The organism is Hahella sp. NS-SX17 (assembly GCF_057367735.1).
The window spans coordinates 2,080,344-2,137,296 of the sequence record NZ_CM170632.1 but is presented as its reverse complement, the minus strand read 5'-3'; the positions used below and the strand labels follow the sequence as shown (position 1 = coordinate 2,137,296).

Annotated in this window: 55 protein-coding genes and 4 pseudogenes (2 of these 59 only partly in view); 25 read left to right on the top strand and 34 right to left on the bottom strand. The window is 50.7% G+C overall.

Annotation, left to right across the window (positions count from 1 at the left end; translation table 11 throughout):
* Nucleotides 1-546, bottom strand: the 5' portion of a protein-coding gene (gene ubiT / locus AC2IBB_RS09710; protein WP_486332674.1) for a ubiquinone anaerobic biosynthesis accessory factor UbiT. It extends 39 nt beyond the left edge of the window; 546 of the gene's 585 nt are visible here — the first part of the coding sequence; it begins with the start codon at nucleotides 544-546; its stop codon lies off the left edge, out of view.
* 138 nt (nucleotides 547-684) lie between these two features.
* On the opposite strand from ubiT, the gene ubiU reads away from it, so the two are divergent.
* Together ubiU and AC2IBB_RS09700 are read left to right on the top strand one after the other, a co-directional pair.
* Nucleotides 685-1,683 carry a ubiquinone anaerobic biosynthesis protein UbiU gene (gene ubiU, locus AC2IBB_RS09705; RefSeq protein WP_486332673.1) on the top strand — a complete coding sequence of 333 codons (999 nt, stop codon included), beginning with the start codon at nucleotides 685-687 and terminating at the stop codon, nucleotides 1,681-1,683.
* 60 nt (nucleotides 1,684-1,743) lie between these two features.
* Nucleotides 1,744-2,652: a U32 family peptidase gene (locus tag AC2IBB_RS09700; protein WP_486332672.1), complete on the top strand. Its 909-nt coding sequence runs from the start codon at nucleotides 1,744-1,746 to the stop codon at nucleotides 2,650-2,652.
* Between the two features lie 39 nt (nucleotides 2,653-2,691).
* Here AC2IBB_RS09700 and AC2IBB_RS09695 read toward each other — a convergent pair.
* Together AC2IBB_RS09695 and AC2IBB_RS09690 are read right to left on the bottom strand one after the other, a co-directional pair.
* Nucleotides 2,692-3,417 (bottom strand): annotated as a pseudogene (locus AC2IBB_RS09695) (IS5 family transposase).
* A 497-nt stretch (nucleotides 3,418-3,914) separates the two neighbouring features.
* Nucleotides 3,915-4,937 carry a Fe(3+) ABC transporter substrate-binding protein gene (locus AC2IBB_RS09690; RefSeq protein WP_486332671.1) on the bottom strand — a complete coding sequence of 341 codons (1,023 nt, stop codon included), beginning with the start codon at nucleotides 4,935-4,937 and terminating at the stop codon, nucleotides 3,915-3,917.
* Between the two features lie 320 nt (nucleotides 4,938-5,257).
* On the opposite strand from AC2IBB_RS09690, the gene AC2IBB_RS09685 reads away from it, so the two are divergent.
* From AC2IBB_RS09685 to AC2IBB_RS09670, 4 genes are all read left to right on the top strand, one after another.
* Nucleotides 5,258-5,761, top strand: a complete 504-nt coding sequence (locus AC2IBB_RS09685; protein WP_486332670.1) for a DUF3489 domain-containing protein — start codon at nucleotides 5,258-5,260, stop codon at nucleotides 5,759-5,761.
* A gap of 76 nt (nucleotides 5,762-5,837) precedes the next feature.
* Nucleotides 5,838-6,113 (top strand): hypothetical protein, encoded by a 276-nt coding sequence (locus AC2IBB_RS09680; protein ID WP_486332669.1) that lies wholly within the window; start codon nucleotides 5,838-5,840, stop codon nucleotides 6,111-6,113.
* A gap of 59 nt (nucleotides 6,114-6,172) precedes the next feature.
* Nucleotides 6,173-6,454, top strand: coding sequence for a hypothetical protein (locus AC2IBB_RS09675; protein ID WP_486332668.1), 282 nt, complete (start codon nucleotides 6,173-6,175; stop codon nucleotides 6,452-6,454).
* Nucleotides 6,438-6,725 (top strand): hypothetical protein, encoded by a 288-nt coding sequence (locus AC2IBB_RS09670; protein ID WP_486332667.1) that lies wholly within the window; start codon nucleotides 6,438-6,440, stop codon nucleotides 6,723-6,725. The genes AC2IBB_RS09675 and AC2IBB_RS09670 overlap by 17 nt, the downstream gene beginning before the upstream one ends.
* A gap of 3 nt (nucleotides 6,726-6,728) precedes the next feature.
* Here AC2IBB_RS09670 and AC2IBB_RS09665 read toward each other — a convergent pair whose 3' ends face one another.
* From AC2IBB_RS09665 to AC2IBB_RS09655, 3 genes are all read right to left on the bottom strand, one after another.
* Complete coding sequence (locus AC2IBB_RS09665; protein WP_486332666.1) at nucleotides 6,729-7,406, bottom strand: Nmad2 family putative nucleotide modification protein; 678 nt, start codon at nucleotides 7,404-7,406, stop codon at nucleotides 6,729-6,731.
* Between the two features lie 54 nt (nucleotides 7,407-7,460).
* Nucleotides 7,461-8,417 (bottom strand): site-specific DNA-methyltransferase, encoded by a 957-nt coding sequence (locus tag AC2IBB_RS09660; protein WP_486332665.1) that lies wholly within the window; start codon nucleotides 8,415-8,417, stop codon nucleotides 7,461-7,463.
* Between the two features lie 362 nt (nucleotides 8,418-8,779).
* Nucleotides 8,780-9,040 carry a DUF6362 family protein gene (locus AC2IBB_RS09655; protein ID WP_486332664.1) on the bottom strand — a complete coding sequence of 87 codons (261 nt, stop codon included), beginning with the start codon at nucleotides 9,038-9,040 and terminating at the stop codon, nucleotides 8,780-8,782.
* A gap of 340 nt (nucleotides 9,041-9,380) precedes the next feature.
* Between AC2IBB_RS09655 and AC2IBB_RS09650 the strand changes: the two genes are divergently transcribed.
* The 7 genes from AC2IBB_RS09650 to AC2IBB_RS09620 all read left to right on the top strand — a co-directional run bounded on the left by AC2IBB_RS09650 (nucleotide 9,381) and on the right by AC2IBB_RS09620 (nucleotide 12,703).
* A complete protein-coding gene (locus AC2IBB_RS09650) occupies nucleotides 9,381-9,602 on the top strand; it encodes a hypothetical protein (RefSeq protein WP_486332663.1) in 222 nt (73 codons plus the stop codon).
* On the top strand, nucleotides 9,599-10,090 hold the full coding sequence (locus tag AC2IBB_RS09645; RefSeq protein ID WP_486332662.1) for a DUF2924 domain-containing protein: 492 nt from the start codon (nucleotides 9,599-9,601) through the stop codon (nucleotides 10,088-10,090). The genes AC2IBB_RS09650 and AC2IBB_RS09645 overlap by 4 nt, the downstream gene beginning before the upstream one ends.
* Nucleotides 10,087-10,716: a recombinase family protein gene (locus AC2IBB_RS09640; protein WP_486332661.1), complete on the top strand. Its 630-nt coding sequence runs from the start codon at nucleotides 10,087-10,089 to the stop codon at nucleotides 10,714-10,716. Before AC2IBB_RS09645 ends, AC2IBB_RS09640 begins: the two co-directional genes overlap by 4 nt.
* A gap of 75 nt (nucleotides 10,717-10,791) precedes the next feature.
* Complete coding sequence (locus AC2IBB_RS09635) at nucleotides 10,792-11,439, top strand: recombinase family protein (RefSeq protein WP_486332660.1); 648 nt, start codon at nucleotides 10,792-10,794, stop codon at nucleotides 11,437-11,439.
* Nucleotides 11,436-11,870 carry a LacI family transcriptional regulator gene (locus AC2IBB_RS09630; RefSeq protein WP_486332659.1) on the top strand — a complete coding sequence of 145 codons (435 nt, stop codon included), beginning with the start codon at nucleotides 11,436-11,438 and terminating at the stop codon, nucleotides 11,868-11,870. Before AC2IBB_RS09635 ends, AC2IBB_RS09630 begins: the two co-directional genes overlap by 4 nt.
* A gap of 284 nt (nucleotides 11,871-12,154) precedes the next feature.
* Nucleotides 12,155-12,403 carry a hypothetical protein gene (locus AC2IBB_RS09625; protein WP_486332658.1) on the top strand — a complete coding sequence of 83 codons (249 nt, stop codon included), beginning with the start codon at nucleotides 12,155-12,157 and terminating at the stop codon, nucleotides 12,401-12,403.
* Between the two features lie 60 nt (nucleotides 12,404-12,463).
* Nucleotides 12,464-12,703: a JAB domain-containing protein gene (locus AC2IBB_RS09620; protein WP_486332657.1), complete on the top strand. Its 240-nt coding sequence runs from the start codon at nucleotides 12,464-12,466 to the stop codon at nucleotides 12,701-12,703.
* 47 nt (nucleotides 12,704-12,750) lie between these two features.
* On the opposite strand, the gene AC2IBB_RS09615 is transcribed toward AC2IBB_RS09620, so the two are convergent.
* Both AC2IBB_RS09615 and AC2IBB_RS09610 read right to left on the bottom strand, forming a co-directional pair.
* Nucleotides 12,751-13,464 carry a suppressor of fused domain protein gene (locus tag AC2IBB_RS09615; RefSeq protein WP_486332656.1) on the bottom strand — a complete coding sequence of 238 codons (714 nt, stop codon included), beginning with the start codon at nucleotides 13,462-13,464 and terminating at the stop codon, nucleotides 12,751-12,753.
* A 47-nt stretch (nucleotides 13,465-13,511) separates the two neighbouring features.
* The gene (locus AC2IBB_RS09610; RefSeq protein WP_486332655.1) at nucleotides 13,512-13,754 is read right to left on the bottom strand and encodes a hypothetical protein; all 243 of its coding nucleotides are present in this window, start codon (nucleotides 13,752-13,754) and stop codon (nucleotides 13,512-13,514) included.
* Nucleotides 13,755-13,992: 238 nt separating this feature from the next.
* On the opposite strand from AC2IBB_RS09610, the gene AC2IBB_RS09605 reads away from it, so the two are divergent.
* The 4 genes from AC2IBB_RS09605 to AC2IBB_RS09590 all read left to right on the top strand — a co-directional run bounded on the left by AC2IBB_RS09605 (nucleotide 13,993) and on the right by AC2IBB_RS09590 (nucleotide 16,896).
* Nucleotides 13,993-14,607, top strand: a complete 615-nt coding sequence (locus AC2IBB_RS09605; protein WP_486332654.1) for a hypothetical protein — start codon at nucleotides 13,993-13,995, stop codon at nucleotides 14,605-14,607.
* A complete protein-coding gene (locus AC2IBB_RS09600; RefSeq protein WP_486332653.1) occupies nucleotides 14,582-15,544 on the top strand; it encodes a hypothetical protein in 963 nt (320 codons plus the stop codon). The genes AC2IBB_RS09605 and AC2IBB_RS09600 overlap by 26 nt, the downstream gene beginning before the upstream one ends.
* 17 nt (nucleotides 15,545-15,561) lie before the next feature.
* Nucleotides 15,562-16,236, top strand: coding sequence for a DUF6882 domain-containing protein (locus tag AC2IBB_RS09595; RefSeq protein ID WP_486332652.1), 675 nt, complete (start codon nucleotides 15,562-15,564; stop codon nucleotides 16,234-16,236).
* Between the two features lie 306 nt (nucleotides 16,237-16,542).
* Complete coding sequence (locus AC2IBB_RS09590) at nucleotides 16,543-16,896, top strand: histone-like nucleoid-structuring protein, MvaT/MvaU family (RefSeq protein WP_486332651.1); 354 nt, start codon at nucleotides 16,543-16,545, stop codon at nucleotides 16,894-16,896.
* A 61-nt stretch (nucleotides 16,897-16,957) separates the two neighbouring features.
* Here AC2IBB_RS09590 and AC2IBB_RS09585 read toward each other — a convergent pair whose 3' ends face one another.
* Together AC2IBB_RS09585 and AC2IBB_RS09580 are read right to left on the bottom strand one after the other, a co-directional pair.
* Entirely contained in the window at nucleotides 16,958-17,713 is a 756-nt protein-coding gene (locus tag AC2IBB_RS09585) for a type 2 periplasmic-binding domain-containing protein (protein ID WP_486332650.1), read from the bottom strand.
* Nucleotides 17,714-17,759: 46 nt separating this feature from the next.
* Complete coding sequence (locus AC2IBB_RS09580) at nucleotides 17,760-18,059, bottom strand: EF-hand domain-containing protein (RefSeq protein ID WP_486332649.1); 300 nt, start codon at nucleotides 18,057-18,059, stop codon at nucleotides 17,760-17,762.
* 678 nt (nucleotides 18,060-18,737) lie between these two features.
* Between AC2IBB_RS09580 and AC2IBB_RS09575 the strand changes: the two genes are divergently transcribed.
* Both AC2IBB_RS09575 and AC2IBB_RS09570 read left to right on the top strand, forming a co-directional pair.
* On the top strand, nucleotides 18,738-20,723 hold the full coding sequence (locus tag AC2IBB_RS09575; RefSeq protein WP_486332648.1) for a diguanylate cyclase domain-containing protein: 1,986 nt from the start codon (nucleotides 18,738-18,740) through the stop codon (nucleotides 20,721-20,723).
* A gap of 365 nt (nucleotides 20,724-21,088) precedes the next feature.
* Nucleotides 21,089-21,697 carry a chemotaxis protein CheC gene (locus tag AC2IBB_RS09570; RefSeq protein ID WP_486332647.1) on the top strand — a complete coding sequence of 203 codons (609 nt, stop codon included), beginning with the start codon at nucleotides 21,089-21,091 and terminating at the stop codon, nucleotides 21,695-21,697.
* A 95-nt stretch (nucleotides 21,698-21,792) separates the two neighbouring features.
* On the opposite strand, the gene AC2IBB_RS09565 is transcribed toward AC2IBB_RS09570, so the two are convergent.
* A complete protein-coding gene (locus AC2IBB_RS09565) occupies nucleotides 21,793-22,104 on the bottom strand; it encodes an EF-hand domain-containing protein (protein ID WP_486332646.1) in 312 nt (103 codons plus the stop codon).
* Between the two features lie 506 nt (nucleotides 22,105-22,610).
* Entirely contained in the window at nucleotides 22,611-22,811 is a 201-nt protein-coding gene (locus tag AC2IBB_RS09560) for a hypothetical protein (protein WP_486332645.1), read from the bottom strand.
* 394 nt (nucleotides 22,812-23,205) lie between these two features.
* On the opposite strand from AC2IBB_RS09560, the gene AC2IBB_RS09555 reads away from it, so the two are divergent.
* The 5 genes from AC2IBB_RS09555 (at nucleotide 23,206) to AC2IBB_RS09535 (ending at nucleotide 27,357) form a co-directional block, all read left to right on the top strand.
* The gene (locus tag AC2IBB_RS09555; RefSeq protein ID WP_486332644.1) at nucleotides 23,206-23,379 is read left to right on the top strand and encodes a periplasmic nitrate reductase, NapE protein; all 174 of its coding nucleotides are present in this window, start codon (nucleotides 23,206-23,208) and stop codon (nucleotides 23,377-23,379) included.
* A 113-nt stretch (nucleotides 23,380-23,492) separates the two neighbouring features.
* The gene (locus tag AC2IBB_RS09550) at nucleotides 23,493-23,762 is read left to right on the top strand and encodes a chaperone NapD (RefSeq protein WP_486332643.1); all 270 of its coding nucleotides are present in this window, start codon (nucleotides 23,493-23,495) and stop codon (nucleotides 23,760-23,762) included.
* 50 nt (nucleotides 23,763-23,812) lie between these two features.
* Nucleotides 23,813-26,305: a periplasmic nitrate reductase subunit alpha gene (gene napA, locus AC2IBB_RS09545; protein ID WP_486332642.1), complete on the top strand. Its 2,493-nt coding sequence runs from the start codon at nucleotides 23,813-23,815 to the stop codon at nucleotides 26,303-26,305.
* 9 nt (nucleotides 26,306-26,314) lie between these two features.
* Entirely contained in the window at nucleotides 26,315-26,761 is a 447-nt protein-coding gene (locus AC2IBB_RS09540; protein WP_011397187.1) for a nitrate reductase cytochrome c-type subunit, read from the top strand.
* Nucleotides 26,762-26,763: 2 nt separating this feature from the next.
* Nucleotides 26,764-27,357 (top strand): NapC/NirT family cytochrome c, encoded by a 594-nt coding sequence (locus AC2IBB_RS09535; RefSeq protein WP_486332641.1) that lies wholly within the window; start codon nucleotides 26,764-26,766, stop codon nucleotides 27,355-27,357.
* A gap of 42 nt (nucleotides 27,358-27,399) precedes the next feature.
* Here AC2IBB_RS09535 and AC2IBB_RS09530 read toward each other — a convergent pair whose 3' ends face one another.
* Entirely contained in the window at nucleotides 27,400-28,920 is a 1,521-nt protein-coding gene (locus AC2IBB_RS09530) for a methyl-accepting chemotaxis protein (RefSeq protein WP_486332640.1), read from the bottom strand.
* A gap of 1,052 nt (nucleotides 28,921-29,972) precedes the next feature.
* On the opposite strand from AC2IBB_RS09530, the gene AC2IBB_RS09525 reads away from it, so the two are divergent.
* On the top strand, nucleotides 29,973-30,869 hold the full coding sequence (locus tag AC2IBB_RS09525) for an adenylate/guanylate cyclase domain-containing protein (RefSeq protein WP_486332639.1): 897 nt from the start codon (nucleotides 29,973-29,975) through the stop codon (nucleotides 30,867-30,869).
* A gap of 143 nt (nucleotides 30,870-31,012) precedes the next feature.
* Here the strand turns inward: AC2IBB_RS09525 and AC2IBB_RS09520 are convergent, their stop codons facing one another.
* The 21 genes and pseudogenes from AC2IBB_RS09520 to AC2IBB_RS09420 all read right to left on the bottom strand — a co-directional run.
* Entirely contained in the window at nucleotides 31,013-31,540 is a 528-nt protein-coding gene (locus tag AC2IBB_RS09520) for a nitrous oxide reductase accessory protein NosL (RefSeq protein WP_486332638.1), read from the bottom strand.
* A 67-nt stretch (nucleotides 31,541-31,607) separates the two neighbouring features.
* Nucleotides 31,608-32,435, bottom strand: a complete 828-nt coding sequence (locus AC2IBB_RS09515; RefSeq protein WP_486332637.1) for an ABC transporter permease — start codon at nucleotides 32,433-32,435, stop codon at nucleotides 31,608-31,610.
* Nucleotides 32,432-33,349 (bottom strand): ABC transporter ATP-binding protein, encoded by a 918-nt coding sequence (locus AC2IBB_RS09510; protein WP_011397205.1) that lies wholly within the window; start codon nucleotides 33,347-33,349, stop codon nucleotides 32,432-32,434. The genes AC2IBB_RS09515 and AC2IBB_RS09510 overlap by 4 nt, the downstream gene beginning before the upstream one ends.
* Before the next feature lies 1 nt (nucleotide 33,350).
* The gene (locus AC2IBB_RS09505; RefSeq protein ID WP_486332636.1) at nucleotides 33,351-34,664 is read right to left on the bottom strand and encodes a nitrous oxide reductase family maturation protein NosD; all 1,314 of its coding nucleotides are present in this window, start codon (nucleotides 34,662-34,664) and stop codon (nucleotides 33,351-33,353) included.
* Nucleotides 34,665-34,678: 14 nt separating this feature from the next.
* Nucleotides 34,679-36,598 (bottom strand): TAT-dependent nitrous-oxide reductase, encoded by a 1,920-nt coding sequence (nosZ, locus tag AC2IBB_RS09500; protein ID WP_486332635.1) that lies wholly within the window; start codon nucleotides 36,596-36,598, stop codon nucleotides 34,679-34,681.
* A 26-nt stretch (nucleotides 36,599-36,624) separates the two neighbouring features.
* Complete coding sequence (gene nosR, locus AC2IBB_RS09495; RefSeq protein ID WP_486332634.1) at nucleotides 36,625-38,763, bottom strand: transcriptional regulator NosR; 2,139 nt, start codon at nucleotides 38,761-38,763, stop codon at nucleotides 36,625-36,627.
* Nucleotides 38,764-39,274: 511 nt separating this feature from the next.
* A pseudogene (locus AC2IBB_RS09490) lies at nucleotides 39,275-39,699 on the bottom strand (IS3 family transposase); the annotation flags it as partial.
* Nucleotides 39,700-39,764: 65 nt separating this feature from the next.
* Nucleotides 39,765-40,358, bottom strand: a complete 594-nt coding sequence (locus tag AC2IBB_RS09485) for a group II intron maturase-specific domain-containing protein (protein WP_486332633.1) — start codon at nucleotides 40,356-40,358, stop codon at nucleotides 39,765-39,767.
* A 181-nt stretch (nucleotides 40,359-40,539) separates the two neighbouring features.
* Nucleotides 40,540-40,656 (bottom strand): annotated as a pseudogene (locus tag AC2IBB_RS09480) (IS3 family transposase); the annotation flags it as partial.
* A pseudogene (locus AC2IBB_RS09475) lies at nucleotides 40,650-40,793 on the bottom strand (transposase family protein); the annotation flags it as partial. The pseudogenes AC2IBB_RS09475 and AC2IBB_RS09480, both read right to left, overlap by 7 nt.
* 231 nt (nucleotides 40,794-41,024) lie before the next feature.
* Complete coding sequence (locus tag AC2IBB_RS09470; protein WP_486332632.1) at nucleotides 41,025-42,608, bottom strand: methyl-accepting chemotaxis protein; 1,584 nt, start codon at nucleotides 42,606-42,608, stop codon at nucleotides 41,025-41,027.
* A gap of 423 nt (nucleotides 42,609-43,031) precedes the next feature.
* Nucleotides 43,032-44,129: a hypothetical protein gene (locus tag AC2IBB_RS09465; RefSeq protein WP_486332631.1), complete on the bottom strand. Its 1,098-nt coding sequence runs from the start codon at nucleotides 44,127-44,129 to the stop codon at nucleotides 43,032-43,034.
* Nucleotides 44,130-44,163: 34 nt separating this feature from the next.
* On the bottom strand, nucleotides 44,164-45,474 hold the full coding sequence (locus AC2IBB_RS09460) for a hypothetical protein (RefSeq protein WP_486332630.1): 1,311 nt from the start codon (nucleotides 45,472-45,474) through the stop codon (nucleotides 44,164-44,166).
* A 267-nt stretch (nucleotides 45,475-45,741) separates the two neighbouring features.
* Entirely contained in the window at nucleotides 45,742-47,352 is a 1,611-nt protein-coding gene (locus tag AC2IBB_RS09455) for a hypothetical protein (RefSeq protein ID WP_486332629.1), read from the bottom strand.
* Between the two features lie 476 nt (nucleotides 47,353-47,828).
* Complete coding sequence (locus AC2IBB_RS09450; RefSeq protein ID WP_486332628.1) at nucleotides 47,829-51,440, bottom strand: YobI family P-loop NTPase; 3,612 nt, start codon at nucleotides 51,438-51,440, stop codon at nucleotides 47,829-47,831.
* Nucleotides 51,441-51,978: 538 nt separating this feature from the next.
* Nucleotides 51,979-53,391 (bottom strand): peptidoglycan DD-metalloendopeptidase family protein, encoded by a 1,413-nt coding sequence (locus AC2IBB_RS09445; protein WP_486332627.1) that lies wholly within the window; start codon nucleotides 53,389-53,391, stop codon nucleotides 51,979-51,981.
* A gap of 212 nt (nucleotides 53,392-53,603) precedes the next feature.
* Nucleotides 53,604-54,029, bottom strand: coding sequence for a TraR/DksA C4-type zinc finger protein (locus AC2IBB_RS09440; RefSeq protein ID WP_486332626.1), 426 nt, complete (start codon nucleotides 54,027-54,029; stop codon nucleotides 53,604-53,606).
* Nucleotides 54,026-54,940, bottom strand: a complete 915-nt coding sequence (gene folE2 / locus AC2IBB_RS09435) for a GTP cyclohydrolase FolE2 (protein WP_486332625.1) — start codon at nucleotides 54,938-54,940, stop codon at nucleotides 54,026-54,028. The genes AC2IBB_RS09440 and folE2 overlap by 4 nt, the downstream gene beginning before the upstream one ends.
* 53 nt (nucleotides 54,941-54,993) lie before the next feature.
* Nucleotides 54,994-56,328: a dihydroorotase gene (locus tag AC2IBB_RS09430; RefSeq protein WP_486332624.1), complete on the bottom strand. Its 1,335-nt coding sequence runs from the start codon at nucleotides 56,326-56,328 to the stop codon at nucleotides 54,994-54,996.
* Between the two features lie 2 nt (nucleotides 56,329-56,330).
* Nucleotides 56,331-56,750: a phosphoribosyl-AMP cyclohydrolase gene (hisI, locus tag AC2IBB_RS09425; RefSeq protein WP_486332623.1), complete on the bottom strand. Its 420-nt coding sequence runs from the start codon at nucleotides 56,748-56,750 to the stop codon at nucleotides 56,331-56,333.
* A 93-nt stretch (nucleotides 56,751-56,843) separates the two neighbouring features.
* Nucleotides 56,844-56,953 carry the 3' portion of a Fur family transcriptional regulator gene (locus AC2IBB_RS09420; protein ID WP_486332622.1) on the bottom strand. The gene runs 352 nt beyond the window's last position, so the window shows 110 of its 462 coding nt (coding positions 353-462); its start codon lies off the right edge, out of view — the gene reads right to left on this strand; the stop codon is at nucleotides 56,844-56,846.

Sequence of the window (56,953 nt, the reverse complement as noted above, 5' to 3'; positions counted from 1 at the left end):
CGCCGCCGCCAGATCCCGTTTGGCCGCTTCCCAGTACGCAGCGACGGAGGAAGCCAGCTCCAGCAGCTTATGGACGGGCGCAGGCAGGTCGTTAAGATCGCCGGTATCCAGCAGGTTTTTCATTTCATGCCCCAGCTCCGTATCACCGAGAATCACAATCCGACGTTGAAAAAACAACGTATCCGGGTCCATCCTGCGGCCAGCAATCAAGGCGAAGGCGGCGGAATCGCCCCGGATTTCCGTATCCGCCGTTTCCGTTAGCGCCACTCTGATGGAGCGATCCTCAGCAAGACTCAGGCTCCAGCTCAGCTCCAAATCCACCACCGTCACTTTGACCCAGCGATGAATAAGAGAGTCGAACTCTCCTTCTCTGATCGCCTCACCGAAACCGTCCTGCAGCAGCTTGCGAATAAGCGCTGCCTGTAGCGGAAACGGCGTGCGCGCCAGGGGATGCAGAAGATAGCGCCCCGGCCGGCGCACCACCTCTGTCAGCGCAGGCAGCGCGGCGGCGAGTTCTTTGGATAATTGCAGCGGGCTTTTGAACATGAACATCAGTCTCCCTTGTCGCAGCGTTTAGTCGTCGTTATTAAATAGACTCGGGACCCCGGGCATATTGATTTCCATCAAATCCCTCACACAGCGCTTTTGCTACCTTACTCGCATTTGCCGCCCTGGGAGTATGCAATGGAGCTGGTTTGTCCGGCGGGAAGTCCTCCCGCTCTTCGCGCCGCCGTGGATAATGGCGCTGACGCTGTTTACATCGGATTCAAAGACGACACCAACGCCCGCCATTTCGCCGGGCTGAATTTCGACGACGCCAAAGCTCAACAGGCGCTGGCTTACGCCCGCGACCGCGGCGTGAAGCTCTTCGTCGCCATCAATACCTATGCGCAGTCCCAAGGTTGGGAGCGCTGGCGCAACGCAGTGGATAAAGTCGCCGGATTACAGGCGGACGCGCTGATCGCCGCCGATATTGGCGTCATGGATTACGCCGCCCGCCAGTATCCCCAGCTTAACCTGCATCTCTCCGTACAGGGCTCCGCCACCAACTATGAAGCGCTGCGCTTCTATCATGACCGTTTTAATATCAAGCGAGCGGTCCTGCCCAGAGTCTTGTCCTTGCCGCAGGTGCGGCAGGTGGCGTCGCACAGCCCGGTTGATCTGGAAGTCTTCGCTTTCGGCAGCCTGTGCATCATGGCGGAGGGACGTTGTTATATGTCGTCCTACATGACCGGCGAATCGCCCAACAACAGCGGCGCCTGCTCGCCCGCCAAGTTCGTGAAGTGGGAGCAGAAAGACGGACGCCTGGAGTCCCGCCTAAATGGCTCTCTCATCGATCGCTTCGAAGCGGACGAAAACGCCGGTTATCCCACTTTATGCAAGGGACGCTTTGACGCTGGCGACAGCCATGCATTCCACGTTTTTGAAGAGCCGACCAGCCTGAACACCCTCGATCTCATTCCAGAACTCGCTGCGACCGGCGTCAAGGCGGTGAAGATAGAAGGCCGACAGCGCAGCCCGTCTTATGTCGCACAGGTCGTGTCCACTTGGCGTCAGGCGCTGGATTGCTTCCAACGCGAACCTGCGGCGTTCCAATGTCAGCAAGATTGGCTGGAGGCGTTACAGGCGCTGTCAGAGGGCGCGCAAACCACATTGGGCGCGTATTCACGTCCCTGGCAGTAAATCAACGGGCGCATACCTCAGGTCGCGTATGCCCGAACCACCAACAGAAGGCGCAGTACTATGAAAATTTCTCTGGGTCCCCTGCCTTATTTCTGGCCGAAAGACATGGTCGTTCAATTCTATTCACAGGTCGCCGCCGCGCCGGTCGATATTGTCTATCTCGGAGAAACTGTCTGTTCCAAGCGCCGGGAGATGAACTTGCGCGACTGGCTGGACATCGCTGACACACTGCTTGATGTGGGAAAAGAGGTTGCGCTTTCCACTCTGGCGTTAATAGAAGCGGAGTCTGAATTAAAAACTCTGCGCGCCATCTGCAAGGCGGCTAATGCTAATGATCGCCTGAGCGTGGAAGCCAATGACATGGCCGCGGCGCACCTGATGTCGGAAGCCGGCAAGCCCTTCATCGCCGGCCCTTACCTGAATCTCTATAACGCGCCAGCGCTGGAAATCATGCGCCAGACAGGCGCGAAACGCTGGACGCCGCCCGTAGAAATCAGCCGTCACGCCCTGGAGGGAGTTCTGGGGAGTCTCGCCACGCCCATTGAAACCGAGTTATTCGCTTACGGACATCTTCCCCTCGCGCTCTCCGCCCGTTGCTTCACAGCCAGATCCGAGGGACTGCCCAAGGACGACTGTCGCTTCGTCTGTAAGAAATACCCACAAGGCATTCCCACACGGAGCCAGGAAGGCGAAACCTTGTTCAACCTCAACGGCATTCAGACGCAGTCCGGCAAGTGTTATCACCTGCTGAATCAATGGCGCGACCTGCAACATGCGGGCGTGAACGTGATTCGTCTGAGCCCTGAGTCGCCGGATACCCTTCAGGTCGCAGAGAGTTTAGCGCTGGCGCTCAAACAGGAGCAGGACAGGGTCCTGCCCTACCAGCTCAGCCACAGCAACGGTTACTGGAGCCGTATTCCTGGCATGGAGCTGGCGGCTGAGCTTCAGGAGGAGCCTGACTTCCAGTGAGGTTTAATTAGAGATAGTTCCCTAGGGTGTGTTGACGTTTCACATCGGCAGCCATAAATACCCACAAGCCATGGCGACCATACTTTCATAGTTCCTCTTCAACCTGTCATACCTCGTCACGATGGCCCGGTACTACTTGAGTCGGGCGAAGGCGTTCTCCACCCAATGGCGATACTTGTATAAACCCCAATCCATATTGTCATTACCTTTGATAGAGTTTCGTTTTCTCGGTATCACGGCCCTGGCCCCCTTCCTTTCGATCTGTTCCCGTGTCGTAGCCTTTGTCTCCGACAACCGCTTCTGGCAAGGGAAGCTTTTCCATCAACTCTGCCGCTGCCGTACAGTCATTGACTTCGTCTCCTGTGATCTCAAATTCCACTGGAAGACCATAGGCATCCACGGCCAGATGCACTCTCGTCGTATTGCCCGCCCGACCTTACCAATCGCCTGAGGCTCTTCCGTACAAGCTCCTGCGCTGTGCTGATGGGCCTTCACATAGCTGCCATCAATAAACTCCTACTCCAAATCCGGCTCGCGGATCAAGCTCCGGAAGATCCTCAACCACTTGCCTTGGGCAGACCAGGAATTGAATTTTTTGAACACCGAATTCCAGTCGCCAAACTGCCCTGGCAAGTCTCGCCAGGGACACCCCGTCCGCATTCGGTACAACATGCCTTCCACCATCATTCGTAGTGTGGGCTTGTTATAGATTCGCTATTGCAGCATGATCTCTTTCAGCTTCGACCAAAGCTCGTCGCTGAGCATCAATAGGGGATCGCAAACTCGTCTTGTTGTTGGTGTGGGAACCGCAATATGACGAGTTTGCACCTATCTATCACCTATAACGAAACGTCAACACGTCCTAGCAGGCTGTTGACTTTCACTGTGTGTCGAATCCAATATCAAGCTTTGGGCACAGCCTCATAAAAGCCACTAACTCCCTCGTCTCCTTTTTTGAGGAAAAGGCCTGATAACCTTCAAGACTACTTCCAGGCAAAAAGATACGCTCTCAGCCCGTTTTTTCATAATGAAGTATTCGGTCAGTCGTCCTAGCTCCGTATACGCGTACCGATAGGAATATTCATAATTCCGCAGAGTCACCGTCATCAGGATAAAAGCCGTATCCAATGTTGCAGATTACCACCAATTCATGATTGCACAGAACCATGGGTTGGGAAACGCTATCAACACAAGTCTGAAATCAAAGCCGGAGCGCGAAGGCTCCGGCTGACGTAGGGAGTGTCCTTTAATTACGAGGGCGATCAGCCGTCAAAGTCAACTTTGTCCACCAACTTCGCGGCCTTCTCACGCAATGCGGCAATTTGATGCAAAGGCAGTGCGTCGCGCTTGAAGTCGCCCCAGGACTGCACCAGCCCCGATGGCTCCACTCTCGGCTTAACGGGATATTCATAGTTCTGTTCAGAATACATTTTCTGAGCCAGTTTCTCGGACAAAAACTCCATTAGTTTGAGGGCGTTTTCTTTGTTGGGCGCACTTTTAGTTAAGCCCACACCACTAATATTGACATGGGCGCCGCGATCGCCTTGATTTGGAAAAGTAGGATTCACTGCCCGCGCCCACTCAATTTGGTTCTCATCGGTTAACATCAGTCCGTAGTAATAGCTATTGCCCAAAGAGATATCACAAATACCGTCCTTGATTGCCTTCACTTGGCCACGATCATTTCCCTGCGGTTTTCGAGCAAGGTTTTCCTTAACGCCACGCAACCACTCCTCCGTTTTTGTTTCGCCGTGGTGAGCGATCATAGAGGATATCAGCGCGATGTTATAAGGGTGCTTGCCAGAGCGAGTACATATGCGACCTTTCCACTCAGGCTTGGACAAGTCTTCGTATGCAATACTTTTCAGATCCGTTCTTTCGTTGGAAGCGTATATAACCCTTGCCCGCGCAGTCAGCCCAAACCAGCTATTATCCTCCGCTTGATACTGCCCGGGGATATTTGTCTCTAAAACGTCAGATTTTACCGGCTGCAACACTTTGGCGTCGGTCAATTCCTGCAACTGGCCAATGTCCGTGGTCAACACCAGGTCCGCTGGGCTGTTCGCGCCTTCGCGCTTTAGCCTTTCCGCCACTCCCTCCTTGGCGAAGACGACATTGACCTTGATATTCGTTTCCTTGGTGAAGGTGTCCAACATCGGTTGGATCAAGAATGCCTGCCGATAGGAATATATATTGATCTCGTCCGCCGCCTGGGTATTTAGGGCGGTCAGTCCTAAAGTAGACAAAAGCGCCACCTTTAATATCACTGCTTTTTTGGTATGCATGAGGGATGCTCCAAGATAAATGGTTATAGGAATGCGAATAGTTCTCAGTGAGTTTTAAATAGTATCAGGACATTCCTATTTCCGCACACCCAAACTGAACTTTCTTAAAGTCAGCAGTTCAGTCCCATGAGCTGTATCAACCACTTCTAAAAAAATTATGTGCTGGGGCTGTGGTTGGATGATCGTGCTGAGCGACTGACAGTTCAGACCCGGAAGGAGTGAGAATACTGTTATATAATTGAAATGCTGAATCCACTTGGCTTCCTTCTCGAATGAAGCGTTCATGCCGGCGTCTTAACCAACCCGCCAAGGAGCTTTTTATGAGTCACACATTGACGCCCACGCAACATGCTGTTTTGTCCCACGCTATTGATCAACGCAATGGGCGCGTCGACTGGTTCCCAAGCCACATCAAAGGCGGCGCGCGCAAGAAAGTGCTGATCGACCTGATGCAGCGAAACCTGATCCACTCAGAAGGAGAGGCATGGCATGTCGATGACGCCGCCTACGAAGCGCTGGGACGCGCCAAACCGAGAGGAGGAGGGGACAACCTTGAAGCGATCCCGGACGCCAACGAGGTTGAGCCACAGCGCCAGCCATCCCGCCTCCACGCCAACAGTAAGCAGGCCCCTGTCATCCAGATGCTGGAGCGTCCAGAAGGGGCCACCATTGATCAGCTCAGCCACGCTACCGGTTGGCAAAAGCACACGGTGCGCGGCCCCCTCTCCGGGGCGCTGAGAAAGAAGCTGGGGCTCAATGTGACCTCAGAGAAATCCGCAGACGGCGAGCGCATCTACCGCATCGCCAAAACCGACCATCCATAACGCTCTAAATCACTTGCTAAGCCGGCGCTATGAAGCGTTCATAGCGCCACACGAACCACCCAAAAGGAGCGACAAAATGGGCACATGGAGCCAACCCAACACCGAAGAAAAAGCCGCCAAACTGGAACGCCTGATGGCCAAGCCGCTGCTGAAGAAAGACGCCAGCGACACGCTTTACCACCTGACCGGCGATGACGACCTTTTTGACTTTTTTGAAGAGTTTGAGGAGAACGCGGATGTCCGCCTCCTGGTGCGCTTTCACCTTGAGCGGGCGCTGGACAACCTGCGCCTCTCCTACGTGACCTGGGAGGAGGCGGCCATCACCATCTGCAAGCGCATCATCGACGCCTGACCCAAGCAACTACCCGGCGGCGCAACGCAGCCGCCTTACCCCAAAAAGGAGAAGCCCAAATGGAAACCATCCACCAACCACACACCGAAGAAAAAGCCCTTGCTCTGACGCGCCTGATGTCGGAACCGCTCCCCAAGCGCGACGCGATCACCAAGCTGCAGGGGTTGCTGATCGATGAACGCCTTGCGCGCTACCTGAGCAAACTTGAGGAAGACGAAGACGCCCGGTTATTGATTCGGTTTCATCTCCTCGGCCTGCTATCGGACGCTAGCCGCCTCATTGCCCCCTGGGAGGACATCGCCTTAAAGCTATGCTGGAGGCTGATTGATCGCCCCTCCTGAACGCTTACAGCCGGCCTCCATTTCGAACGCGACGGGGCAGCCGCTTGAATCCATCCGCAACTTTTTGGATAGCCGCTACGGAAGACGCTTTGCAGACGAGCTTCGAGGCAATCAACTAACAGGGCTTACCCTTGAGGCCGCCATTGATGCAACCACCCAAAGCTGGATGAAGCGCACCATAGGACGAGTCACCAGCGTACAGTGCGGCATCCCTTACGGGTTGCCCGAGCTGGTCGGGTATGTTGATTATTGCGAGCCTGTTGAGGCTTAAGCGTCAACCGCCACCCAGCTTTGAGTATGGGTGGCCATTATCGGTTGGATCGAAACCTTTACCATTTGGACTCGCTCCAATCTCATCCACATTCACCTCCAGCACAGACAGCCATTCACGAAGTTTGACGCTGGCTTCTTCCGGCTCTCCATGAACTCCCATGCTCCAACGTGATAGCCAAATTTTAAGCCTGTCTAAATCGGTATCACGGCGATTCTTATGCACGATATTACCTTTATGTGGCGGCGACAGATGAGTCAGGTCGGTTGAGATAAGCTGGCTATTGGCGCCGAAATACCAGAATTTATTGCTGACCAGCACCGTAAGGCTACGAATATATTCCTCATAATTAGGGTCGATGTGAGTAGGACTTACTTTGTGCTCCAGTTGCCTCTTCCTGTCGAGGATGTGGATATTCTCTGAGGATGTGGCGGGTTTAGGGATAGAGTCAGCAAATCTCTTGTCTTTCAAGTAATCAACCAGTGATAGCGTTTCCCTGACTTGCATGACGTACACGACGTGATTTGGCGTTTTGCTCTGAAAGCCAATCATCCAGTCATCTAATTCTACTGGCTCTCTGATGTGGAACATGCAAACAGGCATGACGCAAAAACCATCATAGAGACTTGGTGCGCTCTCACAGTCGTAGCGAACCACATAGCGAAAAATATTCGGTTTCATGACTTCCCCCTCCTGAAAGTCTTGAATGAGATAGTCCAATTAAAGCACATTATCTCAGCCGTCTAACTTGAGATTCTCGCCATACGTAGATCCATCGCTTTCACGGATAGCGCTTTCTCCCATCCACTCCTGCCAGCGGCGCACGATCACATCCACGTACTTGGGATCAAGCTCGATCAGACGCGCAAAGCGTCCTGACTTTTCCGCTGCGATCAAGGTGGTGCCTGAACCGCCAAATGGGTCAAGCACCATATCTCCCGGTCGGCTGGAATTGCGGATGGCGCGCTCCACCAGTTCCACCGGCTTCATGGTGGGGTGCAGGTCGTTTTTCGCCGGCTTTTTAATTTGCCATACGTCGCCTTGATCGCGATCGCCGCACCAGTGTCGGCGCGCGCCTTCCGGCCAGCCGTACAGTATCGGCTCATATTGGCGCTGGTAGTCTGAGCGTCCCAGCGTGAAGGTGTTCTTGGCCCAGATGATAAACGTCGACCATTTGCCTCCCGCTTCCCGAAACGCCGCCTGCAGGGTGTCCAGCTCGCTGGAGGACATGGCGATGTAGATCGCGCCCCGACAATGTGCAAGGGTTGGGCTCAACGCCGCCAGATCATCCGCGTCGAATCCAGTCAGGTCCAGGTCGAAACCGTCTTCCTGCAGCGCCTCCAGTTCAACACGCAGCAATTGCTCGTCCCAGCCAGCCTTCAAGGCCAGCTGATTGTCCGCGAGGATATAGGCGCGTTTCTGCGTCGGCGACAAATGCGCGAGCTCGATGGTCGGGACGTCCACCATTCCTAGTTTTCTCGCCGCCAGCAAGCACCCGTGGCCGGCGACAACGCCGTTCTCTCCGTCGACCAGGATAGGGTTGGTCCAGCCAAATTCCGCGATACTGGCGGCGATCTGCGCCACCTGTTCCTCGGAGTGCGTACGCGCGTTTCGGCAATACGGAATGAGCGCTTCCACTGACCGGTATTGAACAATCAATGGCGGATAGCTTGGGGCGCCAACCGCGGACAAAGAATTCAGATTCTGGGCCTCAAAAAAGAACCCGCCGGCGAATCGCTTCACAGGCGGGTAAAGGGAAGTACGTTGGAATCGGACCTGCGAACCGCAAACCCTGCAAACCTCGTTTTTAGCGCTGACGCTAAACAAACGCGGCGCTCACGCCCCCCGCTTCGACTCATGGCCAGGAAGGACCCATCGGGAGCCCAAAAGGCGCCCAGATAGGCCAAATAATCGCCTGGCGGCTGCCATAGCGGGGAGGTGCGCTCGTGTCACGAGGTAACGCAAATATTACCAAAAAAACCGGCGGATGTTACGCCCCCGAATTGGCGTCAAACCCGCACCAGTACTACGTTTTCCGCAGGAGTTGTTTATAACTAATTAAAACTAATCCTTTCCTCGGGATCGTTAAGTCGAACAGCCACAGCAGACAAGGCCGCCTTCCAGCGACGCCATCCCGTGGTGCGGTCCATACCGAAGTGCGCACAGACCTCTTTCCAGGGACAGCCGTCCGCCCGCATCCACACCAAGTGACGTTGATCCTCGGTCAGCCATTTCACCCAACGAAAGGTCTCAAGCATGCGATCAATCGCAGCCGGATCGGGCGGTAATCGCTTCACCACAGGCTCCGCTCCCATGTTCTCCCAAGGTTAGCGTATCCCTGCACCCGGACAGGGGGCAGCCGTTGCGCTGTGATTGCCGCGTCGGTGAAACGGTCAGCCACGCGTTCCAACGTCCACTCAGTTATGAGAATCATCGACGTCTGGTTGGAGGACGATGTCGGGCGAGCCTAGTCTTCCGCCCGTTTTATATCCCAGACGGCGGTCGTTCCAATATTAATTTTTCTCGCCGTTTCCGCAATCTCCTGCAATCCCCCGCACCTGCTCGCAGTAGCCTGAAACTCCCTCCTGGCCCGTAAGGCGGCCGGTACTGATAATGGCGTCTCCATCAAAAAGTTTGAATATCGGAGCCGCCTTTATGTCACCAAACCTTCCGTTGTCTGGTCCATCCCAGGCCATTCCACCCGAGAAATTAAACGCGATGCAACGTCGGCAGGAAATGGCTCTTATCCTTGCCCACGGCATCGTTCGTCTGCGTGAGCTGAACTCTCAAAAACAGAGCAAGGTGGGACTTGCTTTCCAGGGCCTTCAGAGCGTTCATCCAACTCCGTCACACAGAGAAAAAACGGAGAAAAAATGACCCCATCAAGACTTCAGGAAAAACCATCAATTACCGCTCAAGTGGCCGCGTTACCCAGTTTATCTATACAGGAGCTCCGCGAACTTTGGCGCGAGCTATTCGACAAGGACGCCCCCACCTACGTGAAAACCTATCTTGTGCGCCGCATCGCCTATCGGATTCAGGAAGTGGAGTTTCGCAAGCTCAACTCCGAGCTACTGGACAACAATCGCCGACGCATCGCCGCACTGGCGGAAGCGACCGATCAGTCCAAAAAGTCCGCCGTCAACCGGCCCCCAGCCGGCACGGTGCTGACCCGGGAATATAGAGAGGTTGAGCACCATGTCACAGTGCTCGCAGATGGGCAGTTTGAGTTTCAAGGACGTCTCTACCCTTCCCTGTCCATGATCGCCCGGGAGATCACCGGGACACGATGGTCCGGTCCTGAGTTTTTCGGATTGAATAAGGCCTCGAAACCGAAAGGGACACGCAAGGGAGCCAAAGGATGAGTGAAACCGTTAAACGTCGACTGCGCTGCGCCGTCTATACTCGCAAGTCCACCGAGGAAGGCCTTGAACAGGAATACAACTCCATTGACGCTCAACGAGACGCTGGACACGCCTATATCGCCAGTCAGCGTGCGGAAGGATGGGTTTCTGTTGAGGATGACTACGACGATCCCGCTTATTCCGGCGGCGATATGGAGCGCCCCGCTCTACAGCGTCTGCTTAGCGACGTGGAAGGCGGCAAGGTGGATATCATCGTCGTATACAAAATTGACCGCCTCACCCGCAGCCTCGCCGACTTCTCCAAAATCGTGGACGTCCTGGATCGTAGCCGTGTGTCTTTCGTATCCGTGACCCAACAGATCAACAGCGCCACTTCGATGGGGCGGCTGATGCTGAACGTGCCGCTTTCCTTCGCACAATTCGAATGCGAGGTCATTGGAGAGCGCATTCGCGACAAGATAGCTGCGAGTAAACGTCGAGGGATGTGGATGGGCGGCATCCCTCCGCTTGGCTACAACATTGAGGGGCGGTATCTCGTCCCCAATGATCGTGAGGCCGAGCTGGTCCGTCATATCTTTGAGCGCTTCGTGGCGTTAGGCTCCAGTACGCCCCTCATGAAAGAATAGCGCCAACAGGGCGTTACCGCCAAGTTGTGGACAACCAGCGAAGGCAGTGTTCGTGGCGGAAAGCCATTTGATAGGGTGACGATCTATCGAGTGCTCACCAACCGTGTCTATCTTGGGGAAATCAGGCATTGGAAAACTTGGTACAAGGGGAAGCATCCTCCTCTCATCAGCCCTGAGTTATGGGAACAAGTCCACGGGATTCTGCGTAAAAATCACCGCTCTCGCGGAAACGGCCTGCGCGCCAAAGTGCCCTACCTGCTGAAAGGCATTATCTTCGACTCCGAAGGGCGGGCGCTGACGCCCTGGCACACCACCAAGAAAAGCGGAAAGCGATACTACATTCCACAGCGGGATGAGAGGGAGGGAGCCGGCGCACCCGGATTGCCTCGCTTACCGGCGGCCGAACTCGAATCCGCCGTCCAGGAACAACTACGCGGCTATCTGCGCTCCCCCACTCTAATAATTCAGGATATTTCATCGACAGGCGTAGGTTTGGACCCTGAGCAGGACGAGGCCAAGGTCACTGTCGCAATGACGCAACTGGACGCCATTTGGGAGCAGCTGTTTCCGGCGGAGCAGTCCCGCATCGTGCGCCTGCTGGTGGAGAAAGTCATACTCACGCCGATGAGTTTAGAGGTGAGGCTGCGCATGAATGGCATTGAACCAATAACGCAAGAGCTGTGCGCTAACACCGCTCACTTCCCCGAGGAGAGTGTGGCGTGAGTGGAGGAAGCATTCAAATCACAGGACGCGCCAGCACAATTGTAGCAAGCAATGGCGCTCCAACCCTGTTTATTCCCATTCGGATAAAACGCCGAGGCGGACGCAAAATAGTGACCCTTCCTGAACGTGAAAGCGGCGATCGTCCCTGGGACGAGACATTGACGCCACCGCAAGGAGCCTTAGTCCGAGCGCATCGTCTGGCGGCCCGTCTTGAGTCTGGAGAAGCACGCAATATCAGCGACCTGACGAAGAAAGAAGGCATGATTGTCAGTTATCTCAGCCGCTTTCTGAACTTGACCTTATTGCCGCCAGATATCGTGACGGCCATTCTCGACGACTCGCTGCCCAGTCACATATCGTTTTCCAATCTGGCAATCGATCCTCCATTACAGTGGGAGGAACATAAAAAAGGACGGGATTGGCTTCATTGAAGCGTGATGATAATAGCAAGGTCAGCGCCGACAACGCCGTTAGCGACGCTGACCTTACGGCCAAGCAAAGTGACGATTGAATGGTCATTAATCAGTGTAGCCGCTGGTGCATTTTTTAACAGGAGGGAAGTCGTTTGTATTGCACGTAGGAAGGGCAGATATTGGATTGTATTAAGTTGCAATCCACTGCTAATTACACGTTCATAGGCTACCAATATTCGCCGGCGCAGGGTGGTGCAACACCCAACGCCGACTAACCACAACCAACTTACACGGAGTTGATCATGGCTGACATCGAGTCTACTACGGCCACGCTTCATTTGAACAGGCGCACCGGGGAATTTACCCTATCCGCGCCCTTGGATTCGGGCATCGTTTTAAAGGCCGCCAAACGCGCTCTGGCGCAACGATTTAAACGTCATTCCTGCAATATGGATGACCCGGGTAAAGTGAAAGAGTATCTGATGATGCATCTGGCCCCGGAACCGCGCGAAACGTTCGTGGGACTTTTCCTGGATACTCAGAACCGATAGATCGCCTACGAAGTACTGTTCCGAGGCGCGATTGATGAGGCCCATATTTATCCACGCGAAGTGGTGAAAGCGGCTTTACGACATAACGCTGCGAAAGTTATCGTCGCTCACAACCATCCCTCTGGCGATCCCAAACCTTGCGTTAACGACCAGCTCATTATCTATCGCTTGCTGCAAGCCTTGATGCTCGTTGAAATTCCACTCATCGACCACTTCGTGGTGGGAGGGGATCAAGTCGTGAGCATGGCGGCGCAGGGTCTTTTTGGAAAAAGGCCACGGAAGCTCCCCGAGCTCTCATAACTGGCTTGCTCTTTGATGCTCCGGGCTACTCCGGAGCTTATCTTGACTCAGGCGCATACATTAGGCCGTCGAATATCGATCAGGTCGCTGATATCTTGATTAATGAGCTTATCCGCCAACTCTGCGACACCTCTACGCAGCTTGAAGTTCATTTCCTCTTCGTAAAGCGGAACCACTGCGAAAAATTCGATCTCCTTCTCTTCATTCACTCTCAACCGACCAAACTCACTGGCTACGGTCAATGGGGGAAGTAACAGCGCACCACAGAATCCCACACTCTCGTCGTAGGGTTCCGGCGGATCGCCATGGGGAACGGTATGCCCCACTCCCAGCCAGGAATCCACCTTGTGAGGAAATCTGGCGAGGAACTTGATCAAACGCAACGGCCAATACCACCTTTCGTCGTAGCTGGACTCCTGATCCATACACCATTGCGCCGGCAAGGTAATCATGAGTTCTGCATATCGCGGAGCATGCAGCCCCTCCGGCACGGCCATCGCCAAATCGCTCATGCCGGAAGTGAGAAGGCGAATAAAGGGAGATGCCTCGTTCGGCATTATGATATGCACATCAATATGAACGGTGTCAGAGAGGATTTCGTGGAATACTGTGTCAACAGGGCCGAGGTATCGTTCAACATGGTTGGAAATCTTCTCCAGTGATTCCTCTCCGTGAGGCGATTCCCAATTGTCGGGATCAATATGACGATAGATGGGCGCCCCGCTTAGGGAGAAAATATTGAGTTTCTTGCTCTTCGACATATGCGGCTCCTGCTACAATATGCAATTGGTTGGAAGCCTCTCCAGCTTCATCCACCTCGGAACTTCATCCGCTTAAGCTGATACGCCAACGAGGATTGGCTCATTATTCGGGTCATCTCTTCCAAGTTTATTTTCCCATAAAGCCCATTATCGTCATTTGGCGGGGCGCTGGTGAATGCGGGGAGCATTCCTTGGGGGCGATGCGCCAGGTCCGGCGCGTATTCAGGAAGATAGCGGCGTATCGCCTCCTCGACGAGCTCGCGCGGGGATTTTTGAGACTGCGTATCCATCTGCGACACCCAACAAAAATGCAAGTTAAAGCAAGTTGGCGACTTTACCCCTAACACGACAGCCGCGTCAAGCTGGGAGAGGCGCCAGTTCCATGAGTCTATTCCCTACAGCCGATATTGCCCGACCACTCACACAAGTAAAATATTCTTGCATTGTAAAAATACGTAATACATTTTAGCTCTGCGTCATCTCCGCCTCAAGGGTCAGGAAAGGCGTAATACAAGGGATGTTTCCTGCATGTACTCCACCCGCTCATACGCGTTTAAGCACTGGTCTGATATCACTGTCGCCGACCTTCCATTTATCGAGTCTCCCTTTTTTGCAGCGAGCTTTGCCGACCGTTGCTTGAGCAACGACTTCAAGGTCAGCGATGTCGCCAGCAATTTATGCGGCTATCACTTCCGCTCGGGGTTTGGGGCTTTTCCTGGGCGTGGTTCACCCCACTTTCGCAAGTGGAAGGATGACTTTGTCAGATGCGTTGAGCGCGGCGAAATACTGTTGGTTTTTTCTGATAAGAAGAAGCCTTTCTGCCCAGTTATCAACGAGAGCGAAGAAGGACCAGTACCTGTCAGTTCGGAGGCGAGACTTGCCAAGCGTTTGATTGCTCGCGCCAATCCGGCTCCACCACCACCGCCTGCTTTGACAGGAGAGGTTAGCGAAGTATCCTCATTCAATGGCAACCTTGGATGGGAGAGCGTGCCGCAAGAGCGGAGATCGTCCCCACAAGTTAGGTCAAATAACAATACGGAGCAAACCTCTGAGGAAAACACCAGTGACGAAGATACAACTGAGGTCTATACCGAGCAGGAAGTAGACGAGATCGTAAATGATCCCGAAAAACGAAATGTATGAGATAAACCAGATTATCGGTGTCTGCGGGCAACCTGATGGGACGATATACCGAGTGCTTACTCACTACAATGAAGGGGAAGCACTTTCGGCCGTTGGAACAATTATCAAAGCCAACAGTGATCACAACGGCATTGTACCAGGACAACGCCCACCTCAAATTCTTTGGGCTGACACTCAACTGAACGCCATGTGGATGTCGCCAGAGGGCAATTTATGGGTTGTTGACAGATCCGGCAATGCCTACACCGATGCTGACGTTACTTTCCCTACTCCACCTCAACCCAGTTTTAGGTATAAAAAATTAGCCGCAGACAAGGACTGGAACGTTACATACGTCGCCAACAATTTACTTCAAGCTGTTTGGGGCACATCCAACAACGATGTTTGGGCGAGCAGCTTTAGAGGCCAAGCCTATCACTGGGATGGACAGTGCTGGAGTGAGCATGATATTGGAAATGTCTCAACTGCAATGGATGGTTCCGGTCCTGGTGATATTTATATCGTCGGCTATCACGGGAAAATTCATCACTATAATGGCCACACATGGAAACAAATTCCCTACCCGGATCATTTGCCGGAAGGGGAAGTCTTTACCGACGTAAAAGTCATAAGCGAAACGGAAGTCTATATATGCGGTAGAAACGGAGACCTGCTCAAAGGAAATGCGAAAGACGGCTTTATAGACATCGGTTCGCCTGAGTACACCTGGTATGGTGTGGGCTGCCTAAACGAGCGCATATTCCTGGCAGGTGGATCGAAAGGGATCTTTGAGCTGAGGGACGGGAAATTTATTTGCCTCAAGGATAAAGGAAATCCAGTAGGAGTGTTTGAGACTCAAAAAGCCGTCTACTTTATCCCGGGAGAGCAGCAGGAAAGTTCGTGGATAATTCAATATCGTCCAGGCTCAGATAAAGAGTGGACGAAAGTATCTTCGTAAAGGAATAACAATCGACAATGCAGCAATTTGACGATTTACTTCATCAACATTTATTACCGCAGCTCTATCACCATAAGGCCCTACGTCAGGCCTATGGTGAAGATGCGCCAGAAGGATACGACCTACATCAAGGCGTTGCCTGGTATAACGACCAAGAAATGCCAGTTCAACTTCTAGGCACTTATTCGACGAATGACCGCTCATTTTGTTGGGCTTGGGCCAGTCCAAATCCAATGCCAGCGCCACTGACCCAGTCGAGCCTTCAATTGAAAGAGTGGTTTTCTAGTAATGGAATGAAACATCTGGTTGACGGTGGGGGCATTCCAGAGATAGATCCGTTGGGCCTTTGCGCAGTCTCCGCAGGGATTCTCAACGAGAACTATGTGATAGACATCTTGAGTTTCACCGACTCTATCCAAGGCTGTATTTTAGTCTCACACCTAGGTTCACTGCCGAGACTCACGCTACATCCATTGTGCCGAATGATACAGTTTGCGCTGCAGCACCATTTACACCGCCACATTGAGCCAACACTGTCGTTTCTTCAGGAAATAGGCTTCCTAGTGGAGCAGAACGACCGCCATTGGAATGCAAGCAGGGATGACGGAACAATCACGGTCACTTTGGATGAGCAAGGCTACGTCTCGCAAATCACTCCACTGACCTACGACTCAACGAATAAACTGCAGTGAAAAAACAGCCAATGTGACCTGATATTGTCGTTTCAAACTTTACTATACCGCTCACTGAAAGGCGCTCGGCCAGATATCTCATCCTCCATCTGGCCGCCTTTCAGACCCATAAAGCAAAAATATAATCTCAAACAGTCATTCTTGAATATCCAGAGAGGGCCGAAAAAAGGACTCCCCGGCCATCTCTTACTCAAGATTCCTTTAACATCAGCAATTTAATACCATAACGCTGTACGTTATACTTAAACAAAAGATGTGGTTTATAGGCTTACCGATCCAGAATAATGACTGATAAGAGACTATATAATGAGAAAGTTAAATACCTATCAAAATGCCTTGGCTGAGCTTGAAGCGCTGCAGAATAAAATCGCGTCTTTGGAGCAAAGCGATGAGCTCAAAAAAGGTCTCGAATTCAAAAAGAAACTTGAAGCGTTGATGTCCAAATATGAGATGTCTTCCGAAGATCTATTAAGTATGTTCGGCGCAAACGCCGCTCCAGCCAAATCCTCTGGAAAACGTCAAGCTCCTCGTCCCCTCAAGGTCTATAAGAACCCCAAAACCGGCGAAACAGTGGAAACGCGCGGCGGCAACCACAAGACGCTGAACGCGTGGAAACAGAAGTACGGGAAGGAAAAAATAGAGAGCTGGTTGGTTTCGTAACTCTTTGATTGATGGGTAATACGCATAACCTTTATAAGCTCATCAGCTTAAATCAGGCGGACTACTCAAGATGCAGCTCCCCATCCTGAGCCCCTCTCAACCAGCCTTCCTCTTTCATATCCTTTAATATGGCTTCCAGCTTTGGAACAAGAGCATGATGTTTCTTGTGCAAAAATAGGTAGTTTTCGACAAATTCGACGGAGCCCATCCTTTTTATACCCGCTGAAATGTATTTCTCTTTTTGTAAAAGAGGGTCGACGATTGTCGCCAAATCCACATAAACATCGCTCCTTCTCAATTGTAATCGCCGGAGTGCGGACTCTGCGTTGTAAACCAGCTCCAATCTATTGCCTAGTGGCTTCGATAGCTGGCTTACACACCGAATTACGCCGATACGGCAATCTATCCGGTAACTTGACTTTGCAAGGGCTTCCCACCCCGACGCTTCCATCGCCAAAGCGACCTTGGAATAGGCGACAAAATCCATGGTCCATAAAGGTACATCCACACGTAGGAGGTCAGGATAATGCGAGTTGTAGTCTTTAACTCGGCCCGGCAATCCATCCACGTATCCAGAGTTTGCCAGCGCACCACTACGTTCGGAGGGAAAAGCCTTTAACTCAAGACTATAACCAATACGACGAAACGCCTCCGAATAGAAGGCGTTATACCGCTCAATTTGTGGTGATTGGCTTAATTGGGTGGATATAGCCAACACTAACTGTTTTTCATCCGCCCAACAATAATCAAATGACGCATAAACAAATGCCAGATATACAAATAGACAAACTATACCTCTGTACCACATAACGATCATACTGGCGCAACCGAGGACATCAGCAAAGTCACTTTAACATTCTAAACTACCGGTATCGCTGGGTGTCCATATCTCTTTTCATTTCCTGACCAGCAGCCGTAGATTCCCCAGCATAAATGGTAAATTCCTGCGAGCTTATCGCGCCGTCTTGATCTAGATCAACGGATGACCAGCTATCGGCCAGCTCTCTGTCGCCGTTGGCTTCAAGCTTATCAATAACCCCATCCTGATTTACATCAAGGCTTGCGAAACTCGCCTCTGAAGACAATCCTCTTTTACTCTCTTCCGAGCAGGCGGCGGTAATAGCAAGTAGCAACGACAACCAGAGAACATTGAATTTTTTCATGACGATCACCTCACTGTGATTCTGTTTAGTGGATAGCAGCTGTTATTAGCGCTACTGCCATCTACCCGCTTCATGACGTTCATTGTGGCGATTCAAATTTGGCGCCAAGAAATTAATTTATCGTATCATCAGTAAAGTATAGCGTGTCTAAGGCTAAGCGGCGGCGTACTGCGAGCTTATGTGTTCCTTATTTGCGACATTTGATTTAAAGAGTTTTAAAATATTCCAAGAGTCAGCCCTTAAACTTGCATGTATTCCATATCTATTCACAGGTCAGTGCATACATAGAGGTTCCTTTAAGATAGCTGGCATGCAGATTTAATGGAGATAACCTCTCTGAAATCCTGTGTGGCTAAAGGCCTTTTTCACAGCAATAGCTTTTGCTCTGATGGTGCGTTTTCTTGGGCTGTCTTGAGATCTGAATGAAGGTGCTCCAGCGTTAGAGAAATTTTGTCCTTCGCTCAAAATGAGAAATAGTTGTCGCTTTTGCGCAACACGCGGGCTTGCCGCGCGTGGATAATCAGTCAAAATATTGTCAGTAATCGGTGACGATGTCACAGCAAGCGACTGTAAGTCTTTTTATGAATATAAAATCAAAGTATCACTTTCCTCTTCATTGCAAATTCTGAAGGGGTCCACTAGATTTTAGTTCTCCGACCGTGGTCAGGATTGGCCATTATGAAAGTCACAGTAAGGGCCCTCTTATCACTCATCCTTGCGGGAGTGGTCATCGCCACAACAGGAGTAGTAAACCTGATAGTGGATCACGAGGCCTCTGACCGTCTCCAAAGGGAGTTGGACAGCCAATTCAATGGCGTTGCCAACCAGATGGCTGACAGCCTTGACAAAGGCATGTACGACCTTCTTCGTAATCTGGTGAATGTATCAGGGTTACCCACGATTCGTGACCTGTATGGCGCTGATGCGGAACTGCAGAGAAACATTTTGGAAACGATGAAAAGAACCTATGAGCACTACGTCTGGGTTGGGTTGATGGATACAAATGGCACAGTGTTACGCTCCACGAACAAGTCAATGGAGGGAACAAACCTCTCGGATCAGTCATGGTGGAGCGAAGGTCTACGCAGGCCATTTGTCAGTGATGTGCAGGAATCCGATGGTCAAACCGGAGAAGTTGGTGTTGGAGCGCACCGTTTTATTAGTCTGGTGTTGCCAGTTCGAGATGCTCAGGGAAGAGCGATAGGGGTAATGAGAGCCTGTCTGAATTGGAATTGGGCCGGGGAACTGGCCGAAAACTTATTAAGACACCAAAGCCAAGCGCTTGAGCTGTTTGTACTTTCACGCGAGGGTTCCGTGTTACTTGCCCCAGAACCACATATGTCTACAATTATCCCTTTGCAGAAATTCCCGAACCTGAATAAACGCTCACTAATAAGCTGGCCAGACGGCGAGCTTTATATGACTGGGTATAGCGCGACCCAAGGGTTCCGCGGATACCCAGGAAATGGATGGGTGGTGGTTGTCAGACAAAATGCGGAAGCCGCATTGAGCCCAGTGCGGCAGCTCAGCGCCGCTATATGGAGTATAGGTGGGGCGGTAACCATACTTTTCGCATTTATAGGTGCTGGTGTAGCAAGCCGTATCTCCCATCCATTGAGAATCCTGGCCGCCTCGGCCCATACGAACATGCAGACCGCAACCCCGGCAAGCTTTCCAACGCCAACGGGTCCCTTGGAAATAAAACATCTTGCGAATGCGCTAAACAACATGCTGGATCAAATACGCAGTAGGGAGGAAACGCTAGAAAGGCAGTATGCAGAACTGGATTTGCTTTATGAAGGCCCTCCCATAGGCATTGTTATGATGGATCAAGATCTGAATTGTTTGCGCATGAACAGTAAACTCGCCCAATGGTGTGGCATAGACAGGAATACGATTGTCGGCCGTAAGCTAACTCACCTCTCTTCCGACTTACTCAAGCAATATCAAGCAATGGTTGCTCAAACGCTACATGCTGGCGAGGCGGTGTTCAATGTTGAAGCAACTATTGATACCGCTTCTTCTAATACTCCCAGAAGCTTTCTAGCCACCTGTTTACCACTAAATAATACGACCCTGAATATTACCGCAGGCGCCGCACTGCTGATTTCAGAAATGACTGCTCAGCGTCAAGCCGAATATTATTCCACTCATGATCCATTAACTGGTCTGCCCAATCGACGTTTACTCAACACTTTTATCAATCAAGAGCTTGCGGTGGCGCACCGCCATAGCAAGAAACTAGCGCTGCTCTTTCTTGATCTAGACAGGTTTAAAGCTGTCAATGATAACTTCGGACATGATCTCGGTGACGCTTTATTAAGGGAGGTCGCCAATCGATTGCGACGCACTGTGCGTCAATCCGACCTAGTATTCCGACTAGGCGGCGATGAATTTGTCGTCGTTGCATTTGATTTCATTCATCGCAACGATACTGCGCGGTTAGCAAAGAGTATTATTATCAATCTTTCAAAGGCCTATACATTTTGCGACCATACGATTGTGACCTCACCAAGCATTGGAATCGCAATTTATCCTGATGATGCGAGTGATGATGCTGGCCTATTGAGCTGCGCCGACAAAGCCATGTACAACGCGAAAAAGGAAGGTAGGGGATGTTACTGTTACTACTCTCCAACTCAAGATAAAGGCGCACGCGCTTGAGCACACTGTTGTTTCTCCAGGCATGACATGACCAGTCTTTCGTTGGCTACCGCACTGTCGCTGGATCGACTGCAGTCTTAAGTTTGTCTGAAAAAAGGCTTGCCAAACGTTCAATTACTCTCCTTTTGTGGCGAAATATCCCACAACGAGATACTAGGTGGCGCAACCTACAATAGATGACTAGAATTTCTCAATGAAGCTCTTTTGGTTAGCCGCAACTGCTGATCGAAGAAGAATAACCTATCTGTCAAATATCCCACTAATTCAGAGAGCTTTCTGAAAATAGCGCCCGAATACGTTGAAAGCCCGGCCAACAAACCGAGCTTAAGAACCTTTTTACGTCTCGCACTAGAGGAGGCGCACGTATGCTATCGGATGAACAACTCGATACGTTTCATGAAGTCGTTAACATCGCTATGGGACAAAGCTCCTGTCGACTTGCGAGTCTGGTTAACCATTTCGTCGTTTTATCTGTCCCACGCCTATTTGTCCTGACGCACACTCATGAGCGCAGACCAGAACTTTATTTTCGGTATTACCGTAGCGTTATTATCCAGCAGAGTTTTTCTGGAGGCTTAAAAGGCGAGGGCTTAGTGGGTGTTCATGACATGACCGCGCATCACTTAGAGCGATTTGTGGGACTCGATTCTGTCTCTAATCAAAATGAGGATGAACTCTATCTTGATCTTGGTAATCTTTTGATTGGCTCATGTGTCACAAGCGTATCGCACCAATTGATGCTTGGCAAAATCCGATTTTCTCAACCTTCACTATCTGGTTGTAGCGTATTGGCAATTACGGATTCCGACCACGAGTCAGAGCAGAAAACTAGCGATGCTTTACTGGTGAATATTCTACTGAAAGTTGAACGACTTGCCTTCTCCTGCGAATTGCTGCTCTGCATTGATAACCAGTCTATCCAGCCGATTCAACGAGCAACTGATCGAATACTGGCGAATTTACACTTGGATTAATGAAATACATGGAACTCTCGGGCTAAAAAGCGGGACTGGCGGTTTCTCCTCCGCCAGCGTAGGTAGCATGACCAATTAAGCTGTGGCTACATGGCTTATTCAGGTACAGGTTCGTTCAGAATTTCCCCTTCTGTATCTGCCCCGGCAGCGGTAGCCTCGCCGGTATAGATAGTCAACTCGTCTGGGCTGACTAAGCCGTCCCGATCTATGTCGATAGCGGCCCAGTTGTTGGCCAGCTCGGTATCGCCTTTTGCTTCGGACTTGTCAAGAACGCCATCTTCGTTTACATCAAGGCTCGCGAACCTGTCTCCGGTAGGCTGTTGCTCGGAACCGCCCATATCTTCTTCCGCGTAAACTGCGGGCGCAGCTAATAGTAGTATCAATGCGACAGTATTTAGTCTATTCATGACCATCACCTCTCTGTGACTTTATTCCATCATTTGTGGAATATCTCCATTTAACTCCTCCCAGGTGCATTTCAAATACGCACCTCGCCCGAGCACTTTTGGCGCTCAAGAGAAAATGCTACAAATTCCACACCGGGAGATACTTTTATCTATTTATCAGCAGACTTATGAAGTGAGGATTAAAAATGTGCGTAAAAATGTCTCCAAATAACGACGCAATATTGGCCGGCATCATGTCTACTCTGAAGAATCAATCGGTTACCTGTCTCCAACTGGCAACATGATTATTAAAGCGCTTTCTAAACGTAGCATATATAAGTCGCACCCAAATGGTAAGGGTGTACAACCTCTTCCCTGCCGAGACTGAACATGGATTTCCACTGAGCTCTGATGCTACTCCGCGAGATCTAGGAAAGTCCCACCTGTCAATCGTTCCAGGTCTCCTGGCTTCAGTGAAAATACAGCGAAAGGCGTTCCCGCCGCCGCCCAGATGGTTTCATATTCTTTCAGATCAGGATCGAGAAATGTGGTGAGTTTTTCGTTATGCCCCCGCCACCGATAGCGTAACCCACTCGCTTTTTAACGAAATCGCCATCGGCTTTATTCAGCCTAATTCCTGTTGCTTGCTCAATCTTCTTTGTATCGACGCGGTTGGAGCCCGACGCCACTACCAACACCGGCTTATCCAAGTCCGCACCTTTGAACATCTATGCTGCAGCCAATAGCATCGGCAGCTTCTTTCGCGGCTCGGGTAGACTCTGGTAGCTCTTTTACTTCCATTGAAAAACCATTGTCTTGCAGAAACAGCTGTACGCGCCGAGCGCTAGTGGTCAAGCTAACAATACCTAATTCATGCCATGAGTTGTGGTCAAAATAATGCTTTAAGGCCGAATCTATAACAAGCCCAATAACGTAGTTAGGAATTCAAGAGAAGAGTCGACATTGAGTTTATACCTGATCAAATAACGTACTTAATTCTGATCTGACCCGACAATCTGAATTGGGTTTGCGTCCGGCCATTAGTTGAACTAACTTCTTTAGACAACCTCTGCATGCATGTGCAGATATAGCAGGACAGCTGTAATGGCGTTGTGGGGTCATATGAAAAATTCTATTGAAGCTCCCGAATCCGCTAACACGGAAAAAAAGAGAGAGCTCACCGTCTTTATCTTTCTCGCAGTAATATTGGCGCCTGTCCTTAGCGTCGTCATCGTTGGCGTCTACGGATTATCTGTCTGGTTATTACAGCACCTTACCGGTCCGCCCGCCGGCTGACGCCACTGAATCAATCAGTGTTATTGGGTTCGCCGCCGCAAGAGGTTGGGACAAAGCCATCCGAAGCATCATGGCTGTATGCATACTGACGCCATCAATATGAAGGAGGAAGCATGGAACAGGATGAACATATCGTCAGTTTCCTCATTCAGTGCGCGCCGCAGCGGGTTACTTTCCTCTCACAACTGTTGCATCAGCCTCCGACACAAGAAGTCACGCATTCAGAGCAAGTCGGCAAGATTGTTGTGGTGATGGCGACTACCTGTAGAGAAATGGTTTCTAGCTTTCTGAACGACACGCTCCATTTGACGGGCGTTTTTAGCGTCAATCTGATCTATCACCACTGTGAGCGCGCCAGCGAGCTCGACCGGAATATGTCTTAACGGAAGCTCCTTTCGCTATATAGCGCTCCCCAGAGCACAGGTAGTGCGATATGACTACACGAAGAGAGTTCATCAAGCGTTCCGCGGCGGTAACCGCCGCCTGCACTGCGGGCATCAGTCTTTCTGGCGAAGCCAGTAATGTCATTACTGATTCGGAATACACCCGCCTGAAGTGGTCCAAAGCGCCCTGCCGATTCTGTGGAACAGGCTGCAGCGTTAATGTCGCGGTTAAGGATAATCAAGTGGTGGCGACTCACGGAGACATCCAGTCGGAAGTCAACAGAGGCCTTAACTGCGTCAAAGGGTACTTCTTATCCAAAATTATGTACGGAAAGGATCGACTTACTCAGCCGTTGCTGCGCAAGAAGAACGGGGAGTATCACAAAGACGGCGATTTCACGCCGGTGACGTGGGATGAAGCCTTTGACGTGATGGCGAAGCAGTTTAAAAAGACGCTCAAAGAAAAAGGGCCAACCGCTGTCGGTATGTTTGGCTCAGGGCAATGGACGGTATGGGAAGGCTATGCGGCCGTCAAACTGTATAAGGCCGGATTTCGCTCCAATAATATTGACCCCAATGCGCGCCATTGTATGGCGTCTGCGGTTGCAGGGTTTATGCGGACGTTCGGAATCGATGAGCCCATGGGCTGCTATGATGATATCGAACATGCGGACGCCTTCGTTCTCTGGGGCTCCAACATGGCGGAGATGCACCCTATCCTATGGACGCGAGTGACAGACCGCCGGTTAAGCCATCCCCATGTCAAAGTCGCCGTCCTGTCGACCTTTCAGCACCGATGCTTCGATCTGGCCGACCTCCCCATTATCTTCACGCCGCAGGCGGACCTGGCGATATTGAACTACATCGCCCGATACATTATTGAAAAGGACATGGTCAACTGGGACTTCGTTAATAAGCACGTCCGTTTCAAAGTCGGCGCTGCGGATATTGGCTATGGTTTGCGCCCTGAGCATCAGTTGGAACTGGCGGCGGCGAACGCCAACAATCCCGGCGGCGCCCAAGACAGTTCCTTCGAGGAATATAAAAGTTTTCTGCAACAGTATGACGCTCAATATGTCTCGAAACTATCTGGGACACCCAAGGAAAAGCTGGATCAATTAGCTGAGCTTTACGCCAATCCCAAGACCAGAGTCACTTCCTTTTGGACCATGGGCTTCAATCAGCATACGCGAGGCGTATGGTGTAACAATCTCGTCTATAACCTGCACCTGTTGACAGGAAAAATTTCCAGTCCCGGAAATAGTCCCTTTTCGTTGACCGGGCAGCCCTCCGCCTGCGGCACCGCACGCGAAGTGGGTACGTTCGCACACAGACTGCCCGCCGACATGGTGGTCACCAACCCTAAACATCGAGAGTTTGCTGAAAAAACCTGGAAGGTACCGCTAGGGATCATTCCTGATAAACCCGGATACCACGCGGTTCTGCAAAATCGCAAGCTCCGGGATGGCGAACTGAACGCCTATTGGGTCCAGGTTAACAATAACGTGCAGGCTGCCCCCAACATGCTGGAAGAAACCCTGCCAGGCTATCGTAACCCCAATAACTTTATCGTGGTGTCTGAAGCCTATCCCACTGTGACCTCACAAGCCGCTGACCTTATTCTGCCTGCAGCAATGTGGGTTGAGAAAGAAGGCGCATACGGAAACGCGGAAAGACGAACACAATTCTGGCATCAGTTGGTCAGCGCGCCAGGAGAAGCAAAATCCGACCTCTGGCAGATAATGGAATTCTCCAAACGCTTTACGACAGACGAAGTCTGGCCGGAAGAAATACTTTCCAGGAGCCCAGAATTCAAGGGTAAGTCTTTATTTGACGTGCTATTCGCAAACAATAGCGTGAATAAATATTCCATTGAGGAAATAGACCCAAATTATAAAAATCACGAGTCTGAACACTTCGGTTTTTACGTTCAGAAAGGCCTGTTTGAAGAGTACGCTATTTTTGGCAGAGGCCACGGTCACGACCTGGCTGAGTTTGATCGCTACCATGAAGCGAGAGGATTACGATGGCCTGTCGTAGACGGCAAAGAAACCCTCTGGCGATTCCGCGAAGGCTCGGACCCCTATGTCAAAAAGGGCGCAGGATATCAGTTTTACGGGCATTCGGACGGTAAAGCGATAATATTCGCCCTGCCCTATGAGCCGCCCGCTGAGTCTCCTGACCAGGATTATCCCTACTGGCTTGTGACAGGAAGGGTTCTGGAACACTGGCACTCAGGGAGTATGACCCAGCGAGTCCCCGAACTTTATCTCGCAGAGCCTGACGCCCTGGTCTATATGCACCCTGACGACGCCCGCAAGCTCGGCGTTCGTAGAGGCGATGAAATCAAAGTCGTGTCCCGCCGCGGCGAAATGCGCAGCCGTGTAGAAACCCGCGGCAGAAATAAACCTCCCGTAGGTTTGGTGTTCGTCCCGTGGTTCGACGCCAGTCAGCTCATCAACAAATGCACCCTGGACGCGACAGACCCCATTTCCAAACAGACTGACTTCAAGAAGTGTGCGGTCAAGCTGATCAAGGTATAGGGGGTTGCAATGAAAAAATGGCTTATTCTTCTCGCTCTACCAGTTATCACTGCGCTGGTCTGGGCGGAAAACATTGCAACGCTGCGAAACGCGCCTTTAGATGAAAATCCAGAACCGCCCTATATCCCACAGGTACTGAACGAGGATATCAAGCGGGAACGGGCCTACCCTATGCAGCCTCCCACGATCCCGCACAAGATCGATAACTATCAGGTGGACCTCAATAATAATCAATGCATGCATTGTCATAGCCGGCACCGCATTGAGATATCGCAGGCGCCAATGGTTAGCGTCACCCATTATATGGACCGAGAGGGAAATTTCCTGGCGGAAGTTTCTCCACGACGCTATTTCTGCAATCAGTGCCACGTGCCGCAGACCAACGCCAAACCGCTGGTTGAGAACAATTTTAAGGACATACGGCAGATCATTCAGGATAAGCGTAAGGAGCAATAGCTATGAGAGCTATGCGCTGGATAAAGCCGCTATGGCGTACGCTCAATCGCCCAAGCGTCCACTTTTCTCTTGGCTTTCTGGTTATGGGAGGCTTCATAGGAGGCATTGTATTCTGGGGGGGCTTTAATACCGCCTTAGAAGCGACGAACGAGGAGCGCTTTTGCATTAGCTGTCATGAGATGGAAAGTAACGTCTATCGTGAGCTTCAGGACACCATTCACTGGGCCAATCGCTCAGGCGTACGCGCCACCTGCCCTGACTGTCATGTCCCCCACAATTGGACCGATAAGATCGCCAGAAAGATGCAGGCGTCCAAGGAAGTCTGGGGCTGGCTCTTCGGTACGATAAACACCAAAGAAAAATTCGAAGAAAATCGTCGGGAACTGGCTGAGCATGAATGGGCGCGTTTTAAGGCGAACAACTCTCTTGAATGTCGAAACTGTCATTCCGTCGAGTCTATGGACTTCACTCGCCAAAGCAAACGGGCTCGTGATGCGCATGCAGGCTTCCTCGTTACTGGTGAGAAAACCTGCATAGACTGTCATAAAGGCATCGCCCATCGCTTACCCAACATGGCGGACGTAGAAGACTGGTAACCGTCAGCTCACACCTGGCCTGTTATGGAAAGCTTCAAAATTTCAATTGACCTTAAACTGCCCGGCTTGTTGGATAAGGATTGCGCTTACCTGGCGAAGGCTTTCGCAAGACGACCTAACCTGATCTATAGACTCCGAGTTTTCCTCCGCAATCACGGCGATGTTGCTGACGTTTTTGTTTATTTCTTCTGAAACCAAACTCTGTTGTTCTGAAGCCGTAGCGATTTGGTTATTAACGTCGTTGATTTCGGTAATGGACGTTATGACCTTGTCCAACGCATTCTCGACACGTTGCGTCTGTTCTTGCGCTCCACGCGCTTTATGGAGACTTTTTTCCATCGCGGATACGGCTGAAGAGGCCCCGGTTTGCAGTTTCCCAATCATCTCATTAATTTCCTGAGTGGAGTGCTGGGTTTTACTGGCCAAGGCTCTCACTTCATCCGCAACGACAGCGAACCCCCGCCCCAGCTCTCCCGCCCGCGCAGCTTCTATTGCCGCATTCAACGCCAGCAAGTTGGTCTGTTCGGCGATGCTCTCTATGACCGTCAGTACGCTGCCGATGTTTACCGTCTCAGTTTTAAGCGCCTCGATCGATAAAGTCGTCCTGTTCATTTCGGCGGCAAGTTCATCCACTGTCAGCAATGTATTTTTCATGATAAGCCGTCCTTGATCAGAATCATTGTCTGCATCAGCAGCGCATTGCGCAGCCCTGTTTGCATTTTGAGCAATTTCCTGCGCGGAAGCTGACATTTGGTTCATGGCGCTGGCGACTTGATCCGTTTCCTTTTGTTGATTCTGGGCGTTGTCAACGCTCTTCATCGCTGCGTTGGATAACTCATCCACAGAGAGAGTCAGCAAACCAATAGATGAAGTTACATTGGTGACTAAATTTCTGATTTTATCTACGAACGTATTGAACTGTACGGAAAGAGCGGCAAGCTCGTCCCGACCCTCCGTTTGCAGATAGACCGTTAAGTCTCCGTCGCCAGAGGCGATATCGCCCATCCTTTCTAAAGTTCTATTCAGTGGGTTCGTAACGCTATTGGCGACGATCATGAGGATAAACAGTAAAAGGAGAATGATAATGCTCACCGTCACAAGCACTTCAATCATCTGCTGGAATAAAACAGCTTCGACATCATCAACATAAACCCCTGATCCGACTATCCATCCCCAGGGCTCGAAACCTTTCACATAACTGACCTTGGCCACGGGGTCCTTATGTCCGGGTTTCGGCCAATAGTAAGGCACAAATCCAGCTTTATTTTGTTTCACCACGGAAACAAACTCTCGAAAGAGATAAACGCCATTCGGATCTTTTAAATCATATAATCTTTTTCCATTCAGCTCAGGCTTTATGGGATGCATGAGCACAGTATGATTGAGGTCGTTGATCCAGATATATTCGCTGCCGGCATAACGAATGCTCTCAATTGTACGCAGCGCCTGCTCACGCGCTTTGGCTTCCTCCAGCGTCCCATCCGCCGCTTTCTTCTGATACGAGGCGATGATGCTTATCGCTGCGTCGACCGCATTTCTGGCGCTTTCCTGTTTGCCGGCCATGAGGTTTTTGCTGGCGTTAAAGTACGTCATTGTGACGACGGCGAAGAGACCAACAACGAAAAGGAACAAAATCAGGTAGAAGCGATGCCGAATGGTAATTTGGCGCAAGTAGCTCAACATTAAGACCCCCTTGGTAATGCGTAAGGGTTACAAGGTCATTGGTGGAGCCAGTCACCCAACGACAATGGAAGTCGTTCAGAATTGGCCTGTATATTTTTTAACCTTATCGAATAACAAGGATGCTGACCTGGATCAATTCTGCAGCCATAAACTATTATTAACATGGCAATAATATTGGCATGTTAATAATCAGGCGACGAGCCGGATTAATAATAATAGTATCTCTGTGGTTATTGAGACTCATTTTGCCTGACAAGAATTTTGACATTTTCCGTCTTGAAACCAATATATGACACCCTGGAGTAACATCAGCATCGTAGTAGGAATTTATCGGGCCTGACGTATCAACGATCAATCCAGTAGTCTCATCGCAATCAATTTTGACAACTTTAACGGTAATCCAACATATCCCGCCATGGGATGTTAAAGTCACCATGTCTCCCAGATTTAGGGGGCTCTTTGAATCAAGCGGCGATTTCCCATATATGCTGATTAGTTCGTTATTGGTATCCCATTTTTTCATCTGAAGTCTCGATTTTCCCTGCCTTCAAAACTGTCGTTGCGATTAACCTTAAAATCACCTTTAAAGATGACTTGAAGGCCTGTTTCATTATCGTAGATCTACCGTCGCCTGCCGACGCTGGAATGTGATAGTTTGCAAATTGATTTATTCTCGCCACAAGTTCCATCAAGTTCCATCAAGTTCCATCAAGTTCCGAAAAGTATAAGAACTTTCACATTATTTTTCACTTAAGGATAATTACAGTTATAACGGTAACAAAATAAATTTGTGTGTTACCAATCCATTACCAGAAAGCATGATAAAGCGCCTTGTTGCTTTATCATTCCGTGCTATACCTAAACTAATCCAAGGAAAGATGTTTGACGAGTTATGGATATTTATATTGACTGAATAACATTCGGTAATCGCCATGGCTCAGAGTTCCGCCGTATTATTTGCCGATATTGCAGGCAGTTCCTGTCTATACAAGCAGATTGGAGATAAAAGAGCGAAGGAGGCGGTCTTCTCCTGCTTCTATCTTATGCAGCGTCTTGCGGAGGAGCACGGCGGGACGGTGGTTAAAACCATCGGCGACGAACTGATGGTGCGATTCCACACTGTGGATAAGGCTGTCAAGACCGCTTGCGCTATCCAAAGGGAACTGGAGCCGAGTGTGAATAGTGGTCCCCGTCTGTCAGTAAAGATAGGCATTCATTATGGACCGGTTATTGTCGAGAGAAATGATATTTTCGGCGATACCGTCAATACAGCCGCCCGCATGGTTTCAATCGCCAACGCCAAACAAATTGTCGTTAGCGAGGAAGCCGCCGCAGTCCTGTCCGCCGAGTTCCAAGCTCAAATAACCACTTTTGACTGCGTAAAAATAAAATCATTCCAGAGAGACTCTATCCTGTATCTTGTCGACTGGCGTCAAAGCGGCGGCGACAGCGGCTTCTCAACCATGATCAGCTTTGACAATCATGATCTGAAATCGCATACGACCAGTAAGGGAATGCACTTGGTCTATCAGCGCAGGGATATTGTGCTGTCGCCACAGCTGGATAGCTTTAACGTGGGGAGAGACCAGGATATATGTGATTTGATATTGCAGGTTCAATATACTTCCAGGAAGCATTTCTGGATTGAGTATCGACGAGGAAAGTTTGTTTTAGTGGATCACAGCACCAATGGCACCTGGGTCAAAATGGATGAGGAAAAAGAAATTTATCTGAAACGCGAAGAACTGCCTTTGTGGGGACGCGGCGTTATAAGCGCCGGTCAACCTCTCGCCTGCAATCAGTCCCATCGCATTGAATTCTTTCACTGAAGACGCCATGCAAGCATGTGGACGATTGGCTATTACTTGGCTTGACTGGAAGTCTTGAGAGGAACTCAGCGCCATATTGAGAAAATCAGCTGGAGCAGGCCCTGTCTCCTGCGGCTAACCGCGCTGGCTCATCATTTGGTCGTCTAGTCGTCTCTACGGTTGAGGCTCTCCAGATTAATCTGCCCATACCCCAATAAACGACCGCCGTGAACAGCCATGAATGCTTTCGCATCTTCTTCGCTTTTAAATGACGCCAGGGACGGCCCCATTCCTGATTTAATCTTTGCGCCCAACACATATGAAGCAGTCTTGGCGTTTATAAGGTGGTCATTGTCTGGCGTATTCCAATCCGTGCGCGACATGTCATGCACAAATACGGCGGAGCCCGGGCGCCGATTTTCTGGTTGAAGCAACCAAGTGAAAAGCTCATAGGTCGAGCAAAACTTAAATACTTGACCATCAGCAAGCACCGCCTCACCTTTGGGGCCAGGCAGCCTGGCGATCACCATCCCGCAGATGTGACATTCGTCTTCCGGTTCAAAGTGTACCGCCGACAATTGCGCACTGGCGTCGCTGACGGGATCGCGGCAGCCAGTAAGGCCAAGTAGTACGAGAATTAGTAAAACACCCAAGGAGGACTTCAGCGTCCATTCATATATTCCAAGCACCATATCACCTGCTTCTGTGAATAAGTATTAAAGATCACAACCTGCTTCGCTTTCTGGCGGATTTGGGCCACTAAATCGCTCTTCGCGTAAAGGCGATGTGCGCCAGCAGAAGAGGCGCGGCCACCCATACCGCCAGACCGAGCCACAACCCATGCGTCAGAGGCAAATCCGCTCCGATCGCCAGCGCGCCGCTGACTCCGCCAAACCCATTCATCGCCGTCAGATTGATGAGACGATAGATATCCGTCGGATTAAGCATTAGTAGCCAGGGAAGAGTCTCAGGGCTCATTCCACCTTCGGTGGAAGTCAGAATCGCCAATAAAGCCAGATCAAACACCAGCACAAACAGGAACCAACACGACAACGCCAACCCGGCGGCGCGTTTTTTCTCCGTCACCAGCGCGCTGACAAGATAGGCAAGCGCCAGAAACGACCATCCCAGTAGTGTGGATGACAGGATAAAGCGGCCGAAAGCCGCTAACACTTCACTGACAACGACCCCTTCGGCGAAGATGACAATCGCCAGAGCGGCGGCGCCGAAACCTGTTACTGCAGCCAAACCAAGAATTATGCTATGGCCGCAAAACTTTCCTATTAACAAGTGCATTCGACTCAGGGGGTAAGTCAACAGCAATAATAAGGTTCCGCCTTCATCCTCTCCGACTATCGCGTCATAGGCTACCAACAGTGCAATGAGGGGAATCAGAAAGCTGGCCAGACTGGTGAGACTGGCGATAGTGGTCTCCACACTGGAGAACCCGATTTGACCTGACGCCGCGGAGCCAAACCAGGCAATGCCAATCGCCAGTATCGCAAACGTCATGGTGATAGCGAGCAGCCAGCGGTTGCGTAAGCCGTCGCTGACCTCTTTTTGGGCGATGCGCCAGATCTGTCTCATTGCCGCTTCTCCTCTGTTTGCGCAGGGTCATCGGCGATGAAATACCGATACAAGTCCTCCAGGCCGGGCTGGTGGATATCCACATCCTCTACCTGGATGCTGGTCAGCAATACTTTCAGCAGTTCCAGCTTATGTTGCGCGTCGGTGGCGATTTCCAAACTATGGGCGTTAACCGGACGCATATTGGGAATCTGGTCTTTCCAGCGCTCCAAACATTGGTCCCGGTGCTTGACGCCCGACAACCTGACCCGAATCGGGGCCTGCGCCTGACGGCGCAATTCACCCAGAGAGCCATCCGCCCGCAGACGCCCATGGGCGAGGATCGCCGCCCGGTCAATATGAGGCTCCACTCCAGGCAACACATGGGAGCATAAAATGACTCCTGCGCCCCGACATCGCAGTCCATCCACCAATTCATACAAATCAGCGGTTGCAATAGGGTCGAGCCCCACGGTCGGCTCATCCAGCAGGAGCAGCCGGGGTTCGCCCAATAGCGCCTGAGCAAGCCCGAGACGTTGTCGCATGCCTTTTGAGTAGGTTTTGACTTTCTGGTTCGCCGCTTCCGACAGTCCCACTTGTTCCAGCAGGCTTTTCACCTGGGTCAAAGGCGCTTGTTTAAGCCGCGCGAAGTAACGCAAGGTCTCCAGTCCGCTTAGTTGCGGATAGAACATGACATTTTCTGGCAGATAGCCGATCTGACGGCGCATATCCACCTGATTCGGGCTTCGCCCCAGGGTGAGCACATTGCCGCGATCTGGACGGAGCAATCCAAGTATGAGTTTAATCGTCGTCGTTTTGCCGGCGCCGTTATGTCCGAATAATCCCAGCACTTCGCCTTCCCCCAAAGTCAGATTGAGGTCATGCAGAACCTGATGACGGCCGTAGTACTGGCTAACCCCTTCCAGGTGAATCATGCTATTTCCCCCTCCCCTTTTTACGGCAAGCCGTTTGTGCTTCATGTTGTACTGTATTCCGCATCAACGGGGCACTATCCCTGACGCCAGGAGACTTCACTACGGGAAAGGCCTGTTGCGCCCAACGCAAGACGTCGATGGATGGGCTGTGCATCAGCAATCGGGCTTGTGGGTAGGTCCATAAGAGTCGGTCCACGTTATCATTGGGTTCATAGGGAACATCGCCAATCCCATCGGCGTTACGATCCCATCCCAGATAATCGCTCCAGAAATTTCCTTTTCCATTGGTTGACCACTCTTGCAGGCGTGTCGCTACGTATTTCACTTGACGCCGATTATGAATAAACGCATTCCCCCCCACTAAGTTATCTTCTGAGCCTGCCGTCAGATGGACGCCAATATCGCTCTTTTCAAAGCGGTTGCGCTCAAACACGTTAAACGGTGAGTTATAAACGAATAAGGCCTTACCTTCAGCGCCATCCACCCCTACCCCCGCCATTCCTCCCTGCTTCACGCCGACGACCTGGTTGTTGCGCAAAGTGGAATAGGTGATGTAATTCATCAGAATGCCGTAGTTCTGATCCTGTTCGGAATAGTTTCCCTCTACGGTCAGTTTACGACTCTGCATCAGCGCATAGCCTGTGCGGGTGCGCAAGGTACAGTTATTCAGCACCGCATTATCGTGTGAATACATGTAATGCACCCCGTAACGCAGATCGTGCAGGAAGTTGTCGGCCAGGGTGTTATTGTTGGATGTGTCGATGTAGATGCCATCCCGCGTTTGCGACACCTCATTACCTTCAACGAGAGCGCCGGTGACGGCGAACAGATGAATGCCATTGCCGCGATCTTGTGAACGCACGCTGACGTCACCTTGTATTTGGTTGCCGCGCAAGGTGACGTTGGGAGTGGCGTCTACCCAGACGCCAAATCCCGGCCCGCTCAGACGGACGTTCTCCACCATCGTTCCAGCGGCTTGACGCTCAATGAAAATACCGGCGTCCAGGTTTGTCAGATTACGTCCCCAGTTTTGAATCTCACAGTCGCGGACGGTTATGTCCGGCGCCCTGAGACGGAGCCCGTGCCCCTGACCGCCGGCGTTGATGACCGCGCCAGGCAGGCAACGAAAATGAAGGCTGCGGGAAACGGCGAAATTGCCTTCATAAACGCCCTCCGGCAGCACCCATTCTCCATCGGTCGCCTGGATCATCGGCAACTCTTGCAGAGTCGCCGACGCATATCCCGCCGCAAGGCACAGGAATGACGCCTGCGTCAGGCTAAAGCCAGAAGTCAGCCGTGACAGGAATCCGCGCATGGGATGTCCGAGCCTCAAGCCTTTTCTACAATCATACGGCCGCGCATTTCCATATGCAGGGCGTGGCAGAACCAATTACAGTAATACCAATGCACGCCCGGCTCAGACGCCACAAAAGTGACGGATGAGGTCTGCTGGGGACTGATTTCCATACTGACCCCATGATTCACCATACAGAAACCATGGGAGACATCCTCCACCATATCCATATTGGTAATGTAAACGGTGACTTCATCTCCCTGTTTCACCCGAAACTCAGTGAGGCCGTAGATTGGCGCGACGGAGGTCATGTACACGCGCACTTTATTACCGTCGCGAATAACCTTGTTATCCGTCTCTAAAGTAATTCCATCCTTTTTGGCTTGCGTCACGGCGGAGGCGAAGAATGGGTCATCCCGGCTCCATATTTTCAGTGGGCGGATCTGGTCCCGACGCACCAATATACAGTCATGAGGTTCAGCGTAGGTTGGTCCATCATGGACCAAAGCCATCTCGTCCCCAGAGATATCGATTAACTGATCATTCTCTGGATGCAGCGGCCCCGCAGGAAGGAAACGGTCTTTTGAGAACTTGCAGAGCACCACCAGCCACTTTCCATCAGCATCCCGGGACTCGGTCAGACTGGCGTGGTTGTGCCCCGGCTGGTACTGTACGTCCAGCTTCTGCTTAATATAGTTAACCTTCTCTCCGTTATAAGCGCGTATGGCTTCGGCGATATTCCACTTCGCCACCTGACTGTCTATAAACAGCGTCGTGTAAGCAAAACCGCGGCCGTCGAAGGTGGTGTGCAGCGGCCCCAGGCCCAGCTCCGGTTCGCCTACAATGACGTCGCGCTCGTCTTTAAACTTGCCGTCAAACAGGTCATCCAGCTTATCGATGGCGATGATGGAGACCGTGGGCGACAGCTTTCCATTGGCCATGAAGTACTTGCCGTCAGGGGAGGTATTTAGTCCGTGTGGGTTTTTAGGAACGGGGATGTAACGGGTCAGCTCAGAACCATGACGACCATCCACCACCGGCGTTTTGGCGTCGCCAATCGTTTTGAAGTTACCCGCCTTAATGGCAGCCTCAATTCTCGGGACGTTGAACACCACGACCCAGTCGCGCTCATTGCGCATGGTATCCGTCAATAGCAATCCTTTTTCGGAGTTATAGCACGTTGAGGCGACATACTTACCAGAGTAGTCCGCATCGGTGTTGTCCAGATTCCCGTCGACAATGACCTGCCAGGCGACTTCCATGGTGTCCGCGTCTACAGCATTGAACATGGTGTAATGATTTTCCAGATTTTCCATGTCTGTGCCGTCATTGGGCTGTGGAATCACAAACTCAGCATTGCAAAACACATACTTGGTGCGGGGAACTTTCTGTAGCCGCAAACCATGGATCGCCTGCACATTGGGAATGGTGGTGATTTTATCGCACTTCATGATGTCCAGGCGGATACGCGCCACCCGGGTATTGGCTTTGTCGTTGATAAACAGATATTTGCCGTCATACCGCCCATCCGTCATGGACACATGAGGATGGTGGGCGTCGCCATTGGAAAACCGCGCTGACTCTCCCAGCACTTGTTTACTCTCATTGGTCAGGCCCCATCCTGTGGCGGAATCCACATTGAATACGGGGATGCGCATTAATTCGCGCATGGAAGGAACCCCCAACACCCTCACTTCCCCTGAATGGCCTCCGCTCCAAAAGCCATAGTATTCATCCAGCTCTCCAGGCTCCACCGAGGCTTTCTGATGCGCGGTCTTTACCGCCGCCGCCCAGGATTCGGGGCTCATGATGGAAGAACCGAAACCCGTCATCGCAGCCATTCCGGTAACCGCGGATACGCCTGTCACCGCCGCTCCGCCAAGGAAGCCGCGACGACTGATTCCAGAGTCCCCGGCATCCGGCGTAGTGTGTGACGATTTGTCTGCATCTTTCATAGTTAAGCTCCTGTTCATCAATGGAATCAGCCGTCCAGTTGCGTCGCCGGGATTTGTTCCGGCCTGGGCGCAGCGGCATTCTTGCGCTGGCGTTTGTTTTTCAGCACCAGCGGCGGACATTTACGCTCGTTGTGATAGGTCATCTGGCAGTCAAGGCAATGATGACACTCATTGGCGTTGATGCGGCCATCAGGATGAATCGCCTGAATTTCGCACTCCACGGCGCAGAGTTGACAGGGGTTCCCGCACTCTTTTCGCCGCTTTAGCCAATCAAACAGACGGAATTTAGTGGGAATCGCCAATGCCGCCCCTAATGGACAGATGTAGCGGCAGTAAAACTTGCGGGTGAAAACGTTAATGAGGAGCAATACGCCAGCGTAGGCGACAAACCACCATTCCCGGTTGAAAAGCAGCGTTATCGAGGTTTTAAAAGGCTCCACCTCCGCATATTTCTCCGCCGTCGCCATGGATTCCAACGACACTCCGAACAAAGCCAGCAAGATGATGTATTTCACCGCCCACAAACGCTCGTGGAGCCCGAACGGCAGGTCAAATTGGGGGATCTTTATCTTGCGCGCGGCTTCATTGATCAGCTCCTGCAGAGCGCCGAAAGGACAGAGCCAGCCACAGAATACGCCGCGTCCCCATAACAGAATGGTCGCGGCGGTAAATGTCCACAAAATAAAAATCACAGGATCAATCAGGAATAACTCCCAGTGAAAATCCTGCATGACCGCGTGTGTAAAGGTCAGAACGTTGACGATGGACAGTTGCCCCAGCGCGTACCAGCCAAGGAAAACCACCGTGTAGAGAAGGTAAATGCGCCGTAAGTGATGGAGTAAGCGTGGAAAGCGTACGAAATAGTCCTGCAGAAACAGAATGACCAGCAGCAGCGCCAGACTGACGATCACTACGCCAATCTGCATGCTTTTATTGCGCCAAATGCTGATCCAAAGGGGCTCAGGGTCAGGTTCATCCACCACTAACGGCGCAGGTCTGCTCACGTAGGCGTCGGGTATCTGATAGGACGCGGAGAAGCTTGAGAATACGCCCTCCACCGGACCCGTTTGCCTGCGCACCAGCAGCTCAAGCTCCCAGGAGCCGCCAGGATCGAAATCATAGTGTGAGCGAACGACAAAGATCGCCATTTCCCGAAATTCCGGCATGCCCTCAGCGTAGACGTCGCTTAAGCGGTAATAATCAAGATCGCGAAAACTGATAATGTCGCCGCGCTGACGCAACTGCACTCTGTCGAATATCCCGCCGCGCACATAACCCGATCCTTTGAAGGAGTAAAGTCCTTCCGCCATCACGGCAATGGCGTGCTCGCCTGGCTTTAGTTCCTCCATCAACCAGCGATACTGGCTTTCGCCAAGCAGGTTGCGGCCTATCGTGGGCGCATTCAGATAGGCGTAGTACAAGTTGATAAAGGTTTCATCCATTGAATCGGGCGGAGCGTCGTCGACGCCTTCCGCTGCAGTACCCCGAAACGACTCATCCACCTGCCCGCGACTCAGATGTAGCCGACGTATCGCTCCGACGCCTGTCAATTGAGTCCAATCGGCGGCATTGAATAAATCCTCCAACACTTCCCCACGTATCGGCGCTGCGGCGTTGGCGTTGATCAGGCCTAGAGACGTCGCCACTTTACGAACCGAGCGCATGATTGACTCATTCACCACCATAACGGTAACCGTGGCGCCGGTAATCGCATCCACGCTTTTGGTCGCGGAGTCTGAATGCCCCACCACCACCCGATCGTTTGCGCCAACTTCTTGATAGCCGGCGACAAAATCAAACAGCTTTTGCTCAGGAATGCCGACTAACAGGATCGGCTCATGATGTTCCAGAACGACTGCGTCTTTAATGGTCCCTTCAGCGTCAAGAATGATATGAAGATTGATGGGCTTGCCTGAGTAGGCGGGAATCTGAAAAACGTCATGGGTTTGGTAAGCGTAACCCAGCGTGTGATTGCCCCGACTGATTGTGCGGACTGGAGGATCGCCCAGGGGATCTGAGATGACGTCAGCCTGAGGAAATATCTCGTTGATGCGTTGCGCCTCAATCGCCGTCAGCCCTTCCTCAGCGTAACTCCAAGTTGGCGTTAACAGCAGAAGTACGGTAAGAAAGACCCACCGTAAGCAACCTTTGAACGAAGATTCCACGTTATAACTCCTGGCGTGCGGCGTGACAGCATTGCCGCCCCAAGGTTAAAAGGGTCTGTTTGATCTCTTATTGATGCATATCAAAGGGGTTAGGGTTAAGCTTGCAGCTATCACTAAGGTGGTATGCAAGAAATGTTTGTCTTCCGCTTTAACAAACTTACTAACCCGTAAATTAAGTATCCGATCACTAAGCCATAATATATTTCAGTTCTGGATGTCTAAATAAACTTTGAATCAGTGTGAGCTTTCCTTCTATCACCTTGAAATGAAACTCGCCTCTGGCCGACGCCGTGGAAACTTAGTTAAGCCCAAAACGCGCCTCACTTCTGGCGTCAATCCTTTAATCGACCACGTCGTTCCGCTGTGATAGTCCGAACGAATAATCGCCTCGTCCGCAGCTTTCACTAATTGGCGAATACGCGGTTATTCTTCTTGTTTCCAGCGAACAACCCTGTCCGGATCTTGCTGGTAAGCGCGAAAATGATCCTGCCCACAAAGATTAGACACACCATTAAGCGACTTTCGATGCTTCATAACTCTCTGGGCTGAGATACCCATTTGCGCTGTGAAGGCGGGTTCGATTGTAATCCACTTCGATATACTCAAACACGGCTTCACGCATTTCTTGTCGGGTTGCGTACCGCTCTCCGTGAATCGCTTCTACTTTCAGGGAGTGAAAGAAGCTTTCCACACAGGCATTGTCATAGCAATTGCCTTTACCGCTCATGCTGCAACGAAGCCCGTGCGCCTGAATCAGCGTCTGATAGGCTTCTGAGCAATATTGGGAACCTCGATCTGAATGGACGATCACCCCTTTGGGCTGACGCCGACGCCACAACGCCATCCGCAAGGCGTCGCAGACCAGCTCCGATTTCATTCGCGTACTCATAGCCCAACGACGGCTAGATACAGCCAACCTTCTTCCGTCCACAAATAGGGGTGAGTAGGCCGGCGGACTCTCACCGCCAGCCCCTCGCAGAACCGTACGTGACACTCTCGCGTCATACGGCTCCCATCATTCGGCCTTTTGCTTGGTTACTCCAGTGCGCGAAGGCGTGCGGGTAACGTTGTTTCAGCGTATCAAGGTATCGCCATGCTCTGGTTTTGCGCCTTGCGAAGGATTTGAACTTGCGCATTAGCCACCGAACCAGATATCCATAGAAGCCCTTACCAACAGCCTCCGGCTTTGAACGATAGAACCGTCCATAGTATTGCCACCATCCTCTCAGTACAGGGTTAAACATGCGCGATAAATCCATCAGCGACTTGTCGTTCTTTAACTGCAAGCGCCAACTACGAATTTCCCGCCGCATGTCTTTCAAGGCTGCTGGACTGACTGCTGGCAAGAAGTTGACGTAAACGCGTCCGTATTTGTCCACTGCTTTTCGAGGACGAAAACTGTAACCCAGAAAGCTGAACTCGATGCTCTCGTGATTGTTCGTACGATTGACATCCTTACAATACACAATGCGCGTTTTCCCCGGATGGATCTGCAAGCCACAGTCAACCAATCGCTGACTGACTTGGGCAAGCACCCATTCAGCTTGACGCTGGCTTTTACAGTGGATCACACCATCATCTGAACGGCGGTTCACGGTTGTTCGTCTTCCTGTTTCACACCTGACGCCTTATTGGCGCCTTTTCCTTATCGCTCACGACCACGGCTTTTGGCCATCGCCGCATGAGGTGGTTTGTCATCAGCACCTGTATGCCGATGACGAAGGGTCACAATCCCGCAGCTTGCTGCGGCACACTGATGTCACCCGCCCATTTTTAATTTATCTCCGTTGCATTAAAGTCCTGCTGAAGAAGGTTTTCCGCCACAGGCAGGCTATGCCTAGAGTGAGTGGTGGCCTTAAACTTTCTGGCCGCCTTCGCTCTCAAGCCCAATCGTCAGCGCCACAGATGATCTCGCAGAGCGCGATGGTGAGAACATCATAGAAATTATGCCGCATATTGAGCGTCTCTCGACGAGGATCAGGAAGGCTGGAGAAATGGTGTTTAACGCCATCAATTAAAGAAGAGCCCATAACAGTCCTTATTAGGGGAGAAAAAGGGGCGTACTCTATGAATTTACCGTCTAGTATTCAACCATATAGCGCGATTTGCCTGGGTTGCCCCCCCTCTTCTGAAATGAGGCAACATTTGATGCTATATCGCAAGGCAGTATCTCTTATAAATCTGAAAGCTTTTCTTTAACAGGAGATAGGTGAGACCAAGTGAGTCCTATTTAAAGTGAGTTTGGTCAACCAAGTTGTCTTTTATATCCTTTTCTCCCAAAATTGCTTTGCCAAATCTTGTAAGGTGGAGGTCAGAAGTGCCACATCTTCCGCTCTCTGCCGGTTATGCTGTCCTGCAGAGGCATTGTCATTAGCTGCATCACGAATTGTAACAATGCTGTTATTGATACCTTCGCTAACAACGCTTTGTTGTTCTATAGCGCTGGCAATTTGTGTACTGATGTCTGATATTTGATTAACCCGGCAACTGATTACAGATAGTTTTTCTGCTGCCTGATGGGCATGTTCTACGCTGCAATTGGCTTTTGCGCGACTGACCTCCATAGCATCTACGGCTGATCGAACATCTGTTTGTAGTGCATTGATCATTTGTTGTGTGTCGGTTGTAGATTGCTGAGTACGAGAAGCGAGTTGCCTCACTTCGTCGGCAACGACCGCGAAGCCGCGTCCCATTTCTCCTGCACGAGCAGCCTCTATCGCGGCGTTCAATGCGAGCAGGTTAGTTTGTTCAGCGATATCTTGAATAGTATTGAGGATGGTAGATATTTTCTTGCTATGTTTATCTAGGTTATGAATCACTTCCGCCGCTTGATGGATTTCATCTGCCAATGAGCTAATAAACTGTTTTGTATTGGTGACAAGTTCTTGTCCCTGTTCCGTTTCCTTGTCCGCCAGATCTGCTACATTGGCGGCCTCCTGCGTTGTTGCAGCTACCTGTTGGATAGTTGCTGTCATTTCGTTTATGGCAGCAGCCACATGGTCAGTTTCTACTTGTTGATCATTGGTTTTGTGATTACAGTCTTCTATATCTGACACCAACTCCTCAGTGAGCGTTTCCAATTGATTCGCCGCATTAATCATTCGTCCAATTACGGCGGTAGTTTCTGCCTGCGCCATAGCCATGGCAAACTCAATTTCGCCAAACTCGTCATAACGACCAGTGTATAGAAGCTGGCTCAGGGGGTTATCTGCTATAGCACGAGCCTTTTTTACCAATTTGTGCAACGGATATAGCCATAGATAAATAAATAGTATATTTAGAAGACCCAATGAAATGCCTATGATAGTGGTGTCGGTAACACTGATGGATAAAGTGTAACTGAGAAGCAGCAGAGCCGGGACAAGACTGGAAGTTGAAAGTAGTGAGACCTTAAGTCGCACGTCTAATCGCGGCAGACGCCATGCCATTGGCGTTCTACCTGCGCGGATGTCTGCATACAGTTTTTCCCCCGCATCACTTTGACCAGGTGCAGGCCTTGTACGTACCGATTGGTATTCAACTGTATGACCATCTTTCGTGATGGGGGTCGCGTAAGCACTGACCCAATAGTGATCACCGTTCTTGCAGCGGTTTTTTACTAGCCCCATCCAAGAGCGGCCATCTTTGAGTGTTTGCCACATATGTTGAAATGCCATGGGGGGCATATCAGGGTGACGAATATAATTGTGAGGCTGACCAACGAGCTCTTCTTCAGAGAAACCGCTGACCTTGATAAAGTCGGGATTGACATAGGTGATGTAACTGTCGAGTGTTGTCGTAGATAAAATATTTACATCCGGCGCTAACTCTAAATTACGGCCAGTAACCGGCTGATTGATCCGCATACTCTATCGTCCCCATTACAAAATATTATGCTACCCATGGATCTCTTCTCTACAGAGAGGTTAACACCATCACGATTCGAGACAAAAATCCGAAGAGACTATGCTTGACACTGACACCCAAACAAAGTGATTCTTGATTGCTCAATAAGGAGTTTAGGCGCAGATGTTATTTTTTTACAGGAGGGATGAAACTATGTCCCCCAAGGGCGTGTTGACGTTACAGTCGCAGACATGCACATTGATGAAGGTGTGATTATCAGGCGCTTTAAGGACGGAAGAATGAGTTAAGGCTCATCCATAAGTAAGGAGTGAGCCCTCAGGCTGGGCGTCATTGATGAGATTGAAGATTAGGCGAAATGTGAAAAGCCCGGGGATGGGCATTTGCCGCCTACACTCGACTGGGCCGAATGGGTGGAAACAAGGCTAACCCCGGTCTTTATTCTTCGCGTCCGCATCGGATTGCTTCTTCTCCTCTTCCGGCGGCAAGTCCATAAACTGAGCGAGTTCTTCGGCAGAAAATTCATCCACGAACGGCTTTGCGTCTGGGTTGTTCCTCTCCTCCTCCATCGCCTGCTCCGTAAGACGAGCAAGCTCTTCCGCCGAGGCGTTCATTACCATCTCTTGCAGGGCCCTTTCTTCAGGACTGTTCATCTTTTCCCTTATTTGCTCAAAACACTTTTTGCTTTCAGCCTCCCGCCTTTGATACTCCTCCCATTCGGCATCCTGCTCCGGCGTACTCCATTTCAGGGGCTTTACCTCCCGTCTCAGTTTAGAGTCGGGGTAGCTTTGTTTTATTTTTTCGATCTCTTCCCTCAAGGACGCAGAAGGCTCTAAGGTGACGCTGTTGATTATCTGCCGAGTCAACTCGTAAAGAGGCTCGGGGGAAATCGCAGCGTCCTGTTGAGCGAGAGTGCCTGATTTATACTGACCAAACCCAAAATAAAAGAAGATATGGACGTCGTGATCAAGAGGAAATACAAAGAACACACCGCGAGAATGATCGGGACCAATAACTGGGCGCACTTCATAACTTACAGCGGGAACTGGCAGGTGGTCGTGGCCCCGCCAATTGCAGGGCGCTTCGTACGCACTTTTACCATGATAAAACTTATCACCATATTTCCTTGTAATATCTCCCAGTACACGACTTTCAAACGCACTGGGAATTAAAAGTGATTTGCCCCGAGCGCAAGGGGGACGCTTCCAGACCGTCACCACTAATTCCAGGTGCCCAACATAGCTGGAAAAAACCGCCTTCCGAAATTTCCAGCTACAATTCAACAGCCGAAAGTACTCTTCATCGGAAGCAATATCCTTCTCGTATGCTTTGTCGGTAAATATGTTGTAGCTCTGTTTTGGCTTTACTTGAGGCTCAGAAGCCACGAGCGGCGTATGCCGATTCAAGCAAATCGACAACTTCGAGCCGGATAAAATCGTGCTTTGCCGCTTCGCGCTTTTAAAATTAGGTCCTATGGGAATACAAGGCCCGCTTTCTTTTTGCTTCCGATTGAAAAAACCCATCGTTACATTCTCCCGCCTATCATAGCGTTAGGCGTTACTTTCTAAACCCTGCTACCCAGGCTTCCAGTTTTGGTTTGACCATCCCCTCGATCGCCGCCTGATTGTTCGGCCATTGCGCCATCGAGCGCATATTATCGACAAGGAAGGGCACCGTCACCCCCGCGCCTGCACCAACGGCTGTGACGACAGCCGAGAGGCCGCCATAGTACGCGGCGACGCCGGAAGTCGCGGCCACGCCTATTTTCCAAACATTACCGGCGGAGAAAATCGCCCCACCCACCTCTTTACAGTAGTCGAAAGTCTTGTAGCTGGCGTCTTTCCTCAGGCGCTTAATGCTGGTGGTAACGCCCCAAAGATTTCCCGCCCCGGCCGCCAGCTCATTCAAATTATTGAAGTTGCTGTGGGAAAGCTTGGCATTCAACGTCATGCCCAATTCCTGGCTTAAATTGTAGGCTTTATCTGGGTTGGTCAAGGGACGACTCAGGTAAATAGTTTGCTTGCTTAACCTAAGTCCGCGACTGCGGACAATGCTCATGGCCTGAGTGAGATAGGCCGAGCCGGCTTCGTGAGAGACCCAGGCGACCTTGACGCCCGCTTTTTCCGCCTGCTCCATCGAATCGGCGATGATATAGGAGGTTTCCATCAGGCGCTCAACATACTCGGGATTAACAGCCTCCTTGAGGCTGATGCATCCGCCTACCTGTCCTTTGTCGCCGGTGCCCGGGGTATACACCAAGTTGAAACCGTAGTCACCAATCTTGCTGTCGTTGAAAGGACTGTTCTTTATATGAGCCAAGCCCAGATCTACCGCAGTCAAGATTTGTTTTTCTGGCGCGCCAATACTCACCAGGGCGTTATCAGCGGCATCCATGGAATGGGAGTTGGGCAAACCAGCCTGCAGATTAAAAGTACGCTCCCCTATATTTAACTGGCCTTTATTCAAATGGGTGATACTCCATATTCCTTTTTTGTCCTTATGGGCGTAATGCATTCCAGGCTTGCCACCCTTTTCCTGAAGCGCAAAGTAATCGTCACTTACTTCAAGATGCACAATGTAATAGCCGCCGCGAAGCTCTTTAACCGTCGCCTCACAGCCGGGCAGCTTGAGGAAAAAGGTCTCCACGCCACCGGGAAAGGTCTGGCGCTTGACGTAAACATGGTTGTGTCCCAGCTTGCCAGACGTCAGACGGGTAAATTCATTGAGAACCATGGTCGCCCAATAGTTACCCTCTTTAGATTTCTGCACTATTTTCTGGTAGGAAACTGCAACGGAACCGACAGCATAAACCTGCTTTCCGGCGCCAGGAACGCCGACCCGGGTAAAGTTGGAAGAGGCTTGACTCATAATTAATCCTTAAAATTCCTTGTGTCGTATTGAACGTTGGTCTTCAGCCCAACAGGCTCCCCGCTCCGGCAAACGGGCGAGGGAGCCCAGCGGCATAGAGCCGGGACGAGGTTATGGTGGCGGCGAATAGTATTGAGTTGTGCGCAATGAAAATTGCTTATAGTTGAAACAAAAGTTAACAAAGCCAACACCCCTACACAAGGCGCCAGAGGGGTTATGCCATGTGGTCTACGGGGGAGTCCTTGGGTAATTATTACTGTTGAATCATCAGTCCTGATAAATCTGGCGGTGGAAGCGCGCCATCTCTCCCAGAGGCATTTCTTCCCATTGAATCGGCGTACCCTCCCAATGAAAGGCGGCCTCCGCCATTTCCCGCATCAGGGAGACGTCCATCAACACCTTGCCAGCGGCGATACCGGCGGCGGCCTGCCGCAATAGTTCGATATCTTTTTTGTTTCCTGATTGTTGCTGAAGGAAATAAGCCGACAAGAGAATTCGCTCCCGCCACATGTCTCTTTGCGGCTCGAAACCTTCCTGGACTAACGCTTCGCTGGTGGGATAGTCTTGAGTCCATTCCGGCCTGATCCAGAGGCGGGTCAACCGGCGCATATCCTTGGCGAAGTCCCACTGATCGGCGGGCAGCTCTCCGGCCTCTTCTAACTTCTCCGCAACGCTTTCAAAGTCCATCGCCCCCGGTAGCGACCACTCACCCTCCACGTGACTGATCAGCCACAGCAACTCTGGCGCGGGCAGCACGCCCGACTCGCGGTTATGCAGCAAGTAGTGACGCACAACGGCTTGCGCGACCGGCAGCGGGACCGCCTCCAGGAGCAAATGCAGCATGCCGTTTTTAATCTGCATATCCAGGGCTTCGCGATCAGGAAATGAGAGCACCCCGCCTTTGGTCACGCCAACGCCTTGCTGCAGCCGGGCGCTCCAGGTTTTCCATTCTCCTTCAAGCCGCAGCGCCAGGGACACGTAGAACGCGCCCATGGAGTCAAACGGAGACACGTAGCAGCCAAGCACTTCCGCTTTCGCGGTTTCCGCCACCGCGCCGCCAACGCCAAGGCGTTGCAGCTCTTTCACCACGGCGTCAATGCACTCCCTTTCCGTCTCTGGCAACCATTTGCGCGCCGCCACCAGTCGTGCAAGGTCCGTCTCATTGGCGCACGCCTGACAATCCGGATGCAGCCACGCCACGAGCGCGCCCGCCCGGTTCCTGCGGATCGGGTCCACGGTGAGCAAGGCGGCGCAATCCCGCCACGGCGCCTCAAGCTGCAATAAGGCGAGTACGTACGACATACTTGCGCCTTCCGGCATTTGCGCTCCCAGGTGAGACAGCACATGGAGCAAGTCCCATTCCGTCTTGCACCGGTTTAGGGAAATCAGGTCCCGCACGGCCTCCGCCATCATCTCCACGGTGGGGACGCCAATAAAGGGAAGGCTGTCGCGGGCCTCGATCTCGGCGATCCGGGAAATTACCCCTTCGCTCATTTCAAACCGGGCGCAGGTGGCGCTTTGAATGGTTCGGCGCACCATCATCAGATCCGCATCCTCATCAAGCGCCCGCAGCAGCCGGTCGTCAAGCCAGTCGTTCACCGTCGCAAACGCCACGGAGTCGGGACACTTGTCCGCCACGGTATTCAACACAGCCAGAAGCGCCGCAAACAACATGTCCGCGACCATCTCACTCTCACTGGGAAAATCAGTGGTGAGAACAATCTCCATTAAGTCCTGAAGCAACTCTCCCTCGTCCTTTGAGGTACGTTCCAGCGCATCAAACACGTCGGAAAGTATGTTCCGGCTCCTGTCCTTCTCTTGTTCCTCCGCGGCGGCTCTGAAAATCTCGCGGATGAATGCTTGTCGGGAGTCGGTCACGTGCGTATTCCGGTTGTTGAGGTCATAAGCGGAAACGATAAACAAGTCGTCAGGGCGCGACAATAGCGTCTATGGCCAATGCGAGCGCGCCCGCTCTCCGCCACGTCCTCTCTGACTATTGCTTATCCCTCTTCCGCGGACAGGCGTTTATTGACCTCCGTGATTCATTAAGCCCTGTTGCAATGAGTTCCAGAGTACCCAGGACTCTAGGCGGTGATACTGCTGGCAGGAGACACCTACGTGCAACACAATACCGCTCTGCTTAAGACCAAGCTCCAGACACCGTACTTTTAGCTGTTTAAGTAGTGAGCTCATTATTGTAAACATATATGTTTCTTTTCTTTTGTCGATCGGCGAACACGAACACAAATCCCGCTGGGCGGCGACACAATCTATCGCTTCAAAGATGGGAGGATCAGATGACGTTACAATGAGTGCAGCTGATACCTAGACGGTGGGGATTTCGAAGTCGCTTATCAGCGCCTATAGAGATTCACTTTTATATCATTGCTAAACAAGCCTCCCTCACTCCATGACGAAATAATGTTTCTTGAATCAAGCCATCTAACCAAATCCCGATTCTCGGTAGTGTTTTTCAGTCTCGGCGCATGGTATCCAGTTTTTACTTCAGAAAATGGTTTCGGTAGATTAGCCAAGACAAGGCGCACTTCGTCATCCGTCAAACGAGTGTGATATTTGTTAAAGAGTGAGATTTGCGTCGCTATGGGCGCCGAACGCAGAATCAGGGATTGCACAATACTCCCATTGAGATTGGATATGCTGCCGTCGGCGCTGACAAGAATCGAGACGATGAGCGCTAATCTCTTGGGAAGATTCACAAGCGCTTCTAGGTCCATCAATTCGACTATCCCGAGCTTGGCTTCATCATCAATTTTAGTTCGAAGAAGCTCCTCTCGAAAGTCATCGTCGAGTCCAAAGTTATCAGTATCCGCCAGATATTCGTCGATGTTGGCCGCTACGAATAGTACCTGCAAATCCCTGTTGTCAGCGAGCGCGTTCAGATTTTCCTTGGTGAATGTGATTTTTTCTTCATCTATCAGGATTCGAAGTTTGGCTGGCTCGAGTCCTTTAGGTTGCGTCTTGAACGGGTTTGGTAGGGCGTGAACATATTCTCTGTAGGCAGCATCAGACAACGAGCCTGCCTCGAAGAGGAATCGACGCAGCTGCTGTGCATCTGCATCGCTGGGTATAGGATGTTCCAAAATCTTGGCGCGGACATCATCTCGCTCGAGATAGCTAACTAGGATATCTGGAACGAACCCTTTACCTGTTATAAAAGCAAGACAGTTCATCCAAGTTGGTTCAATCCTGTTTAGCTCAAACAACATTGCGTCCAATTTCTCGGGTACTTCTTCTAGAGTTGGCAGCAGGCTCGACTGCCGTCCAAGAAACTCCCGAAGATCATCTTGATCAAGTGTATCGTGGCGAACCACGTCAAGAATAGCGGTGGCATCCTCCTTTGAGTTTCCTGGAAGCTTCAAAAGGATATCATGTAGGTAGAGGTCGAAATCACGTTCGACCCGATTGATCAAGGTTGTGTCATTCGTCAAACGTATGGCCGTATAGTTCCCTTCGCGCAGTGGCTTAAGGTCGTTCTCTCCCAAAATCGCCTGGTAGACGTACTCCAGGTTCGGAATCGTGAGTTCGAAAAGCCCCTCCTCGAACATAAAGCATACAATTTCAGAGTGTTCTTTGATCGCAACCAGATCTTTGACCTCAAAACCGAGCCATCCAAGACGTTCAGGAGCTAGTTCGGGTAAATTCACCAGAAGCTCTGGAAGGTTCACTGAAACAAATTCGGGTAGCTCGCTAAAATCACTTGCAAGCATTTTGAGCGAGGTTTCCGGTAGGCTCGCGACCAGTTGGGTGACGTGGGAGACATTGTTGGAGCTGGCAATGGCAGCTGGAATAAGACCTTTCCACGTGCTGGCCAGTCCCGAAAGTAGTTCTACGATATTGCGACCGCTAGCGTAATAGGCACTGAAAAAGTCCTCGCTACTCTCGAATTCTGACGAGAAATACTCGAAAAGCTTCTGTGACTGGCTGTGGTAACGGCTAAGATCACCCAGGAGACTATCAACGAGTTTGACGTTTAAGACATAGCTTTGCCGGAAATCTTCTTCTCGCATCGCTGCGATGACTTCACCTGGATTGTCTATCGGAAAACCCGGCTCAGGCGTGACAAATGCCCGTATCTGGATCAGAAACTTGTTGTCATTCGGCGACAAACGGCCTGAGTGAAAGAGTGAAGTGTATTGGTAGTAGGTATCGTCGAGATGACCTTCCAGGATCAAAAAACGGGCAAGCTCTCCGTTTTCCCCAAAGGCCCCGAAAAGATCCTGCACACTGTCGGCATTTAATCGTAACAACTCTTTGAGTTTAGTCGTGCGAAGCGCTGCGATCTTTAGTCTTAGGTCGTGTATTCGGCGCGAGCTCTTGTTCTTAGTATCAGCCGCCTTGCTTTCGATCTCCGCTTTGCGTTGTTGGTAAGATCTCTGAGAATCCACCTCTCCTTGCAAATTGGGAACATTGACCGACTGTTGCTGACCATGGGAATCGCGGCAGGTAAAACGCGTAGCACCAATCAGTTGATCAAACGCATCGTGCGCGACTAGCTGTTGAAGAGTGCTCCATACTCTGCCATCAAGGCTGACTCTAATAATATTCGTTGGGAGCCTCTCAATCAGAGCCATAGCGTATATTTGCCGCAGCTCTCTCAGATCCGAAGGAGTCTGTCGCTCGGCGGCTTCAAGCTGCTTTTCGAGTTTCGCGATCTCGCTCCTAAACGTGGTCCCACCAAGCCCAATGAGCTCGTCTTGGCGATTCAATATTTCGAAGAGAATACCGGTGCCACGGTGTAGCAGTTCAAAGTCCCTTGGATAGACATTTTTATAGATTAGAATCGCGAGGAGCTTGTTAGCGTCGAGCAGATTTTCTCCATCACTCTCCAAATTAGCCACATAAATGGCGTATTCATTAAAGATGTTCTGAATCAACCTCAAGTCGTTCAGGTATCGCGACACCTCTCTCAGAAACTGCTGATCAAGGCGCTCGTCGAGCTCTAGTCTCCTTCCCTGTTCCAATACCATATCGATCGAATTCGATATGTTGATGATCGGAATGACGGGAATGATAAATTCAAAGAACTTGGTTCGGTCGGTGTTGACAAACATGTCGTCGCGCAGGGCGTAGAGAAATCGGATGGTCCGTTTCACTCCTGCGTTCTCGTTCACAAGTCTATTAATTTCGCGCAGCGTGACGAAAATATCTGCATTGTTAAATCGATCTAGGTCCTCAATGACCACAAGATCGTACTTGGTTGATTGGAAGAAGTAGACTATTTCGTCCAAGTGACGGTTAAGTATGGACGCCTCGTCATCCTGTGCAGGCTTGATCTCAACATCTTTCAACGAAATGCCTTTGAGTGAAAGGCCAAAGCTCGCGACATAAAAGTAATTCGCCACATCCCAGAGAAAAACTGCCGAAAGCATGATGGCGCCCAGATTGAGCCAACTGCTGAACACAAGAGGACCAAAAAAAGTACCGCTGATGATGTCTTCTCGCTGTTGATACACGTACCAAAGCGCAAGTAGTCCAAGCAGGATGTAAAGAGATTTAAAGATCGACCCAAAACCGGGGGACTGAATTCTTTTAAATCGCGATAGCGGAAGCTTGTTCGCGTCAGCACCATACAACATCTGCTGCAGGATACTTCTCTCAATCTCTTGACGACTCACCTCCACATTCCCCGTATCAGCTTCGGGGACAAACGCAGCAAGGGAGATATGAAGCGCAGGCCGCCGATACTTCTTCAAGAAAGATTGGATGATACTGCTCTTTCCTGATCCATAGGGACCCGTTAGGGCAATGTTAGAGACCTTGTCATTGTTCGTTGCAAACAGAATCGCTTCGGAATATACGCCAGTCTTGTCTGCTTCGTCAGTTGGAGCGAGGTCCACGAACTTTGATTGCATTTCAGCGGAGCGGTCTTTGCTTTCCAGCCAATACACGAAGCTATTGAGGCTGTTGGCAAACCAGCGTATTAGAGAGATGATGGCCTTTATCATACGATGCTGAACTAACGTAGCCCTCAGGAAACGAAAATGCACGAAAGTGCTGAGGTAACCTAGCCACTTTTAACTGGATACTCTGGCTTATTTAAATTCTATGTTTGGATTCGAACGCCCGAGTGAATCTAAGGTTTCAGACTGAACCATCCAAATCGCTGACGCTAGTGACCGTCGAATCGCTGCTTCCATGACTAGCATTACAGGAAGAGCCCCATATCTGTCAGAAGCGGCCCTCATCACCTGATATTGTCCAAAAAAATATAGCACAACCCCAATGTCCGTTTCGGGTCGAAAGCAGTCTTTATGCGGGTATTAGTCAACAAAGTGCAGTTTTATGGTTCAGAGAAAGTGCAGTTTTATGGTTCAAATAACACAAAGAGTTGAATATCAACTCTAACAAATAAGCGCTTAATAGCGCTTTTTTTGTTTCTAGCCTTAAGCACAAACCACACTATCCCCCCTCAAACGAAACCCGCGCCCATTATTAAAAGGCTGTGGATAGCACCGAGTTTTTATCTCCAAAATAATTGAACCACTATAGGTTTTCTTTTTGAGCGGGATCAGTAGCTTTTGGACTTCCACTGGCGGGATGCTCAACACGTTTGGCCATCTGGTTCTCATCAAGCATCAATGTCTGCATCCTCTGCACATGCATACGAAAACTGGCGATATCGGCAGCGGGAATGGATTGAAGCACCGGTATATCAGCCGTCATGGGATTAACCGGTTTGCCTTTGATATGCAATTCATAATGTAAGTGTGGCCCGGTAGAGCGACCGGTGTTACCAGACAAAGCGATAACCTGACCACGCTCAACAAGCTGCCCCTTAGTTACCAATATCTTGCTTAGGTGCAAATAACGCGCTGAATATGGGCCAAATTCATCAATTGCAATATATTTGCCTGCATAGCGATGGTTGGCGACGCGAGTGACGCGACCATTACCCGTCGAGATCACCGGGACGCCAACCGGCATAGCGAAATCAACGCCGTTGTGTGGCGCGTAACGCCCAGTTACAGGATGAAGACGCCGAGGATTGAATGGTGAGCTGATGCGAAACCGTTTTTGCGTTGGGTACCGTAATAACGCCGGAATTAAGCTGGCTCCATCCGCATCGTAATAAGAGCCATCGCCGTGGAGATAAGCGCCAAACTCCTTGCGGCGTGCATTGATACGCGCCGCGAGTAATCGGTCATGACCGATGGCTGCGCCGTCGATGACCTCACGCTCAATCAATACTTGAAACTGATCCCCAGCACGAAGGTCGCGACGAAAGTTGAGGGCGTTCTTCAAGAGCTGATGTATGGTCATGACCATATTTTCCGAGAGACCCGAATTAGAGGCAGACACAAAAAAGCTGCCAAAAACCTCCCCGCGCACAACTTCCGTGATCCAGGTCGTCGGCGTCAAGGTTTCATCGTAGACATAGCGACCGTCTGCGCCACGCAGATAGCTGACGGCTTTACTGGGGTCAACCACGAGCGATAGCGCATATAGCTTATTTGACGAATCAATTCGGAAGGAAAGCCGGTCGCCCGGCCGCAAGACATCCAACGCCAAATAAGGCTCATCAGCTTCAAGAATCTCGTAGAGTTCAGTTATGGGGAACTGGCTTTTCCTGAAAATCGCTTCGAGTGTATCGCCCGGCTCCACCGTGTATTGTAGATCGCGAAGTTTTTCCTCTTTCAACGCTTCGTCTGAGGCGTGAGTGCGCGCTTGGTGCGCCTGCTCAACCCCATCCATTTGCTCTTGGCTGCGCTGTTGACTGATGGAGACCTGCGATATGGAGGACTGATCAGATAGGGAAATCCTTGCCTGTGACGAAGCGCCGCTATACCAGTACAAGCCGGCAAGCGCTATCAACCCGAATATAATTTGAATTAGAGCAAGCGTCTGCTGACTGCGCGCCACATGATCAAGCACCATTCGCCAGCCTTTTATTTTCATAACATTAAATCCAGAGAAGGCATCATACCTTCCCTTACAAAAACCATATATTAACGAGTGATGTGTAATCTTTTTACTTCAGCCTATTACGTGTCTATATCTTAGCTTTCAGAAACAGGTCCGCTTTACTGGACGCAGCAATATGTAATGCTGAAACACCTATCACCTGTGTTTGAAGAGTCGTTAAAGAAAGTATTTTCTTTTATTAAGGATCAACCTTTGTAGTGATGCTCTTTGATTTCTTTCAGCGCCTTAACTTCTGCGCAATACTCAGCGGTAGGTCTCGCCAGAAGACGTGGAATCCCTATCGGCTCACCTGACTCCAGGCAATAACCATATGTTCCCAGGCGGATACGCTTCAGCGACTGTTGAATTTTAGGCAACAACTTTTGTTCTCGGTCAACTATTCGGAGTGCAATGGCGGATTGTTCCTCACGAGAAGCGCGATCATTCTCATCGCTAAAGTCCATCGGTCCGGTTATTTGATCCCTGGCTTCTTGTATTCGATCACAGGTTGATTCATGAAGCGCTATAAGCCGATCCTTAAAAAACGCGAGCTGTTCAGCACTCATATAATCCGATTCAGGCGCGGCGAGAATTTCCCTTTCGGACAGCTGTTGTGACTCTAACGACTTCATAACATTGCTCCTTTGGAATATTTTTGATCGATCACCACAGCATTGTGCGCATGCAAACTTTCTTGGTGCTCCACTTTGAACCAGTAGTCTTCAATCCATGAGGATTGCTCCAGCAAGGTTTTGACATTCCGCGCAGCATCCTCGCAGAACATTAGGTTGTTAGCATTCAACCGGGCAAACTCTTGCTCGTCAGTACGCTTAACCATGGTTTGAACCGGCGTACCAATCGCTTCTTCGATTTGCATAATGAATGATGACAAGGAAGGCCAACCATGATTTCCAAGCAATAAGTTCAAATAGGCGTATGACCGCTGACTATGCGGAGTGGCGACCGTGGACGTGAGCGCCCATGACAGCAGCTCTTGTTTGTCGATACGCGACGTTGAGAATTCATTATCTATAGCGTCGGAAAATAACTGGCGTGAAAGAGCCGCTGAACAAGGACAAGTACTTGAGTAAGGAACAGTAACTTTCAGGCTATAATCGTACTTTTCACTTAAACATTGGCCGCCTATTTCGATACGATAGGCCTGAAACCCAGTTTCATTGCTTAGAAGCGAGTGCTTTGGCAACAGTAAATCAAACACCAATTCAACCTTTGCGTTTCTGCTGATCTTTCCTTGAGAAGCCACCATGTTTCTCAGCAGTAAGTCGAGTCCTTCCTTGTCACACACCCGAGAGGCGAGTTGATTAAGAATCCCATGTAAGCGCGACATATGAATGCCTTTCTCGGCAGCGTCATCGAGACTGACATACACATTCGCTTTTGCAGGCAGCGATTGCTGTTTCCCGCCGCCAATATTAAGAGTGAGTGGAACGGCGATATCTTCCATGCCCACCCACTGTAAAGTATAAGTTTCAAATCCGATGCGGGTTTTTGCGATATCGGGTAGTGCTTTTACTATTTGCATTTAATTTCCGTTTGAATAAATAGGTTAGTTTCCAATGCTTAAAAAGCTGATACCTACCGAGAAAAGGCAAGCGCCATAGCAGACGGTTTTCCTGAGACGACGCCATCATCGCCAAACATACATTGACCATTAACCCAGGTACTTTTAATCCGCGAAGAAAACACCTGCCCAACGAAAGGTGTCCAGGCGCAGCGGTACAAACTATTTTCGTGCGTAATCGTTGTTGAGGACTGGCTGTCGATAAGAACCAAATCTGCATAATAACCCTCACGGATAAACCCACGCCCAGTAATGGCGTATCGAATTGCGGGGTTATGTGCGGTTTTCTCAACTACCTGAGCTAAGCTAAGACGTCCATGCTTCACATGCTCCAGCAAACTCAATAATGCATGCTGCACCAGCGGTAACCCTGCTGGGGCCTGATCATAATCAAGCTGCTTCTCCTCCAAGGTATGAGGGGCGTGATCTGTTGCAATAATGTCAATCTGACTGGTATGCAGCGCCTGAATTAACGCATCTCGATCGCTCTGGCTTTTAATTGATGGATTACATTTAATTAAATTACCTAAACTTGCGTAGTCTTCTTCGCTAAACCATAAATGATGAACACAGGCTTCAGAAGTAATATGTTTATTCTCAATGGAGCCCGACTCGAACAGCCCCAATTCCTTTGCCGTTGTAATATGTAATACATGCAGCTGACTTTGGTGTCTCTTGGCCAGACTAACGGCATAGGAAGAAGACTCATAACAGGCGTTGACGTTGCGAATCCTGGGGTGATCTTCAATAGTCAATACTGCTTTTGAGCGTAGAAGCGCCTCTCGACTTTTTTGAATGACGGTGTTGCTCTCGCAATGCGTAACGATAAGCACGGGAGATTCACGAAAAATGGCTTCGAGAGCTTGAGGGGCTTCTACTAGCAAGCCCCCTGTCGATGCCCCCATAAATACTTTTACACCGCAGTGCCTGGCAGGGTCGAGTTGCTGTATTTGTGCAAGGTTATCTTCAGTCGCCCCTAAATAGAATGCATAGTTAGCATATGATCGCTTTGCGGCGATGGCGTATTTTTGATTGAGGGCCTCAATGGTTGTCGTGGCAGGGTTGACGTTAGGCATTTCCATATAGCTGGTAATACCTCCCGCCACTGCTGCGAGAGATTCGCTGGCGATGGTTCCCTTATAAGTTAAACCAGGCTCACGAAAATGCACCTGATCATCAATCATGCCAGGCAATAAATAGCAACCACCCGCTTTAATGATGCGATCCGTGTGTTCTGCTCTAATATCAGTCGCTATCTTTTCAATTTTAGAGCCGACAATACGCAGATCCATTTCTCTGATCTGACCTTCATTCACCACGCGGGCGTGTTTTATGAGCGTGGCGGACATGGTTACGCACAGCCTCTCTCTACCCAAACGAGCTGTTTATCGGGTTCGACTTGTAGATAAAAGCACGTCTGTCTGCCTGTATGGCAGGCCGCGCCTTGTTGTTCGACCAGACAGAGAATAGCGTCGCCATCACAGTCAAATGACATGGAGACCAACCTTTGCACGCGCCCGCTAGTCTCACCTTTGACCCATAACCGTTGACGGCTTCGCGACCAGTAAGTCATGCGTCTGGTTGAAATGGTTTTTTCGAGCGCCTCAACGTTCATCCAAGCGAACATCAGTATGGACTTAGTGCTGGCGTCTTGCGTGATGACAGGCATTAAACCCTGCTCATTAAAGGCAAGCTTATCTATGACATCAGGTAACGCCAGCGGGCTGTTGCTACTGTGCTGTTCTATGCCAATAAAATAGTCGCGCTTCATTAGATGGAGCCCACCGCCGATAAGCCAATGGGCAACTTATCCGTTATTGCTTGCGTTGCCTTCATAGGGGAGTTTTCCAGGTTTTCGGTCAGGTTAGGCGGCTTGTGCGAGGCAATCCTCACACAGGCAGTTCATTTCTAACTGGGGGCTTGTCAGCTTGAACCCAGCTTCTTGTACGCTCTGCTGAAGCTCAGTGATCGTGG

Bases quoted from the DNA above. Each gene is read 5' to 3' on its own strand.
- ubiU (WP_486332673.1), top strand. From the start codon at position 685: ATGGAGCTGGTTTGTCCGGCGGGAAGTCCTCCCGCTCTTCGCGCCGCC.
- AC2IBB_RS09700 (WP_486332672.1), top strand. From the start codon at position 1,744: ATGAAAATTTCTCTGGGTCCCCTGCCTTATTTCTGGCCGAAAGACATG.
- AC2IBB_RS09690 (WP_486332671.1), bottom strand. From the start codon at position 4,937: ATGCATACCAAAAAAGCAGTGATATTAAAGGTGGCGCTTTTGTCTACT.
- AC2IBB_RS09685 (WP_486332670.1), top strand. From the start codon at position 5,258: ATGAGTCACACATTGACGCCCACGCAACATGCTGTTTTGTCCCACGCT.
- AC2IBB_RS09680 (WP_486332669.1), top strand. From the start codon at position 5,838: ATGGGCACATGGAGCCAACCCAACACCGAAGAAAAAGCCGCCAAACTG.
- AC2IBB_RS09675 (WP_486332668.1), top strand. From the start codon at position 6,173: ATGGAAACCATCCACCAACCACACACCGAAGAAAAAGCCCTTGCTCTG.
- AC2IBB_RS09665 (WP_486332666.1), bottom strand. From the start codon at position 7,406: ATGAAACCGAATATTTTTCGCTATGTGGTTCGCTACGACTGTGAGAGC.
- AC2IBB_RS09655 (WP_486332664.1), bottom strand. From the start codon at position 9,040: ATGGGAGCGGAGCCTGTGGTGAAGCGATTACCGCCCGATCCGGCTGCG.
- AC2IBB_RS09650 (WP_486332663.1), top strand. From the start codon at position 9,381: ATGTCACCAAACCTTCCGTTGTCTGGTCCATCCCAGGCCATTCCACCC.
- AC2IBB_RS09645 (WP_486332662.1), top strand. From the start codon at position 9,599: ATGACCCCATCAAGACTTCAGGAAAAACCATCAATTACCGCTCAAGTG.
- AC2IBB_RS09640 (WP_486332661.1), top strand. From the start codon at position 10,087: ATGAGTGAAACCGTTAAACGTCGACTGCGCTGCGCCGTCTATACTCGC.
- AC2IBB_RS09625 (WP_486332658.1), top strand. From the start codon at position 12,155: ATGGCTGACATCGAGTCTACTACGGCCACGCTTCATTTGAACAGGCGC.
- AC2IBB_RS09615 (WP_486332656.1), bottom strand. From the start codon at position 13,464: ATGTCGAAGAGCAAGAAACTCAATATTTTCTCCCTAAGCGGGGCGCCC.
- AC2IBB_RS09610 (WP_486332655.1), bottom strand. From the start codon at position 13,754: ATGGATACGCAGTCTCAAAAATCCCCGCGCGAGCTCGTCGAGGAGGCG.
- AC2IBB_RS09605 (WP_486332654.1), top strand. From the start codon at position 13,993: ATGTACTCCACCCGCTCATACGCGTTTAAGCACTGGTCTGATATCACT.
- AC2IBB_RS09600 (WP_486332653.1), top strand. From the start codon at position 14,582: ATGATCCCGAAAAACGAAATGTATGAGATAAACCAGATTATCGGTGTC.
- AC2IBB_RS09595 (WP_486332652.1), top strand. From the start codon at position 15,562: ATGCAGCAATTTGACGATTTACTTCATCAACATTTATTACCGCAGCTC.
- AC2IBB_RS09590 (WP_486332651.1), top strand. From the start codon at position 16,543: ATGAGAAAGTTAAATACCTATCAAAATGCCTTGGCTGAGCTTGAAGCG.
- AC2IBB_RS09585 (WP_486332650.1), bottom strand. From the start codon at position 17,713: ATGATCGTTATGTGGTACAGAGGTATAGTTTGTCTATTTGTATATCTG.
- AC2IBB_RS09580 (WP_486332649.1), bottom strand. From the start codon at position 18,059: ATGAAAAAATTCAATGTTCTCTGGTTGTCGTTGCTACTTGCTATTACC.
- AC2IBB_RS09575 (WP_486332648.1), top strand. From the start codon at position 18,738: ATGAAAGTCACAGTAAGGGCCCTCTTATCACTCATCCTTGCGGGAGTG.
- AC2IBB_RS09570 (WP_486332647.1), top strand. From the start codon at position 21,089: ATGCTATCGGATGAACAACTCGATACGTTTCATGAAGTCGTTAACATC.
- AC2IBB_RS09565 (WP_486332646.1), bottom strand. From the start codon at position 22,104: ATGAATAGACTAAATACTGTCGCATTGATACTACTATTAGCTGCGCCC.
- AC2IBB_RS09560 (WP_486332645.1), bottom strand. From the start codon at position 22,811: ATGTTCAAAGGTGCGGACTTGGATAAGCCGGTGTTGGTAGTGGCGTCG.
- AC2IBB_RS09555 (WP_486332644.1), top strand. From the start codon at position 23,206: ATGAAAAATTCTATTGAAGCTCCCGAATCCGCTAACACGGAAAAAAAG.
- AC2IBB_RS09550 (WP_486332643.1), top strand. From the start codon at position 23,493: ATGGAACAGGATGAACATATCGTCAGTTTCCTCATTCAGTGCGCGCCG.
- napA (WP_486332642.1), top strand. From the start codon at position 23,813: ATGACTACACGAAGAGAGTTCATCAAGCGTTCCGCGGCGGTAACCGCC.
- AC2IBB_RS09540 (WP_011397187.1), top strand. From the start codon at position 26,315: ATGAAAAAATGGCTTATTCTTCTCGCTCTACCAGTTATCACTGCGCTG.
- AC2IBB_RS09535 (WP_486332641.1), top strand. From the start codon at position 26,764: ATGAGAGCTATGCGCTGGATAAAGCCGCTATGGCGTACGCTCAATCGC.
- AC2IBB_RS09530 (WP_486332640.1), bottom strand. From the start codon at position 28,920: ATGGCCGGCAAACAGGAAAGCGCCAGAAATGCGGTCGACGCAGCGATA.
- AC2IBB_RS09525 (WP_486332639.1), top strand. From the start codon at position 29,973: ATGGCTCAGAGTTCCGCCGTATTATTTGCCGATATTGCAGGCAGTTCC.
- AC2IBB_RS09520 (WP_486332638.1), bottom strand. From the start codon at position 31,540: ATGGTGCTTGGAATATATGAATGGACGCTGAAGTCCTCCTTGGGTGTT.
- AC2IBB_RS09515 (WP_486332637.1), bottom strand. From the start codon at position 32,435: ATGAGACAGATCTGGCGCATCGCCCAAAAAGAGGTCAGCGACGGCTTA.
- AC2IBB_RS09510 (WP_011397205.1), bottom strand. From the start codon at position 33,349: ATGATTCACCTGGAAGGGGTTAGCCAGTACTACGGCCGTCATCAGGTT.
- AC2IBB_RS09505 (WP_486332636.1), bottom strand. From the start codon at position 34,664: ATGCGCGGATTCCTGTCACGGCTGACTTCTGGCTTTAGCCTGACGCAG.
- nosZ (WP_486332635.1), bottom strand. From the start codon at position 36,598: ATGAAAGATGCAGACAAATCGTCACACACTACGCCGGATGCCGGGGAC.
- AC2IBB_RS09470 (WP_486332632.1), bottom strand. From the start codon at position 42,608: ATGCGGATCAATCAGCCGGTTACTGGCCGTAATTTAGAGTTAGCGCCG.
- AC2IBB_RS09465 (WP_486332631.1), bottom strand. From the start codon at position 44,129: ATGGGTTTTTTCAATCGGAAGCAAAAAGAAAGCGGGCCTTGTATTCCC.
- AC2IBB_RS09460 (WP_486332630.1), bottom strand. From the start codon at position 45,474: ATGAGTCAAGCCTCTTCCAACTTTACCCGGGTCGGCGTTCCTGGCGCC.
- AC2IBB_RS09450 (WP_486332628.1), bottom strand. From the start codon at position 51,440: ATGATAAAGGCCATCATCTCTCTAATACGCTGGTTTGCCAACAGCCTC.
- AC2IBB_RS09445 (WP_486332627.1), bottom strand. From the start codon at position 53,391: ATGAAAATAAAAGGCTGGCGAATGGTGCTTGATCATGTGGCGCGCAGT.
- AC2IBB_RS09440 (WP_486332626.1), bottom strand. From the start codon at position 54,029: ATGAAGTCGTTAGAGTCACAACAGCTGTCCGAAAGGGAAATTCTCGCC.
- folE2 (WP_486332625.1), bottom strand. From the start codon at position 54,940: ATGCAAATAGTAAAAGCACTACCCGATATCGCAAAAACCCGCATCGGA.
- AC2IBB_RS09430 (WP_486332624.1), bottom strand. From the start codon at position 56,328: ATGTCCGCCACGCTCATAAAACACGCCCGCGTGGTGAATGAAGGTCAG.
- hisI (WP_486332623.1), bottom strand. From the start codon at position 56,750: ATGAAGCGCGACTATTTTATTGGCATAGAACAGCACAGTAGCAACAGC.